The organism is Paraburkholderia sp. J8-2, assembly GCF_905220195.1.
GTDB lineage: Bacteria > Pseudomonadota > Gammaproteobacteria > Burkholderiales > Burkholderiaceae > Paraburkholderia.
Map to the genome: position 1 here is coordinate 977,057 of NZ_CAJMZA010000001.1, position 55,007 is coordinate 1,032,063.

At 64.2% G+C, this 55,007-nt stretch carries 54 protein-coding genes (1 of these 54 cut by a window edge); 22 read left to right on the forward strand and 32 right to left on the reverse strand.

Features of this window, described 5'->3' with window-relative positions; translation table 11 throughout:
* A protein-coding gene (locus U5A52_RS04250) for a dienelactone hydrolase family protein (protein ID WP_321911671.1) crosses the window boundary here: on the forward strand, positions 1-495 show its 3' portion. The gene continues 747 nt to the left of window position 1, outside the view; only the last 495 of its 1,242 coding nucleotides appear in the window; its start codon lies off the left edge, out of view; its stop codon occupies positions 493-495.
* Positions 496-517: 22 nt separating this feature from the next.
* Here U5A52_RS04250 and U5A52_RS04255 read toward each other — a convergent pair whose 3' ends face one another.
* Positions 518-778 (reverse strand): hypothetical protein, encoded by a 261-nt coding sequence (locus U5A52_RS04255; protein WP_321934035.1) that lies wholly within the window; start codon positions 776-778, stop codon positions 518-520.
* 426 nt (positions 779-1,204) lie between these two features.
* Between U5A52_RS04255 and U5A52_RS04260 the strand changes: the two genes are divergently transcribed.
* Positions 1,205-2,089 (forward strand): peptidoglycan DD-metalloendopeptidase family protein, encoded by an 885-nt coding sequence (locus U5A52_RS04260; RefSeq protein WP_321911668.1) that lies wholly within the window; start codon positions 1,205-1,207, stop codon positions 2,087-2,089.
* 22 nt (positions 2,090-2,111) lie between these two features.
* Positions 2,112-2,702 (forward strand): YSC84-related protein, encoded by a 591-nt coding sequence (locus U5A52_RS04265; protein ID WP_321911667.1) that lies wholly within the window; start codon positions 2,112-2,114, stop codon positions 2,700-2,702.
* 32 nt (positions 2,703-2,734) lie between these two features.
* Here the strand turns inward: U5A52_RS04265 and U5A52_RS04270 are convergent, their stop codons facing one another.
* Both U5A52_RS04270 and U5A52_RS04275 read right to left on the reverse strand, forming a co-directional pair.
* Positions 2,735-3,523, reverse strand: a complete 789-nt coding sequence (locus tag U5A52_RS04270; protein WP_321934036.1) for a DNA/RNA non-specific endonuclease — start codon at positions 3,521-3,523, stop codon at positions 2,735-2,737.
* 255 nt (positions 3,524-3,778) lie between these two features.
* Complete coding sequence (locus tag U5A52_RS04275) at positions 3,779-4,138, reverse strand: DUF3564 domain-containing protein (RefSeq protein ID WP_321911663.1); 360 nt, start codon at positions 4,136-4,138, stop codon at positions 3,779-3,781.
* A gap of 307 nt (positions 4,139-4,445) precedes the next feature.
* On the opposite strand from U5A52_RS04275, the gene U5A52_RS04280 reads away from it, so the two are divergent.
* The 3 genes from U5A52_RS04280 (at position 4,446) to U5A52_RS04290 (ending at position 6,962) form a co-directional block, all read left to right on the forward strand.
* Positions 4,446-4,868 carry a rubrerythrin family protein gene (locus U5A52_RS04280; protein WP_158760823.1) on the forward strand — a complete coding sequence of 141 codons (423 nt, stop codon included), beginning with the start codon at positions 4,446-4,448 and terminating at the stop codon, positions 4,866-4,868.
* Between the two features lie 135 nt (positions 4,869-5,003).
* On the forward strand, positions 5,004-6,341 hold the full coding sequence (locus U5A52_RS04285) for a heterodisulfide reductase-related iron-sulfur binding cluster (RefSeq protein ID WP_321911660.1): 1,338 nt from the start codon (positions 5,004-5,006) through the stop codon (positions 6,339-6,341).
* Between the two features lie 39 nt (positions 6,342-6,380).
* Positions 6,381-6,962 carry a DUF3501 family protein gene (locus U5A52_RS04290; RefSeq protein WP_321934037.1) on the forward strand — a complete coding sequence of 194 codons (582 nt, stop codon included), beginning with the start codon at positions 6,381-6,383 and terminating at the stop codon, positions 6,960-6,962.
* A gap of 6 nt (positions 6,963-6,968) precedes the next feature.
* On the opposite strand, the gene U5A52_RS04295 is transcribed toward U5A52_RS04290, so the two are convergent.
* Positions 6,969-7,433, reverse strand: a complete 465-nt coding sequence (locus U5A52_RS04295) for a GNAT family N-acetyltransferase (RefSeq protein WP_321934038.1) — start codon at positions 7,431-7,433, stop codon at positions 6,969-6,971.
* A 102-nt stretch (positions 7,434-7,535) separates the two neighbouring features.
* Between U5A52_RS04295 and U5A52_RS04300 the strand changes: the two genes are divergently transcribed.
* Positions 7,536-9,068, forward strand: coding sequence for a PLP-dependent aminotransferase family protein (locus U5A52_RS04300; protein ID WP_321934039.1), 1,533 nt, complete (start codon positions 7,536-7,538; stop codon positions 9,066-9,068).
* On the opposite strand, the gene U5A52_RS04305 is transcribed toward U5A52_RS04300, so the two are convergent.
* The 12 genes from U5A52_RS04305 to U5A52_RS04360 all read right to left on the reverse strand — a co-directional run bounded on the left by U5A52_RS04305 (position 9,016) and on the right by U5A52_RS04360 (position 23,098).
* Entirely contained in the window at positions 9,016-9,990 is a 975-nt protein-coding gene (locus tag U5A52_RS04305; RefSeq protein ID WP_321934040.1) for an aldo/keto reductase, read from the reverse strand. The two genes, U5A52_RS04300 and U5A52_RS04305, sit on opposite strands and share 53 nt — an antisense overlap.
* 115 nt (positions 9,991-10,105) lie before the next feature.
* Positions 10,106-11,410, reverse strand: coding sequence for an FAD-binding oxidoreductase (locus U5A52_RS04310; RefSeq protein ID WP_321934041.1), 1,305 nt, complete (start codon positions 11,408-11,410; stop codon positions 10,106-10,108).
* Positions 11,410-12,702: an FAD-binding oxidoreductase gene (locus U5A52_RS04315; protein WP_321934042.1), complete on the reverse strand. Its 1,293-nt coding sequence runs from the start codon at positions 12,700-12,702 to the stop codon at positions 11,410-11,412. The genes U5A52_RS04310 and U5A52_RS04315 overlap by 1 nt, the downstream gene beginning before the upstream one ends.
* A 70-nt stretch (positions 12,703-12,772) precedes the next feature.
* The gene (locus U5A52_RS04320; RefSeq protein ID WP_321934043.1) at positions 12,773-14,356 is read right to left on the reverse strand and encodes a DUF3138 family protein; all 1,584 of its coding nucleotides are present in this window, start codon (positions 14,354-14,356) and stop codon (positions 12,773-12,775) included.
* Positions 14,357-14,464: 108 nt separating this feature from the next.
* On the reverse strand, positions 14,465-15,376 hold the full coding sequence (locus U5A52_RS04325) for an ABC transporter permease subunit (RefSeq protein ID WP_321911647.1): 912 nt from the start codon (positions 15,374-15,376) through the stop codon (positions 14,465-14,467).
* A complete protein-coding gene (locus U5A52_RS04330; protein WP_415764414.1) occupies positions 15,373-16,344 on the reverse strand; it encodes an ABC transporter permease subunit in 972 nt (323 codons plus the stop codon). Before U5A52_RS04330 ends, U5A52_RS04325 begins: the two co-directional genes overlap by 4 nt.
* A 13-nt stretch (positions 16,345-16,357) precedes the next feature.
* Positions 16,358-17,509, reverse strand: a complete 1,152-nt coding sequence (locus U5A52_RS04335; protein WP_321911645.1) for an ABC transporter ATP-binding protein — start codon at positions 17,507-17,509, stop codon at positions 16,358-16,360.
* Between the two features lie 251 nt (positions 17,510-17,760).
* Entirely contained in the window at positions 17,761-18,882 is a 1,122-nt protein-coding gene (locus U5A52_RS04340) for a polyamine ABC transporter substrate-binding protein (protein WP_321934044.1), read from the reverse strand.
* Between the two features lie 75 nt (positions 18,883-18,957).
* Entirely contained in the window at positions 18,958-20,400 is a 1,443-nt protein-coding gene (locus U5A52_RS04345; RefSeq protein ID WP_321934045.1) for an aspartate aminotransferase family protein, read from the reverse strand.
* Positions 20,401-20,418: 18 nt separating this feature from the next.
* On the reverse strand, positions 20,419-21,753 hold the full coding sequence (locus U5A52_RS04350) for a glutamine synthetase family protein (RefSeq protein WP_321911641.1): 1,335 nt from the start codon (positions 21,751-21,753) through the stop codon (positions 20,419-20,421).
* 31 nt (positions 21,754-21,784) lie between these two features.
* On the reverse strand, positions 21,785-22,594 hold the full coding sequence (locus tag U5A52_RS04355) for a gamma-glutamyl-gamma-aminobutyrate hydrolase family protein (RefSeq protein WP_321911640.1): 810 nt from the start codon (positions 22,592-22,594) through the stop codon (positions 21,785-21,787).
* A gap of 279 nt (positions 22,595-22,873) precedes the next feature.
* The gene (locus tag U5A52_RS04360) at positions 22,874-23,098 is read right to left on the reverse strand and encodes a hypothetical protein (protein WP_236596917.1); all 225 of its coding nucleotides are present in this window, start codon (positions 23,096-23,098) and stop codon (positions 22,874-22,876) included.
* A 421-nt stretch (positions 23,099-23,519) separates the two neighbouring features.
* Between U5A52_RS04360 and U5A52_RS04365 the strand changes: the two genes are divergently transcribed.
* Together U5A52_RS04365 and U5A52_RS04370 are read left to right on the forward strand one after the other, a co-directional pair.
* Entirely contained in the window at positions 23,520-24,089 is a 570-nt protein-coding gene (locus tag U5A52_RS04365) for a cupin domain-containing protein (protein WP_321911638.1), read from the forward strand.
* 80 nt (positions 24,090-24,169) lie between these two features.
* Complete coding sequence (locus U5A52_RS04370; RefSeq protein ID WP_321911637.1) at positions 24,170-25,660, forward strand: aldehyde dehydrogenase; 1,491 nt, start codon at positions 24,170-24,172, stop codon at positions 25,658-25,660.
* Between the two features lie 6 nt (positions 25,661-25,666).
* Here the strand turns inward: U5A52_RS04370 and U5A52_RS04375 are convergent, their stop codons facing one another.
* Positions 25,667-26,110 carry a MarR family transcriptional regulator gene (locus tag U5A52_RS04375; protein WP_321911636.1) on the reverse strand — a complete coding sequence of 148 codons (444 nt, stop codon included), beginning with the start codon at positions 26,108-26,110 and terminating at the stop codon, positions 25,667-25,669.
* 234 nt (positions 26,111-26,344) lie between these two features.
* Between U5A52_RS04375 and U5A52_RS04380 the strand changes: the two genes are divergently transcribed.
* The 4 genes from U5A52_RS04380 (at position 26,345) to U5A52_RS04395 (ending at position 30,426) form a co-directional block, all read left to right on the forward strand.
* Complete coding sequence (locus tag U5A52_RS04380; RefSeq protein WP_321934177.1) at positions 26,345-27,832, forward strand: DHA2 family efflux MFS transporter permease subunit; 1,488 nt, start codon at positions 26,345-26,347, stop codon at positions 27,830-27,832.
* A 69-nt stretch (positions 27,833-27,901) separates the two neighbouring features.
* Complete coding sequence (locus U5A52_RS04385; protein WP_321911634.1) at positions 27,902-28,843, forward strand: AEC family transporter; 942 nt, start codon at positions 27,902-27,904, stop codon at positions 28,841-28,843.
* A 63-nt stretch (positions 28,844-28,906) separates the two neighbouring features.
* Positions 28,907-29,110 (forward strand): glycine zipper 2TM domain-containing protein, encoded by a 204-nt coding sequence (locus U5A52_RS04390; RefSeq protein ID WP_321911632.1) that lies wholly within the window; start codon positions 28,907-28,909, stop codon positions 29,108-29,110.
* 581 nt (positions 29,111-29,691) lie between these two features.
* Positions 29,692-30,426: an acetoacetate decarboxylase gene (locus tag U5A52_RS04395; protein ID WP_415773485.1), complete on the forward strand. Its 735-nt coding sequence runs from the start codon at positions 29,692-29,694 to the stop codon at positions 30,424-30,426.
* Between the two features lie 12 nt (positions 30,427-30,438).
* Here U5A52_RS04395 and U5A52_RS04400 read toward each other — a convergent pair whose 3' ends face one another.
* The 3 genes from U5A52_RS04400 to U5A52_RS04410 form a co-directional block, all read right to left on the reverse strand.
* On the reverse strand, positions 30,439-31,284 hold the full coding sequence (locus tag U5A52_RS04400; RefSeq protein WP_091995905.1) for a carbohydrate ABC transporter permease: 846 nt from the start codon (positions 31,282-31,284) through the stop codon (positions 30,439-30,441).
* Complete coding sequence (locus tag U5A52_RS04405) at positions 31,281-32,186, reverse strand: sugar ABC transporter permease (RefSeq protein ID WP_321934046.1); 906 nt, start codon at positions 32,184-32,186, stop codon at positions 31,281-31,283. Before U5A52_RS04405 ends, U5A52_RS04400 begins: the two co-directional genes overlap by 4 nt.
* A 195-nt stretch (positions 32,187-32,381) precedes the next feature.
* Positions 32,382-33,614, reverse strand: a complete 1,233-nt coding sequence (locus U5A52_RS04410) for a sugar ABC transporter substrate-binding protein (RefSeq protein WP_321911626.1) — start codon at positions 33,612-33,614, stop codon at positions 32,382-32,384.
* Positions 33,615-33,962: 348 nt separating this feature from the next.
* Between U5A52_RS04410 and U5A52_RS04415 the strand changes: the two genes are divergently transcribed.
* The 3 genes from U5A52_RS04415 (at position 33,963) to U5A52_RS04425 (ending at position 36,844) form a co-directional block, all read left to right on the forward strand.
* Positions 33,963-34,745 carry an SDR family oxidoreductase gene (locus tag U5A52_RS04415; RefSeq protein ID WP_321911624.1) on the forward strand — a complete coding sequence of 261 codons (783 nt, stop codon included), beginning with the start codon at positions 33,963-33,965 and terminating at the stop codon, positions 34,743-34,745.
* Positions 34,746-34,808: 63 nt separating this feature from the next.
* On the forward strand, positions 34,809-35,870 hold the full coding sequence (locus U5A52_RS04420; protein WP_321911621.1) for a sn-glycerol-3-phosphate ABC transporter ATP-binding protein UgpC: 1,062 nt from the start codon (positions 34,809-34,811) through the stop codon (positions 35,868-35,870).
* A gap of 62 nt (positions 35,871-35,932) precedes the next feature.
* Positions 35,933-36,844 (forward strand): MurR/RpiR family transcriptional regulator, encoded by a 912-nt coding sequence (locus U5A52_RS04425; protein ID WP_321934047.1) that lies wholly within the window; start codon positions 35,933-35,935, stop codon positions 36,842-36,844.
* A gap of 25 nt (positions 36,845-36,869) precedes the next feature.
* Here U5A52_RS04425 and U5A52_RS04430 read toward each other — a convergent pair whose 3' ends face one another.
* The 4 genes from U5A52_RS04430 to U5A52_RS04445 all read right to left on the reverse strand — a co-directional run bounded on the left by U5A52_RS04430 (position 36,870) and on the right by U5A52_RS04445 (position 41,449).
* A complete protein-coding gene (locus U5A52_RS04430) occupies positions 36,870-38,060 on the reverse strand; it encodes a hypothetical protein (RefSeq protein ID WP_321911618.1) in 1,191 nt (396 codons plus the stop codon).
* Between the two features lie 156 nt (positions 38,061-38,216).
* Entirely contained in the window at positions 38,217-39,671 is a 1,455-nt protein-coding gene (locus U5A52_RS04435; protein ID WP_321911616.1) for a cytochrome P450, read from the reverse strand.
* 54 nt (positions 39,672-39,725) lie between these two features.
* Positions 39,726-40,589, reverse strand: coding sequence for an IclR family transcriptional regulator (locus U5A52_RS04440; protein WP_321911614.1), 864 nt, complete (start codon positions 40,587-40,589; stop codon positions 39,726-39,728).
* Positions 40,577-41,449, reverse strand: a complete 873-nt coding sequence (locus tag U5A52_RS04445) for an IclR family transcriptional regulator (protein WP_321911612.1) — start codon at positions 41,447-41,449, stop codon at positions 40,577-40,579. Before U5A52_RS04445 ends, U5A52_RS04440 begins: the two co-directional genes overlap by 13 nt.
* A gap of 277 nt (positions 41,450-41,726) precedes the next feature.
* Between U5A52_RS04445 and U5A52_RS04450 the strand changes: the two genes are divergently transcribed.
* The 3 genes from U5A52_RS04450 to U5A52_RS04460 all read left to right on the forward strand — a co-directional run bounded on the left by U5A52_RS04450 (position 41,727) and on the right by U5A52_RS04460 (position 44,783).
* A complete protein-coding gene (locus U5A52_RS04450) occupies positions 41,727-42,686 on the forward strand; it encodes an MBL fold metallo-hydrolase (protein WP_321911611.1) in 960 nt (319 codons plus the stop codon).
* A gap of 136 nt (positions 42,687-42,822) precedes the next feature.
* On the forward strand, positions 42,823-44,535 hold the full coding sequence (locus U5A52_RS04455) for an FAD-dependent oxidoreductase (protein WP_321934048.1): 1,713 nt from the start codon (positions 42,823-42,825) through the stop codon (positions 44,533-44,535).
* 17 nt (positions 44,536-44,552) lie between these two features.
* The gene (locus U5A52_RS04460) at positions 44,553-44,783 is read left to right on the forward strand and encodes a DUF2783 domain-containing protein (RefSeq protein ID WP_321911608.1); all 231 of its coding nucleotides are present in this window, start codon (positions 44,553-44,555) and stop codon (positions 44,781-44,783) included.
* A 55-nt stretch (positions 44,784-44,838) separates the two neighbouring features.
* Here the strand turns inward: U5A52_RS04460 and U5A52_RS04465 are convergent, their stop codons facing one another.
* Positions 44,839-45,321, reverse strand: coding sequence for an Lrp/AsnC family transcriptional regulator (locus tag U5A52_RS04465; RefSeq protein WP_201697314.1), 483 nt, complete (start codon positions 45,319-45,321; stop codon positions 44,839-44,841).
* A 401-nt stretch (positions 45,322-45,722) separates the two neighbouring features.
* Between U5A52_RS04465 and U5A52_RS04470 the strand changes: the two genes are divergently transcribed.
* Positions 45,723-46,352 carry a LysE family translocator gene (locus U5A52_RS04470; RefSeq protein ID WP_321911604.1) on the forward strand — a complete coding sequence of 210 codons (630 nt, stop codon included), beginning with the start codon at positions 45,723-45,725 and terminating at the stop codon, positions 46,350-46,352.
* A 73-nt stretch (positions 46,353-46,425) separates the two neighbouring features.
* On the opposite strand, the gene U5A52_RS04475 is transcribed toward U5A52_RS04470, so the two are convergent.
* Both U5A52_RS04475 and U5A52_RS04480 read right to left on the reverse strand, forming a co-directional pair.
* Positions 46,426-47,523, reverse strand: coding sequence for a DUF2242 domain-containing protein (locus tag U5A52_RS04475; protein WP_321934049.1), 1,098 nt, complete (start codon positions 47,521-47,523; stop codon positions 46,426-46,428).
* 356 nt (positions 47,524-47,879) lie between these two features.
* A complete protein-coding gene (locus U5A52_RS04480) occupies positions 47,880-49,022 on the reverse strand; it encodes a branched-chain amino acid ABC transporter substrate-binding protein (RefSeq protein WP_321911781.1) in 1,143 nt (380 codons plus the stop codon).
* Between the two features lie 412 nt (positions 49,023-49,434).
* On the opposite strand from U5A52_RS04480, the gene U5A52_RS04485 reads away from it, so the two are divergent.
* Positions 49,435-50,106, forward strand: coding sequence for a GntR family transcriptional regulator (locus U5A52_RS04485; protein WP_321911601.1), 672 nt, complete (start codon positions 49,435-49,437; stop codon positions 50,104-50,106).
* A gap of 98 nt (positions 50,107-50,204) precedes the next feature.
* Here the strand turns inward: U5A52_RS04485 and U5A52_RS04490 are convergent, their stop codons facing one another.
* Both U5A52_RS04490 and U5A52_RS04495 read right to left on the reverse strand, forming a co-directional pair.
* Positions 50,205-51,560 carry an APC family permease gene (locus U5A52_RS04490; protein WP_321911600.1) on the reverse strand — a complete coding sequence of 452 codons (1,356 nt, stop codon included), beginning with the start codon at positions 51,558-51,560 and terminating at the stop codon, positions 50,205-50,207.
* 129 nt (positions 51,561-51,689) lie between these two features.
* The gene (locus tag U5A52_RS04495; RefSeq protein WP_321911598.1) at positions 51,690-52,520 is read right to left on the reverse strand and encodes a carbon-nitrogen hydrolase family protein; all 831 of its coding nucleotides are present in this window, start codon (positions 52,518-52,520) and stop codon (positions 51,690-51,692) included.
* A gap of 130 nt (positions 52,521-52,650) precedes the next feature.
* Here U5A52_RS04495 and U5A52_RS04500 point away from each other — a divergent pair, with 130 nt between their 5' ends.
* On the forward strand, positions 52,651-53,505 hold the full coding sequence (locus U5A52_RS04500) for a helix-turn-helix transcriptional regulator (RefSeq protein WP_321934179.1): 855 nt from the start codon (positions 52,651-52,653) through the stop codon (positions 53,503-53,505).
* Positions 53,506-53,531: 26 nt separating this feature from the next.
* Here the strand turns inward: U5A52_RS04500 and U5A52_RS04505 are convergent, their stop codons facing one another.
* From U5A52_RS04505 to U5A52_RS04515, 3 genes are all read right to left on the reverse strand, one after another.
* Positions 53,532-53,948, reverse strand: coding sequence for a rubredoxin (locus tag U5A52_RS04505; RefSeq protein WP_321934050.1), 417 nt, complete (start codon positions 53,946-53,948; stop codon positions 53,532-53,534).
* A gap of 40 nt (positions 53,949-53,988) precedes the next feature.
* The gene (locus U5A52_RS04510; RefSeq protein WP_266227690.1) at positions 53,989-54,117 is read right to left on the reverse strand and encodes a hypothetical protein; all 129 of its coding nucleotides are present in this window, start codon (positions 54,115-54,117) and stop codon (positions 53,989-53,991) included.
* A gap of 278 nt (positions 54,118-54,395) precedes the next feature.
* A complete protein-coding gene (locus U5A52_RS04515) occupies positions 54,396-54,953 on the reverse strand; it encodes an FUSC family protein (protein WP_321911592.1) in 558 nt (185 codons plus the stop codon).
* Positions 54,954-55,007: the final 54 nt, after the last annotated feature.

Consider the following 55,007-nt stretch of genomic DNA (forward strand, 5'->3'; position numbering starts at 1 on the left):
GTCGCGCGCAACCCGAGCGACGTGATGCCGACGATGGTCGCGCAACCCTACGTCAACCACATTCCCACGATGACGGGCGGGGTGGGTCACGACGAGCTCAAGCGCTTCTACACGCACCACTTCGTGCATTCGAACCCGGAAGACACGCGCCTGATCCCGATCTCGCGCACGATCGGCTCGGACCGCGTGGTGGACGAGTTCATCTTCTGCTGCACGCACGACCGCGAAATCGACTGGCTGCTGCCGGGCCTCGCGCCCACGGGAAAATACTTCGAAGTGCCGATGCTTGCGGTGATCTGCTTTCGCGGCAACAAGCTCTATAACGAGCACATCTACTGGGACCAGGCCTCGGTGCTCGCGCAGATCGGCGCGATCGATCCCACCGGCCTGCCGATCGCGGGCGCGCAAAGCGCGAAGAAGCTGCTCGACGAAACGCTGCCCTCGAACACGCTCATGGCGCGCGCCTGGAGCGAGAGCGAAGGCAAGCCGTTCTAACGCGCGCTGCGCGTAAGTGTTATCAATTGAACGGATTGTCGACGACGCCGGGCTTCTCGTCCGGCTCGTCGGCGACCTTCGCGGGCAGGTGCGGCTCGGCCTGCAGTTTCTTCACGACGTCGTCGAGCGCCGCCTTTAGCGCCAGTGCGGCAGTGAGGCCGCGCTTGTCGCGCGTAAGCTCCAGCGTGCCGGCAAGCGTCACGCGCGTCGTGCCGTTCGTGAGCGTGAGTGCGTCGCCTTGTACGTTGAGCACGTCGCTGTCGTTTGCGTATGGGTCGAACACCGTTTGATCCTCCTTCTGCGTGACGGGGGCGCGCCCCCTGGTAGCGGCGCGATGTCGGGGCCCGCATTATAGGGAGCCTGACGCGCCACCTTCAATTCTCTTCATCGATTCCTGTCTGTCGCTTCGTCTTTTCTGCCTAAGTTTGTGGCGGACTTGTCACGTCAATGTCAAAGCCACACGCATACACGCCGCGCGCGCTGATGCAGGTCAATTCGCTCGCGCTAAACCACGGCATCCACAGGCAAACCAACGATGATGACGCACCCGCGCCCGCAAGCGCGGACGGTCTGTTTCAGTGCGAGCAAGGGAGTCATCGATGGGAATTCTGGATAAGGTATCTGAAAATGCGGGAGCGGACACGGCGGACAACGCCGCTCCGCAGGCCTGACGATGCGCGGCCAGCATCAAGAGGCCACGCAGCGCGCCATGGCCTCGCGCGTCGTAGTCGGCGCGACGCTCGCATTAGCCATCGCGCTTGAATTCACATTGAGCGGCTGCACGATCACGCCGTGGCGTACCGCAGCAAGCGACGAGGCCGGAACGGCCGCGGACACCGGCGTCACGACGACCGCCGTGCCGCCTCCGGCGGTTGCCGCGTCGACGTTGCCTGCGAAGCCCGCTGCGGCCGAGGCGAGCCCCTCCGGCTTGTATCGCGTGAAGTCGGGCGACACGCTCTATCACATCGCGAAAGCCTCGGGCCAGCGCCCGGCCGACCTCGTGAGCTGGAACAAGCTGCCCGCCGACGGAAAGGTCCAGGTGGGGCAGCTCTTGCGCGTTGCGCCGCCCGCGGCCACCGCAGCAACCACCGTCGCGCCCGCGAATACGCCCGCGAAGCCTTCCGCCGCGCAAGCGACCAAACCGGCAGCCACGCCCGCAACCGCAACGGCCACCGCAGCGAGCGCGCCGCCCGCCGTCACACCGAAGCCCGCCGCCGCGCGCAGCAACGCCCGTTTCATCTGGCCGATCGAGGGCAGCGTTGCGCAGCCCTTCAAGGGGAAATCGAAGGGTGTGGTGATCGCCGGGCCGCCGGGCCAACAGGTGAAAGCAGCGGCGTCGGGGCGCGTGGTCTATGCCGGGAGTGGCATGCAGGCGTACGGCAAGCTCGTCATCGTGAAGCACGACGCGCGTCTAGTCACGGCCTACGGGCGCAACGCCAGGCTGCTCGTGAAGGAGGGCGACGCGGTGAAGCAGGGCCAGGCGATTGCCGTGAGCGGCACGGACGGCGCTGGCATCTCCACCCTCATGTTCGAGGTGCGCGAGAACGGCAAGCCCGTCGATCCGCTCGCACAGTTGCCCAAGGCACCTCAATAATTACGCAGGATACCGAATCAAGATGAAGAGAAGGGAATTCCTCACCGGCTCGCTGGCCATTGCCGGATGGCTCGCGGCGAGCGCGGGCTGCACGACGACCTCGGGTTCCGCCGATGCCGATCCCGCTACCGAGAATGCCGTTGCGCGCCGTGAGATCGACACGGGCATCGACGAAACACTCGCACGCCTTTATCGCACCGTGCCGGGCGCGCGTGAACTCATTGCCAAGGCGCGTGGCGTGCTCGTGTTCCCAGAAGTCGTAGGCGCGGGTTTCGTGATTGGCGCCGAATACGGACGCGGCGCGCTGCGCGTGGAAGGCCGCACGCTGGGCTACTTCACGACGATGGGCGGCTCGTTCGGCGCCCAGATCGGGGCACAGTCGCGCGCCGTCGTTTATGCGTTCATGACGCGCTCCTCGCTCGACCGCTTCAAGCGCAGCAGCGGCTGGAGCGCGGGCGCGGATGCCACCGTCGCGCTCGTGAAAATGGGCGCCAACGGCAAGATCGATACCTCGACGGCGGTGAATCCCATCGAAGCGTTCGTGCTGACGAACGGCGGCTTGATGGCGGGCGTTTCGCTGGAAGGCTCGAAAGTCTCGCGGCTCGATATCTAGCGCTTCAGCAGCGCCGCCACCGCCTTACCCAGTTACCAGCCCCATTTGCTCACGGCAAAGCCGCGGCCGTTGAACGAGACCTTTTCCTTCGCCGCGACATCCGCCGGAATACCCGGGAACGCAATGCCGCTCTGCGCTTCGAGGTCGCGCACCGAGCGCACGTCATAGCGGTCGACAGCCGTATTGTCGGCGACGATGGCGAACGCGAGCTGCTGCGAAGGCACGTACACGACCTTGAAGATCTGCGTGGGGACGAGCACGCGCGTCGCGCCGATGGTCTGCAACTGCGCGCCCGTGAAGAGCGGGCCGGTCACGACATAAGCTTCGCCATACTTCGATGCGAGCTTGCGTACGGCGGTTTCGATATGCGCCCAAAGGCGCTGGTTATTGTCGCGATTCTGCGGAACGATATTGGCGAGCGAAAACGATTCCGCCATCGCCTGCGCATTCCAGCGGTTGCCTGCCGGGCTCATGTGGCCGCGGTCGAAACCGCTGCGCTTGTAGTCGGCGAGCGTCGCGCCTTCACCTTCGGGCAGGCGGTCGTCTTCGAAAAAGCGGTTCGTGCGCGTCATGTCCTTCGCGGCTTCGAGGTGATCGCGCGTGAGATGCTCGGCGGACCACAGCGGACCGTGCGTGACGCCCGAATGCAGCACGACGAAATCCGAGTAGCAAAGCATGCGCGTCTTCGGCGCCATGCGTTGATTCGTGAGCGTCGGGAACTGGCCGCCGGGCACGAATTGCGAACAGGCCGGCGCGGCGTAAGCGTGGCTGGCGGCGGCGAGCACCAGCGAGGAAATCAGTGAGGCGAACAGCTTCTTCATCTAGGGGGCTGGCGGGAACGGGGTGGTATCGAGCGGGCGATAAAGCGGGCTGAAAGTATAGCGGGCGCGTGGACGCACTTGAAGGCGGGAGGAAAGCGCGGCGCAAAAAAACGCGCGCCCGCCGGGTGGGCGGGCGCAAGCAAGACGTGAAACAGAATCAGATGCAATGAGCGCGGCAGCGTTGCGTTGCTGCGCGAGGAGCGCGGCGGCAAATGATGCCGCCTGCATTCAATCGATTACGTCATCAACCACCATTCAGCCTGCAAAAAGCGAATGCTCGGCGTGGACCATCTGGCGGTCCACCGCCTGGAGGCGCCATTGGCCTTCCATCGGCGAGTGTGAGGATTCGCACGACCAGGTCGCGTCGCCGTGTGCGGAACTGATTTCCTGGCGGCGATTCACGTGCAGACCGCGTAGCGTGCACAGCGGCTCGTTTTCGAGCGGCGCGCATAGCGACGTGACACCATTCACGTCGCGCAATTCACCCCATTCTGGCAGGTCGATCCCTTCATGAGACTCGCGGGACCAGCGTTGCTGGTCGGTGTCGAGCCAAAGCACTGCATAGTCGTGATTGACGGTCGGATCGGAACCGTTGATCAGGATCGTAAGTCGCATGGCATCTCCGCAAAGTTGATCGGGTGCGTCGGCAAATTCAAAGTCTAGGACGACTCCGCTCGCGCGCAAAGTGAAGAGTGCAGGACAGATCGTCGCGCGCACGACGCGTGCCTGGACTGGCCCCGTTTATGCAGGTTGGTGCCCGAGTAAACCCGGCTACGCTATCGCGAGGATTGAAATTCACAATTGGGAACGCAAACGCCGCAACCTAGATTAATAGTGCGGCGGAGTCGCCCCCCCATGCTGCATTGCACGAAGGCGAATTGCGTCGCGTCCCCACATTTCAGGTCGAACCATGGAGGCACAGATGTCACAGCTAAAGGGCTCGAAGACGGAACAGAACCTCAAGGATGCATTCGCCGGTGAATCACAGGCCAACCGCCGTTATCTGTATTTCGCAGCCAAGGCCGACGTAGAAGGACAAAACGATGTCGCGGCGCTGTTTCGCTCGACCGCCGAAGGCGAAACCGGCCACGCGCACGGCCACCTCGAATATCTGGAAGCGGTAGGCGATCCGGCCACCGGGCTGCCGTTCGGCAGCTCGCGTTTGAATCTGCAGGCGGCGATTGCAGGCGAAACGCATGAATACACCGACATGTACCCCGGCATGGCCAAGGTCGCGCGCGACGAAGGCTTCGACGAAATCGCGAACTGGTTCGAGACACTAGCCAAGGCGGAGCGCAGTCACGCCAACCGCTATACGAAGGCGCTGGAAGTGCTGGCGGATTGAGCATCGACGCGTGCTTCCCGGCACGCATCCATGACGCGCGCGCTTTTTGTTTCGCGTGCCGGGCAAGCACCGGCGCGCGTGCGCGCGCGCTCGCCCGGCCGCGTATTTGGCTGATAAATAAAAGAAGGAGACGTCATGCCCCACAAGGAAGGCAGTCTCGAAGCGCCCACGCGCCATCCGCTCGACTGGCGCTCCGACGCTTTTTACGACCAGGGCCAGCTCGATACGGAACTCGCGCGCGTGTTCGATATCTGTGCGGGCTGCCGGCGCTGCGTGTCGTTATGCGGTGCGTTTCCGGCGCTCTTCGATCTCGTCGACGAAACCGAGAGCGGCGAAGCGCACGATGTCGACAAGGCGTCGTTCGACAAGGTCGTCGACCAGTGCTATCTGTGCGATCTCTGCTACATGACGAAGTGCCCCTATGTGCCGCCGCATCCGTGGAATGTGGACTTTCCGCATCTCATGCTGCGGGCCAAAGCGGTTCACTACCGCAAGGGCGAAGTGAAGCTGCGCGACCGCGTGCTTTCGAACACCGACGCACTCGGTCAGATCGCCGGCATTCCGGTCGTCACGCAAACAGTCAATGCGATCAACCACACGAAGGCGATGCGTGGCGCGATGGAAGACATGCTGGGCGTCGATCGCAAAGCGTGGCTGCCCGACTTCGCGACGCACAAGTTTCGTAACGTTGCAAAACGCGCGGCATCGAGCGAGGTGCGCGACGGCGAACGCACGCCGGGCAAGGTCGCCATTTACGCGACCTGCTACGTGAATTTCAACGAGCCCGGCATTGGCCACGATCTGCTCGCGGTGCTCGACCACAACGAGATTCCCTACGAACTGGTGAAGAGCGAATGGTGCTGCGGCATGCCGTTGCTGGAGCAGGGCAATCTGGAGGGCGTGGCGCACAAGCAGTCGCAGAACATGCCGATGCTCGCGCGTTACGCGCGCGACGGTTATGCGCTGATCGGCGCGGTGCCGAGCTGTGTGCTCATGTACAAGCACGAACTACCGCTGATGTTCCCCGACGACGCCAATACGAAAGCCGTGAGCGACGCGTTCTGGGACCCGTTCGAGTATCTCGTGGCACGTCATCGCGACGGCCTGCTGAAGACCGATTTCCGCGCGCCGCTTGGCAACGTGTCGTATCACGTGCCGTGTCACGCGCGCGTGCAGAACATTGGCCGCAAGACCTTCGACCTGCTTTCGCTCGTGCCGGAAACGAAAGTGACGGTGGTCGAGCGCTGTTCGGGCCACGCCGGGACGTTCGGCGTGAAGAAGGAATTCCACGCCATGTCGATGAAGATCGGCACGCCCGTATTCAAGCAGATGGGTCAGGCCCAGCCCAACTTCATCTCGTCCGATTGCCAGCTTGCGGGGCATCACATTGCGCAGGGCATGGAAGAGAACCAGCTCGGCGAGCCGCCGCTCGCGCACCCCATTACCCTGCTGCGCCGCGCCTATGGCATCTAGGCCCCGGCGCAAACACGCAACCTACACGAGGCACGACTCATGACGATCGCGAGAAATTCGTTGTTGACGCTGGAAGCCTACGCCCGCGTGCGGGGCGATATGCGCAAACGCATCATCGAACACAAGAAGCAGCGCGCGGTGCCGCTCGGCAATCACCTCACGTTCCTGTTCGAGGACGAAACCACGATTCGCTATCAGATCCAGGAGATGCTGCACATCGAAAAGATCTTCGACGAAGACGGCATTCAGGGCGAACTCGCGGCCTATCTGCCGCTCGTGCCCGACGGCGGCAACCTGAAGGCGACCATGCAGCTCGAATATGAAAGCGAAGTCGAGCGGCGCGCGGCGCTCGCGCGGCTCATCGGCATCGAGGACAAGGTGTTCGTTCAGGTGGATGGCGAGCCGCCCGTCTACGCGATCGCCGACGAAGACCTCGAACGCGAAAACGCTGAAAAGACCTCGGCGGTGCACTTCGTGCGTTTCGAACTCACGCCGCAGATGAAAACGCGGCTGCGCGAAGGCGCCGCGCTCACGATAGGCTGCGATCATCCGAATTACCGCGTGCCGACGCAGACCATCGACGGTGAAGTGCGCGCCTCGCTGCTCAAGGATCTAGCCTGAGGTGCTTCAAACGTCCTTGCGGTACATGACGAAGCCAGGCTTCACGGCCACGTCGTCGTAAAGCCGCATTGCCGTGTGATTCGTCTCGTGCGTGTGCCAGTACACGCGCGACGAATTCGACGCCTTCGCGTGCGCATACACGGCTTCGATCAGCGCGCGGCCCACGCCCTGGCCGCGCGCATCCTCCACGGTGAAGAGGTCCTGCAAATAGCAGATCGGCCCTTCCAGAATCGTGTTGCGGTGATAGATGAAATGCACGAGACCGAGCACGCGCTCGCCGCGCACGGCGATGAACGCGTGCATGGGCTCGTAGCCGTCGAAGAAGCGCGACCACGTTGTGCGCGTGATGTGCTCCGGCAGCGCGGTCGCATCGAAGCGGCCGTAAAAGCGGTTATAGCCGTCCCATAGCGGCAGCCATGTGTCGAAATCGTCGGGTGCGACGGCGCGGACTTGAAGCGTCGTGTCGGTCATGCGTTGTCTCCTCGTTTGCAGGCTTGCCCAAACCCCCAAGCGTAAGCGACTTGTGGCACCATTGTTAGTCCCACCGAAATCGAAAACCATGGAGCCACGGGATTGGACTACGCGTTGATGATGGCGGCCTATGCGAAGCGCGCCGTGCGCAAGCTCACGCAGCAGGACCTGCTTTACGAGAGCCTGCGCCGCGCGATTCTCGACGGCGACATTGGCCGCGGCACGCGCCTCGCGTCGAGCCGTGCGCTCGCAGAGCAACTCGGCATTGCGCGCAATTCGGTGCTCTATGCGTACGAGCGGCTCGTGGAAGAGGGCTTTGTCAGCGCTACGCGCCACGGCTCGGTCGTCAACGCGGTCAATGCGACTGCGGCGGCAACGCCTGCGCAGTCCGCGCTGCGCGAAGATCCTGCGCCTGCGCTCGCGCGCCGCGTGCGCAACCTGCCGCCGCGCCGCATGGGCCGCGACGGTCCCAAGGCGCTGCGCCCGGGCGTGCCCGCGCTCGACGCGTTTCCGTACGCGCAATGGCGCGCCGCCGTCGAGCGCGCGCTGCGCGAGTTGCGTGCGCATGACCTCGGTTATGGCGACAGTGCGGGCATGCCTGCGCTGCGCCAGGCCATTGCGCAATATGTGCGGGTGTCACGCGGCGTGCGCTGCCAGCCCGGCCAGGTGTTCGTCACGGACGGCACGCAGTCGAGCCTCGACTTGTGCGCGCGTCTCTTCGCGGACGAGGGCGAGCGCGCGTGGATCGAAAATCCCGGCTATCTCGGCGCGCGCGTGGCGTTTGCCGCTGCGGGCCTGCAGCTCGTGCCGATGAGCGTGGATGCGGCGGGCATGGCGGCCCGCGCCGAAGACTGGCGTGAGCGGCCGCCGCGCCTCGTTTATCTCACGCCGTCGCACCAGTATCCGCTTGGCTGCGTGCTGAGCCTCGAGCGGCGGCTCGCGCTGATCGAGCAGGCGCGTGCGTGCGGCGCGTGGATCGTCGAAGACGACTACGACAGCGAGCTGCGCCACGATGGACCGCCGCTGCCGTCGATCCAGGGCCTGGCCGACGACGCACCCGTGATCTATCTCGGCACGTTCAGCAAGACGCTCTTTCCGGCCCTGCGCATCGGCTTCATGATCGTGCCGCAGCGTGTGGCGGCGCAATTCGCGCAGGCGCATCACACGCTCATGCGCCAGGGTCGCGTGGCGGAGCAACTGGCGCTGGCGGAATTCATCGAAAGCGGGCGCTACGCGCGCCACTTGCGGCGCATGCGCAAGCTTTACGAAGAGCGCCGCGACGGCCTCGTCGCGGCAATCGACAAACATCTGGCCGGCATGATGACGGTGTCGGCGGACGCGGGCGGCATGCATTTGAGCGTGCGTCTCGACGTGCCGCTCAGCGACGCCGAGGTGAGTGAAGCGGCGCGCGCACAGGGGTTGCATCTCTCGCCATTGAGTGCGTATTGCGTCGATGCCCCGGACGCCACGCGCTACAACGGCTTCCTGCTCGGCTATGCGGAAACGCCGCCGTACGTTGCCGACACGCTCATGCAGACGCTCGCGCGCATTGTGCGCGAACGTCTGGCAGCGGCCTCGCCGCTTACTGATGACCCGCGATCACATGAGGCAGATAAGGCGCTTCAAGCGTCTTGATCTCTTCGCTGGAGAGCTTGAGCGAGAGGGCGGCGATGGCGTCTTCGAGATGCTGCGGCTTCGAGGCGCCGATGATCGGCGAAGTGATGCCGGGCTTGTGGAGCAGCCACGCGAGCGCGACCTGTGCGCGCGAGACGTTGTGCGTACGCGCGATGGTTGCGACCGCACCGATAATGGCTTTATCCGCGTCGGCGCCGTAGAGCGTCTTGCCGAACTTGTCGGTTGCCTCGCGTTCGCTCGTTTCGTTCCAGTCGCGCGTGAGGCGGCCGCGCGCGAGCGGGCTCCACGGCATCACGGCAATGCCCTGATCGGCGCACAGCGGCAGCATTTCGCGCTCTTCCTCGCGGTAGAGCAGGTTCACGTGGTCCTGCATGCTCACGAACTCGGTCCAGCCGTGCAGGCGCGACGTGTAGAGCGCCTTGCTGAACTGCCACGCGTGCATGGACGAAGCGCCGATGTAACGCGCCTTGCCTGCCTTCACCACGTCGTGCAGCGCTTCGAGCGTTTCTTCGATCGGCGTGTCGTAGTCCCAGCGATGGATCTGATAGAGATCGACATAATCGGTGCCCAGGCGCTTGAGACTATGATCGATTTCCGTGAGGATGGCCTTGCGCGACAGGCCCTGGCCGTTCGGACCGGGACGCATGCGGTTGTACACCTTCGTGGCAAGCACGATGTCGTCGCGCTTGACGAAGTCGCGCAGCGCACGCCCGACGATCTCCTCAGAGGTGCCGTCCGAGTACGTGTTCGCGGTGTCGAAGAAGTTGATGCCGGCGTCGAGCGCCTGGCGGATGAGCGGACGGCTGGCTTCTTCGCCGAGCGTCCATGGGTGCGTGCCGCGCTCGGGCACGCCGTAAGTCATGCAACCGAGGCAAAGACGCGAAACCTGCAGCCCTGTCGAGCCGAACCTGACGTAATCCATTGCTGTTGCTCCTGGCGAAAAGGCGATTCAAGCAGAAGAAGTGCGTGCGCCGCGCGAGCGCGGCGGACTTTCGCAAGGGTATAACAGGCGGGGAGAACGTGCAGAGCGTGCCGCTTCAGAACATTTCCATTACACGGTGATAAAGCATGCCGACTTCGAGCGCGGGCCGCCGCCACGCGGGGCCGCCGGGGAAGCGCGCGTGCCGCAGTTGCGCGAACAGATCGAACGAGGCGCGCTCGCCCACGATGGCCTGCGCAACGAGACGCCCCGCAATGCCCGTGAGTGCCACACCGTGCCCCGAAAAACCTTGCACATAGTAATAATTCGGGTCGATCGCGCCGAAGTCGGGCGCGCGGTTGCGCGTGACATCGACAAAGCCGCCCCAGGCGTATTCCACGCGCGCCGCGGCGAGTTGCGGGAACGTGTCGCTCATGCGCGTTTGCATGGCCGCGGTCAGGCGCTCGGGCGCGGCGCCAGTCGAATCGGCGCGGCCGCCGAACAGCATGCGGTCATCCGCCGAAACGCGGAAATAGTCGAGGAAGAAGTTGTTGTCGCACACGGCTGCACGTTGCGCGATCAACGAGTCGGCCAGTTCGCGCCCGAGCGATTCGGTCGCAATGATGTACGACGCGATCGGCGCAATGCGTGCGGCCACGGCGCCTGGCAAGACGCCGCCCGGCGCGGCGTTGCTGCACGACACCACGAAGCGGCAGCGCACTTCCCCGCGCGCGGTTTTGACCACGGGCCGCTCGCCGCGCACGACTTCGAGCGCGCGCGTATGGGCGAACAGTTGCGCGCCTTCGCGGCGCGCGGCGGCAGCAAGGCCAAGACAGTACTTGAGCGGATGAAGATGCCCCGAAACCGGATCGTAGACGCCCGCGATATACCGCTGCGACGCCACACGGGCGCGCGTGGCGTCGGTGTCGAGCCATTCGAGGCGGTCGTAGCCCCAGCGCGTGCGCGCCGCCTCCATCCACGCGCGCAGATCGGGCACGCGCTTGGCTTTCGTCGCGACGGTCAGATAGCCCGGCGTGAAATCGCAATCGATGCCGTAGCGCGCAATGCGCTCGCGCACGAGGCTCACGCCTTCGATGGAAAGCGCCCACGCCGCGCGTATACCCTGCGCGCCGAGCTGCTTTTCGAGCACTTCGTCTTTCGCGAAGCCCACGAGCGTTTGGCCGCCATTGCGGCCCGAGGCGCCCCAGCCGGGACGATGCGCGTCGAGCACCACCACCGAAAGGCCGCGTGCACGGCACTCCAGCGCGACCGACAGCCCGGCGAAGCCCGCGCCGATCACGCACACGTCGGCGTCGAGCGCGCCTTCCAGCACGGGGTCGTCGTCGGCGGGGCGCGTGGCGGTGGCTTCGTAGTACGAGTGGCGGGCGAGAGCGTCCGCCTGGGCGTCGAGGTCGAGTGTCATCAAAGCAGGTCCTTCATTCGATACCATGCCATCGCGAGCACGAGGGCAGGGGTTCGCAGTGTAGCGCCGCCGGGGAAATCGCGGTGACGGATCTTGCCGAACAGGTCGAAGCGCGCGGCCTGGCCGTGAATGGCTTCGGCGATCAGCGTGCCCGCGAGCCCCGTGGTGTTCACGCCGTGGCCCGAGAAGCCCTGCGCGAAATACACCGTGGGCGAGAGGCGGCCGAAGTGCGGCGCGCGGTTCATCGTGATGTCCACGTAGCCGCCCCACGCGTAATCCACCTTCACATCGGCGAGTTGCGGAAACGTCTTCAGCATGTCGCGGCGCATGGCTTCGCCCAAATTAGGCGGCGCGAACGTGGAATAGCTCACTTTACCGCCCCAAAGCAGACGCGTGTCCGGCGCCGGACGGAAGTAGTCGAGCACGAATCGGCTGTCGCATACGGCAGCCTGAGCGGGCATCAGCGCATTCATGCGCTCGGCACCCAGCTTTTCGGTCGCGATCACATAGGTGCCAACGGGCATGATCTTGCGCGAGAGCGCCGGTGCGAGATCGCCCAGATACGTATTGCATGCGAGCACAACGAATTTCGCGCGCACGTTGCCACGCGCGGTTTCGACTACATGCCCGCCGTTTTCTTCGCGCAGGCGCGTGACGGGACTGTTCTCGTACACGCGCACGCCGGCTTCGGCGGCCGCGCGCGCGAGGCCGAGCGTGTAGTTGAGCGGATGCAGATGGCCGCTATCGGGATCGTAGAGGCCGCCCGCGTAGCGCGACGACTGCACGTAATTAGCGACGCCGCCGCCATCGACGTAACGGAAGCGGTCGTAACCGAAGCGGCTTGCCGCCTCGTCGCGCCAGCGCTTGAGCGAATCCACGTCGCGCGCCTTGTTGGCGGCGGTGAAATAGCCTTCGGTGAGCGCGCAATCGATATTGTGCTGCTTGACGCGGCGCTTCACGATGTCGAGTGTTTCGAGGCCCATGTCCCAGACCTGACGGACCTCGGCTTCGGGCATGAACTGCGCGAACGTGTCGATATCGCAGGCAAACCCGCCAATCAGCTGCCCGCCGTTACGCCCGCTCGCGGCCCATCCGACCCGCGACGCTTCCACGAGCGCGACGCGATAGCCGCGTTCGGCGAGATTGAGTGCGGCGGAAACGCCCGTAAGGCCCGCGCCGACCACGCAGACATCGGCGTCGATCGCGCCTTCCAGCGCGGGGTGCGCCGTGGTGTCGTTGGCGGTGGCCGCGTACCAGGACGGGGCATGTGGCTGATTGGCGAATTTGAGCATAAAGAGAGCGTAGAAACAAAAAGCGGGCGACGGTCAGGAACCCTGATAGCCGCCGCCCGCCCCAACCTCATCAGAACGAGTAGATGAACTGCGCGCCCAGCAAGTCGTTGCTCTTGCCGTACGAACCGTCGTTGTGCAGGAACACGCGCTGCGTGGCCCAGTCGTGGCGGTATTCCACCTTGACCGTGATCTGCTGCGTCGGGAAGAACAACAGGTCGAGCGCCACGTCCTGGCGCGTCGCGCCCTTGCACTCGAAGCCGAAGCCGCCGCCCGCCTGCGAATTCGCCAGGCAGTCCGCACCAATGCCGAAGCCGTTGGCCGTGTCCATGCCATTCGAATTCAGCACGATGCCGCCGCCACCGCCGCCGTTCTTGCTGTCGACGAGCAGGTCGTAGCGTGCGGTCACGCCCATGCGGCCCACCACCGGCGCGTTGAACTTGCGGTGCGCGAGCAGCGAGAAGCCGTACCACTGCGCGTTGCCGCCGTTGAACGCAGCACGCTGCTGCTGGCCGTAATCGACTTCGGCGTTGTACTGGATGTCCGCCTGCGTGTAGGTTGCATCCACTTCGCCAAAGAGGAAGTAGCCGCCCGAGCTCGATGCCTGGCCACCCACGCCGTACACGGCCTGGCCCGTCGTCGAGTCGAATGCGCTCGGCAGCGTCTGGCGGCCAATGTTGAACGAGCCGCCAATATCGAGTGCGCTCGACCACGTGTAGTCGGCACGCGCCGTGAACGTCGGGATCTTGTTGCTCGTGGTGATCGGGTCGCCCAGCGCGTTCTGGCCCGTCTGCACGACCGCGCCATTGGTGCGGTACTGCTCGTTGCCAACCATGAACTTGAACGCCCACTGGCTGCCGTCCGGCGTGTAGTTCCAGCCGACGCCCACATAGCTGCCCGGATCGGAGAAATCGTAGAGCAGGTTGTGCGTGAGCGTGAGCATCTGGTTCGACTGCTGCACCTCGTAGCCGCCAAAGCTCGGCATGAGACCGGCGACGAACGTACCCGTGGAGGTCACCGGCACGGTGACGACCGCGGTATTCAGGATGTTGTTGCCGATCTCGCCATGCTCGTTCTGCAGCAGCGTGATGCCGTTGCCGCGGTTGGGCATGAGCGTGATTTCGGCCGAAGGCGCCATCGGGCCCACGCCGAAGGTCTTCTTGATGTCGAGGTAGACATCGCCGAACGTGCTGTTGAAGTAGTTATACGCGCCCGTATGGTTCGCGAACAGGAACGACGACGTGCCCGGCGCGCGGTTGTAGATATACGTCGGGTCGATATAGCCGGTGATCGAAAGCCCGGCGAGCGGACCGGTATTGGCGGCGTCGGTGAGCGAATCGACCTTGAGCTGCTGGCTTGCGATCTGCTGCTTCATCGCATCGACCTGGTCGTTGGTCAGGTTCGCTTGCGCCTTGCCGTAATCGGGCGAACTGATGTCCACGACCGGAGCGGCGGCGGTGGCCGGGACGACCGGCCCTGCGGCTGCGGCCTTCGTTGTCGTCTTCGATTGCGCCAGTTCGGTCTTGAGCGATTTCACCTCTTTTTGCAGGGCGTTCAGCTGCGCCTGCAGGGCCTTGATCTGATCGCTGGTCGAGTCCGCTAGCGCGAGCCCTGGCAGCGCCCCGGCCACCAGCAGACAGATTAACTTCTTCTTCATTGAAATTCTCCTTGTTGGTCGTTATTGCAGCTACTTCAACGTGCGGGTACGGGACGGCGGGCGGCGTACACCGTCCCGCTAAATGTGTTCGTTATTCGACAGGCGCCATCACGCCGCGCGCCGGCCAATCGGCGCACCCACCGCGCCGGCAGGGGCGGCCGGCGTCAGGGCTTCGGCGGGCTCGGGCTGGACGAAAGCGAGTTGCATGTCGCGCAGGCGCTTTCTCTCGCGGGCCGCCATGATCTGGTTGGCCGCGATCACGCCGATCGTCACCGCGCTGATAAAGAGCGTGGCGAGCGCGTTCATCTCCGGATTCAGACCCAGACGCACGCGCGAGAACACCACGAGCGGCAGCGTGGTCGAGCCCGGGCCCGAGAGGAACGCGGAGAGCACGAGGTCGTCGATCGAGAGCGTGAACGAGAGCAGCCAGCCCGAAATGAGCGCTTGCGAGATCAGCGGCAGCGTGATCACGAAGAACACCTTGAAGGGCGTCGCGCCCAGATCGAGCGCGGCCTCCTCGAGCGACTGGTTCATCTCCTTCACGCGCGACTGCACGATGATCGCCACGTACGACACGCACAGCATCACGTGGCCGATCCACATGGTCAGCACGCCGCGGCCCTTCGGCCAGCCAAGGAACTGCTCCATCGCGACGAACAGCAGCAGAAGCGAAATGCCCTGGATGACTTCGGGAATCACGAGCGGCGCGTTGATCATGCCGGCGAAGAGCGCGAAGCCCCTGAAGCGGCCCATGCGCGCGAGCACGTAGCCGGCCCACGTGCCGATCACGACGGAGGCGAAGGCCGTCATCAGGCCGATCTTCAGCGACAGCCAGGCGGCGCTCAGCAGCTCGTCGTCCTGCAGCAGCGCGGCATACCACTTCAGCGAGAAGCCGGACCACACCGTAACGAGCTTCGACTCGTTGAACGAGTAGACGATGAGGCTGATGATCGGGATGTAGAGGAACAGAAACCCGAGTGTGAGAACGCCGGTGGAGAGCGTACGGTTGGGCTTGATCATTTGCCTTCCTCCAGTTGCTTGACCTGGTTGTGCTGGAAGAGCGCCATCGGCACGAGCAGCAGCAGCACCATCGCGACCGTGACGGCGGAGGCCATCGGCCAGTCCATGTTGTTGAAGAACTCGTCCCACATCACGCGGCCGATCATCAGTGTGTCGGCGCCCCCGAGCAGTTCGGGGATCACGTACTCGCCCACGGCCGGAATGAACACGAGCAGGCTGCCCGCGATGATCCCGTTCTTCGAGAGCGGCAGCGTGATTCGCGTGAACGCGACCCAGGGCTTCGCGCCGAGGTCATAGGCGGCCTCGAGCAGCGTGAGGTCCATCTTCACGAGGTGCGCGTAGAGCGGCATCACCATGAACGGCAGGTACGAATAGACCATGCCGATATAGACGCCCGCGTCGCTGTGATAGAGGCGCAGCGGCGAATGGATGAGGCCGATGGCCATGAGCGTGTGATTGAGCAGGCCGTCGTCCTTGAGGATGCCGATCCACGCGTACACGCGAATCAGGAACGACGTCCAGAACGGCAGCATCACGCCCATCATGAGCAGGTTGCGCGTGGCCGGATTCGAGCGCGCGATGTAGTAGGCGATCGGATAGCCGAGCAAGAGGCAGAAGAGGGTGGAGACGGCCGCCATCTTCAGCGAGCTGATGTAGGTGGCGATGTACAGGTCGTCCTGCAGCAGGAAGGCGTAGTGGCCGAGCTGCAGGGCGAAGTGCACGACGCCGTCCTTCATCTGGACGAGGTTCGTATAGGGCGGCACCGCCATCATCTGGTCGGCGAAGCTGATCTTGAACACGAGCACGAACGGCACGGCGAAGAACAGCGTGAGCCACACGAACGGCACGCCGATCACGGTGGTGCGGCCCGAAGGCACGAAGCGCGAGAAGAAGCGCGCGAGCGTGCCGCGGCGGGCGTCTGCGGCTGCCCGGCCTGACCCAGGCGTGGTGGGAATAGTGGTACTCATGATTCGGGCCTCCTTACTGCGTGAGCACGACGCCGCTGGCCGGCGACCAGGACACATAAACATCGTCATTCCAGGCGGGCGCGCCCTCATTCATGAGGTGCGAGCTCGAGAGGTTCGAGACGACGACCTTGCCGCCTGGCAGACGCACGTGATAGAGCGAATAGCTGCCCATGTAGGCGACGTCCGTGACCACGCCACGCGCCCAGTTGTGCTGCGTGCCGGGCCTTTCGCGCGTCACGCGCACACGCTCCGGGCGCACCGAAATGCCAACGGGCATGCCGAGCGGCCCGGTCACGCCGTGGCTCACGTACATGCGCGTTTCGAGGTCTTCGCTTTCCACGAAGATGTGATCGGGCTCGTCCTCGACGACCTTGCCTTCGAACAGGTTGGTCGAGCCGATGAATTCGGCCGAGAAACGGCTGTTGGGGAATTCGTAGACTTCGCTCGGCGAGCCGATCTGCACGATGCGGCCTTCGCTCATCACGGCAAGGCGGTTGGCCATGGTCATGGCCTCTTCCTGATCGTGCGTGACCATCACACAGGTGACATCGACTTTCTCGATGATGTTCACGAGTTCGAGCTGGGTCTTCTGGCGGATCTTCTTGTCGAGCGCCGACATCGGTTCGTCGAGCAGCAGGAGCTTGGGGCGCTTCACGAGCGAGCGTGCAAGCGCCACGCGCTGCTGCTGGCCGCCGGAAAGCTGATGCGGTTTGCGCTTCGCGTAGCGGCCCATCTGCACGAGGTTGAGGGCGTCGGCCACGCGCTCGCGGATCTCGTTCTTCGGCACGCCTTCCTGCTTGAGGCCGAACGCGACGTTCGACTCCACGCTCATGTGCGGAAAGAGCGCATACGACTGGAACATCATGTTGACGGGGCGGCGGTACGGGGGCAGCGACGCGAGGTCTTCGCCGTCGACGTAGATGCGGCCCGACGTGGCCGTTTCGAGGCCCGCGAGCATGCGCAGCAGGGTGGACTTGCCGCAGCCGGAGCTGCCGAGCAGCGCAAAAAGCTCGTTCTTGGCGATGTTCAGGCTCACGTTGTCCACGGCGGTGCTGTCACCGAACTTCTTGACGACGTTCTCGATACGCACGAACGCGTCGTTCTTTGCCGGGTTCGCGTTGGCGCGCAGAGCTTCTGGGGCGTTGACTTTAGACGTCGAATTCATGATCTGATCTGGGTTCCTATCTGATCGCAGTACTCGGTTTTCAGGCGCGAGGCGACCCGCACGGGGCGCACGGGGCGACTCGCGATTAGTACTGCGAACGGAGCTCGGGAATGGCTCGCGCGCGTCGTCAAAAAAGGGGGGCGGCGCTGCGCGGCCGGACTTCGGAATTGCGCACTTCAGGCGGAGAGGGGTCGAGCGATCCCTCTTCCGCGTTGTCTCCTTCTTGTTTCCTTCAGGGGGTGATCAGGGTCTCAGTGGCCCGTTTTCAACTGGGCCCACAGGCGGTTTTCAAGGCGCAGGATGTCAGCCGGCATCGGCTTCATCAGCGTCATCTTCTTGAGCACGTCTTCCGGCGGGTACACCGTCGCGTCCTGCGCCACTGCCGGGGTGACGAACTGGCGCGCGGCCTTGTTCGCGGTGGGGTAGAACACTTCGTTGGTGATTTGCGCGTTGACCTTCGGGTCCGAGATGTAGTTGATCCACTTCATCGCGTTCTCCGGGTGCGGGGCGTCCTTCGGGATGACCATCACGTCGAACCACAGCAGGCCGCCTTCCTTCACGTTCGAGAACTTGACGTCATACGAGCGCTTGGCTTCCTCGGCGCGGCGGTGTGCAATGCCGACGTCGCCCGACCATGCCACGGCAACGCAGATATCGTTGTTCACGAGGTCGTTGATATAGCCCGACGAATTGAACTGGGTGATATACGGGCGGACTTTCTTCAGCACTTCGAACGCGGCCTGGTAGTCGGCGGGGTTCGTGCTGTTGGGGTCCTTGTGCATGTATTGCAGCGTCGCGGCGAAGACGTCCACGGCCTGGTCGAGGAACGACACGCCGCAGCCCTTGAGCTTCGAGAGATTTTGCGGATCGAGCACGAGCGCCCAGCTATCCACGGGCGCGTTCGGACCGAGCGCCTTTTCCACCGCTTGCTTGTTGTAGCCGATGCCGTCGGTGCCGAACGCCCAGGGCACGCCGTACTGATTGCCCGGATCGGCGTCGGCGATCATGTGCATGAGCACGGGATCGAGGTTCGCGAGGTTGGGGATCTTCGACTTGTCGAGCTTCTGGTACACGCCGGCCTGAATCTGCTTGGCCATGTAGTTCGATGTGGGCACAACGATGTCATAGCCCGAACTGCCGGCGAGCAGCTTGGCTTGCAGCGTGTCGTCGCTGTCGTAGTTATCGTACTTGACCTTGACGCCCGCTTCTTTTTCGAAGTTCGGGATCGTGTCCTTCGCAATGTAGTCGGACCAGTTGTAGACGTTCAAATCGCCGTCGGCCGCGTGCGCGGTCTGGCTCGACACGGCCGTGAGGCCTGCACACGCTGCGAGGGCCGCAAGCGCGACCGCATGACGAAGATGACTAACACTCATGTTGCTTTCCCCTGAAGATGAAAATTGGCGGGGGGCCCAGCACCCCGTTGCGCCGCCCGCCTTGGACAAGTCGCGTTAAGAAAGACCCAGTTGTTGCGCAGTTGCGTCGATGGCTTTCTTGGCCTTCGACACGATTTCATCGATCTCTGCCCGCGTGACGACGAGCGGCGGCGAGAGCAGCATGCGATCGCCCGTGGCGCGCATGATGAGGTTGCCGTTGAAGCAGAAGTCGCGGCAGAGCGAGCCCACGTCGCCGCCATTCGCAAAACGCTTGCGCGCCTTCGGATCTTCCGCGAGTTGCAGACCCGCTACGAGGCCCGCACCCGAGATGTCACCGATGATCGGATGATTGCCGAAGGTTTCGCGCAGGCGCTGCTGGAAGTACGGGCCCGTGTCGTTCTTCACGCGCGTCACGATGCCTTCGTCGCGCAGCAGCTTGAGGTTCGCAACGGCCACCGCGGCGGCGACGGGATGCCCTGAGTACGTGAGGCCGTGATTGAAGTCGCCGTTCTCGATGAGCGCTTTGGCCACGCGGTCGTGAATGCCCACCGCACCCATCGGCACATAGCCGCTCGTGAGGCCCTTGGCCATCGTGATGAGATCCGGCTCGAAGCCGAAGTGCTGATGCGCGAACCACTCACCGGTGCGGCCAAAGCCGCCGATCACTTCGTCGGCGCAGAGCAGGACGTCGTACTTGCGGCAAATGCGCTGAATTTCCGGCCAGTAGGTTGAGGGCGGGAAGATCACGCCGCCTGCGCCCTGGAACGGCTCGCCGATAAAGGCGGCCACGTTCTCCGCGCCCACTTCGAGAATCTTCGCTTCGAGCTGTTGTGCACGCGCGAGACCGAACTCCTCGGGCGACATGTTGCCTTGCGCTTCGCCATAGAAGTACGGCTGGTCGATATGCACGATGTTCTCGACCTTCGAAGGCATCTGCTCGTGCATGTAGCCCATGCCGCCCAGCGTGCCGCCCGCGATCGTCGAACCGTGATACGCGTTCTTTCGCGAGATGACGACTTTCTTCGAGGGCTTGCCTTGCGTGAGCCAGTACTGATGCACGATGCGCAGCACCGTGTCGTTGCCTTCGGAGCCGCTGTTGCAATAGAAGAAGTGGTTGAACGGCTCGGGCGAAAGCTGTGCGAGCAGCGCCGACAGTTCGATGACCGGCGGGTGCGTGGTCTTGAAGAACGTGTTGTAGAACGGCAGTTCCTGCATTTGCTCGTAGGCGGCGTCGGCGAGTTCCTTGCGGCCATAGCCCACGTTCACGCACCAGAGCCCGGCCATGCCGTCGATGATCTGGTTGCCTTCCGAGTCCCACAGGTACACGCCTTTCGCCTTCACGATCACACGGCTGCCCGCCTTGTTCAGCGAGCCCATGTCCGAAAACGGGTGAATGTGGTGCGCAGCGTCCAGCGCGCGGTATTCGCTCGTCGAGCGCGTCGTGCGTGCGGCCTGGGCGCGCAGCGTCGTCGGCGCTTCCTGCAGCGCGCTGGCGGGGGCGTCGATTCGATAGTTCATTGCTGTGTCTCCTTTCGTTTACACGTGCAGCAGCAGGTGCTTGCGTTCCCACGAACTGATCACGCGGAAATACGCTTCGTATTCGGTTTCTTTCAGGGCGAGGTAGGCGCGCACGAACTTCTCGCCCAGGATGCCCATGAGCGGTTCGCTCGCGCTCATCAACGTGAGGCCTTCTTCCAGATTGCGCGGCAACTGGTAGGGCAGCGAATAGCCGTCGCTCACGAGCGGTTCCGTGGGCTTGAGGTGCTGCGTCATGCCCAGATAGCCGGCCGCGAGCGTCGCGGCGATCGCGAGGTACGGATTGGTGTCCACGCCCGGAATGCGGTTTTCCACCCGGCGTGCGGCCGGCGACGAGTACGGCACGCGAAAGCCCACGGTGCGGTTGTCGTAGCCCCACGCCACGTTGATCGGCGCGGCCATGAAGCGCGAAAGGCGGCGATACGAGTTGATGTACGGCGCGAAAATCGGCATCAGCGCGGGCGTGTACTTCTGCTGACCGGCGATATACGCGTAGAACATGTCGGTCGGTTTACCGTCCGGGCCGGTGAAGAGGTTCTGGCCGCTTTCCGCCGAGACGAGGCTCTGGTGAATGTGCATGGCCGAGCCCGGCTCGTTCTCCATGGGCTTCGCCATGAAGGTGGCGTACATGTGGTGGCGCAGCGCCGCTTCACGCACCGTGCGCTTGAAGAGAAACACGCGGTCGGCGAGGTTCAACGGATCGCCGTGCAGGAAGTTGATCTCCATCTGCGCCGCGCCCACTTCGTGAATGAGCGTATCGACTTCGAGGCCCTGAATATCGCAGTACTCGTAGATATCTTCGAAGAGCGGATCGAACTCGTTCACTGCTTCGATCGAATACGCCTGGCGGCCCGTTTCCGGACGGCCCGTACGGCCGATCGGCGGCGTGAGCGGAATGTCCGGGTCCTTGTTCATGTCGACGAGATAGAACTCGAGCTCCGGCGCAATGACGGGCTTCCAGCCCTTTGCCTCGTAGAGTTCGAGCACGCGGCGCAGCACGCGGCGCGGCGAGATTTCAACGGGCGAGCCGTCGAAGTGCACGCAATCGTGGATCACCTGCGCGGTGGGATCGATGGCCCACGGAATGATGCGGATCGTCGAGGGATCGGGCACGCACACCATGTCGGGATCGGTGACGCCGGTGAGGCTGCCGTCTTCGGGGTAGTCGCCCGTCACGGTCTGGATCATCACGGCTTGCGGCAAGCGCATCGATTCACCCGATTCGAACTTGCTGCGCGGGATGATCTTGCCGCGCGCAATGCCCGCCATGTCGGGGATGATCGCTTCGATTTCGGTGATGTGGTGCTTTTTCAGGAATTCGTCGATTTCATGCATGATCTTTCTCTCTGTTCTGTATGGGCCGGCATCAGGCGTGGGCGGCGCGTGGCGCGTGCGCCACGTCGTGTCCGGCCCCGCCCGGTATTCGGGCCAGCATGTGGTTGCGGCAGGCCTCGCCGAACGCGTGGAAGATGGCGGTGGAGAGCGCGTCGTCGGCGTGTTTCCACTCGGGGTGCCATTGCACGCCAAGCGCGAAACTGTGCGCGTTCGCCGCGCTCACGGCTTCGATGAGCCCGTCGGGTGCGAATGCCTCGGCCACGAGGCCCGCACCCAGCCGCTCGATGCCCTGGCCGTGCAGTGAATTCACGCGTGCTTCGCGTGCGCCACCCGCGAGCCGTTGCAGCAGACCGCCTTCCACGAGCTTCAACGCGTGCGCCGGACCGTATTGCGTGTCGAGCGGATCGTCCTTGTTCTCGCGATGGTCGTCGTAGCGTGCAACGTTATGCACCTGCTGATGCAGCGTGCCGCCGAACACCACGTTCATCTCCTGGAAGCCGCGGCAGATGGCGAGCACCGGCACGCCCGCCTCGATCGCGGCGCGCATGAGCGGCAGCGTGGTGGCGTCGCGAGCGGGGTCGTGCAACGTGCCGGCCTCGCTCGCCGGGCCGCCATAACGATGCGGCTCGACGTTCGAATAGCTGCCCGTGAAAAGCAGTCCGTCCACGGCTTCGAGAATGTCGGACGCAGCCTGCCGCTCGCCAAGGGCGGGCAGCACGAAGGCGAGCGCGCCTGCGCCATCCACCGCTGCGGCGATGTACTTCTCGCCGGCAACGTGTGATGCGTGCGCTCCCATCATCGTGCGGTCGGCGGTGACGCCAACTAATGGTCTGGTTCGCATGACTAATGATTCGCTTGCTTGCCCGTGCGGGACATATGAATGCGACGGGCGTGACATGACCTTGCAGCCTTGCGGGACGCAAAACTACAAACCCTGTGTGCTCCGCGCGAGCGACGCTAACGGATGGCGCTGCGCGTGGAGATCATGTAAGCGGTTCGCTTCTTGCCGTTGTGAGGCGCAACTGTGTTCAGGCGTGCACAGCTACATCGTGCAGGCGCGACGAAACACCTCGCAACCCAACGACGGCGAAGAAAACGAACAGCGCAGGAACGAGAGGCGCTAGGGCAGGAGCGACGCGACTTCATCCGTGTGGACGGCAATGAAGGCGCGTGCGGAGACCGAGTTGTGACGCCGCACAGAGCGGCGGGAAAGGATCGTGAAGACGGACAGGAACAGGCGAGAGGCAAGCCTGCCGCTACTGCCGTCGGCGATGGCGGTGCAGTCACTGCGAAGACACCTCGCATGACTACGATCCCACCTCACCAGAGGGCCACGGACTCTCACAATAACACTCGACTGGTTGCGTTGAAAAAGACGTTTGGTCCAAGCATTCGAGGTCGTCAATTTGAGCGAAGCTTTAAACATTGAGCGACTTCGATGTATTGCTTTCCAAACTCAGTCGACTCGCTATGTTTCTCGCATAAAACGCGTTTTTTGCGTTGCAACGCGGCAGAAACGATGCAGTGTTCGACCTGTGGTTCAGCATATACGAGCCAAAAAGGGCGTCAATTATTTTTTCAAGTTTTTGATGTCAGCACTTTCCCCGAGGGCCTCGAGAAATAGCTTGCTGTGCGAAATATTGGCCCCTGTCCTTATATTTCGAATAACTTACAGGGGTTTGTACTGACGCAAAATAAAGCAAACTGATTAGAATATTCAACACGTCCACCGCGTCACCTGCACGCCCTGCTAACGGTCCTTCATCGTGTCCGAGTCTGCCTCTGTTTCATCCGAAGTCGCCACGCGTCTGCGCTACGTTCGCAAACGTTATGGTTTGTCGCAGCGCGAACTCGCCAAGCGTGCGGGTGTGACCAATGGCGCGATCTCGCTGATCGAGCAAAGTCGCGTCAGCCCGTCCGTCGGTTCGCTCAAGAAGCTGCTCGAATGCATTCCGATGAGCCTTGCCGAATTCTTCACATTTGATCTGAGCGAGGGGACAGAAGTCGTGTCGCGGCGCGGCGAAATGCCGAACCTCGGCAACGAGTCGATCGAGTTCTATCTGGCCGGCGCGAGCATGAAGGACCGCAACATGGGCATCATGCGCGAGGTCTATCAGCCGCTGGCCGACACTGGCCCCGAAATGCTGGTGCATGCGGGGCACGAAGGCGGCGTGGTGGTCGCCGGGCAACTCGAGCTGACCGTGGAAGGCACGACCTGGCTGCTCGACCCCGGAGACAGCTACTACTTCGAAAGCCGCTTCCCGCACCGGTTTCGCAATCCCAGCGCGAACGAAGTCTGCGAAGTGGTGTCGGCCAATTCGCCGCCCACCTTCTGACTCCCTGATCGCGCGAACCCGTTTCACCTGGCGCCGCGGTGCGGCGCGCAAGGTGGATCGCAAATCATTGAGGCATCCTGATGGAAAAGAAAACTCTCGCTTATTGGCAGGACAAGGCCGCGACGCTATCGATCGAAGGCCGTGCATTCATCGACGGCACGTACCGTGACGCGTATTCGGGCCGCACGTTCGACTGTGTGAGCCCGATCGACGGCCGGGTGCTCGCAAGCGTCGCCGATTGCGGCGCAGCCGATGTCGACGCCGCGGTAGGCGCCGCTCGCCGCGCGTTCGACGAAGGTGTATGGGCAGGCCTGAATCCGCGTGCGCGCAAGGCCGTATTGCTGCGCTGGGCTGCGCTCATGCGCGAACATCTCGACGAACTGGCGCTGCTCGAAACGCTCGATGCAGGCAAGCCGATTGGCGACACGACCACCGTAGACGTGCCGGGTGCCGCCTACTGCGTGGAATGGTTCGCTGAAGCCATCGACAAGGTCGGCGGCGAAGTCGTGCCCGCCGATCATCATCTCGTGGGCCTCGTCACGCGCGAACCCATTGGCGTGGTAGCCGCGGTCGTGCCGTGGAATTTCCCGATCCTGATGGCTTCGTGGAAGTTCGGCCCTGCGCTCGCCGCGGGCAATAGCGTCGTCCTCAAGCCTTCGGAGAAGTCGCCGCTCACGGCCATTCGCGTGGCGCAGCTTGCGCACGAGGCGGGCATTCCTGCGGGCGTGTTCAACGTGCTGCCGGGCGGCGGGGAGCCTGGGAAGCTGCTTGGCCTGCATCGCGACGTGGACTGCATTGCGTTCACCGGATCGACGAACGTGGGCAAGCAGATCATGCAGTACGCAGGGCAGTCGAACCTCAAGCGCGTGTGGCTCGAACTGGGCGGCAAGTCGCCCAATATCGTGCTGCACGATTGCCCGGATCTCGACCGTGCGGCAAACGCAGCGGCAGGCGCCATCTTCTACAACATGGGCGAGATGTGCACGGCGGGCTCGCGCCTGCTCGTTCATCACGAAATCAAGGACGTGTTCCTCGCGAAACTTGTCGAGGCCGCGAAAGCATACAAGCCTGGCAATCCTCTCGATCCGCAAGTGTCGATGGGCGCGATCATCGACAAGATTCAGCTGGATCGGGTGCTGAGCTATATCGAAGCCGGCCGCAAGGATTCGAAGCTGCTGACAGGCGGTGAACGCGTGAATGCGGAGGGCGGCGGCTTCTACGTGCAGCCCACGGTGTTCGACACGCACCACGACACGAAGATCGCGCGCGAGGAAATTTTCGGACCGGTGCTCTCGGTCATCACGTTCAGCACGATCGACGAGGCGGTGCGTATTGCCAACGACAGCGACTACGGGCTCGCGGCGGCCGTGTGGACCGCGAACCTCACGCACGCGCATGAAATTTCGCGCCGCCTGCGTGCCGGCACCGTGTGGGTGAACTGCTACGACGAAGGCGGCGACATGAACTTCCCGTTCGGCGGCTTCAAGGAGTCGGGCAACGGCCGCGACAAGTCATTGCACGCGCTCGAAAAGTACACGGAACTCAAGTCCACGCTCGTGCGGCTGCGCTAACGCTCGTTACCGCTCCACCAGCGCGCCGAGATTGGCGCGCACTCTCTGCAGCATCGCACTGAACTGCTCAGCTTCTTCAGGCGTGAAGCCCGCCAGGGCTTCCGCCTGCACCTCGTCGCCCACGCGGCGTGCGCCCGTGAGCACGCCTTCCGCCTTGGGCGTGAGGCTCACCAGCAATTCGCGGCGGTCGTCCGGGTTGGGCGTGCGCTCGACCCAGCCGCCTTCTTCCATGCGCTCCAGCAGCCGCCCCGCGGATATGGGCGCCACTTCCAGCAGCTCGGCAAGACGTGCCTGGTTCATGTCGCCGTAGTGCGCCAGGTACGCGATCATGCGGCACTGCGCGCGCGTGAGTTCGAGCGATGACTTCGCAAGCTCGTCGTAACGTTTGCCGTAGAGCCGGCCCACGTCGACGACCAGGAAGCCAAAGCGCCTTTCGAGGTCGGTAGTCATCGCGCGATTATACGGGCGTGTGGCTTGCGCCTTCGCGCGAGCGTCCTCCGGCTGTCGATACCGATTGCGTCCACAGGTGCGAGTCGTATAATAAGCAGGCTTATTAATTCGATGCGCTCCGCCCCCAATCTAAGACAGCCGCAAGACAACCGCACGATGACCGCAGTCATGCAGGACGGTTCCGCCGCGCAGCATCGGGCGGAGCCGCGCAAGGAAGCCCCGCTCAATCGCGGCATGATCACGCTCTCGATCATGCTAGCCACGCTCATGCAGACGCTGGACAGCACGATCGCCAATGTCGCGCTGCCGCATATGCAGGGCACACTGTCCGCCTCGCAGGACGAGATCACCTGGGTGCTCACGTCGTACATCGTCGCGGCGGCCATTGCCACGCCGCTCACGGGGTGGCTCGCCGATCGCTTCGGCGTAAAGCGCCTGTTAGGCGTGGCGATTGCGGGTTTCACCGTGGCCTCGGCGCTATGCGGGCTGTCCGAAACGCTCGGGGAGATCGTTGCTTCGCGGCTCTTGCAGGGCGTGTTCGGCGCGTCGCTCGTGCCGCTCTCGCAGTCCATTCTTCTCGACATCAACCCGCGTGAGCGCCAGGGCCAGGCGATGGCGGTCTGGGGCATGGGCGTGATGGTCGGCCCGGTGCTCGGGCCCACGCTGGGCGGCTGGCTAACCGATAGCTACAACTGGCGCTGGGTGTTCTTCATCAACGTGCCTGTGGGGCTGTTCGCGTTCTTTGGCGTCTCGACCTTCATGCCCGCGCGTGCGCCGGGCCGCACGCAGCGCTTCGACGTGTTCGGCTTCGCCACGCTCGCGCTCGCCATCGGCGCGCTGCAGGCCTTGCTCGACCGCGGCGAGCAGCTCGACTGGTTCGGTTCGCTGGAAATACGCATCGAAGCACTGGTGGCGGCGATTGCCTTCGCGTTCTTCATCGTGCATACGGCAACGTCAGGGCCCGGCACGTTCTTTCGCTACCAGCTGCTCAAGGACCGCAACTTCGCGACGGGCACGCTCTTCATTTTCGTGATTGGCGCGGTGCTCTACGCCACGCGCGCACTGCTGCCGCCCATGCTGCAGAACCTCATGGGCTATCCGGTCGCCACCACGGGGCTCGTTACCGCGCCAAGCGGCGCGGGCACGATGGTTGCCATGCTGATAGCGGGGCGCATGCTGAAGCGCGTGGACGCGCGCGTCATGCTGCTGTTTGGCTTCGTGGTGTCCGCTTATGCGCTATGGCAGATGATGCAGTACACGCTCGTGCTGTCGCCCTCGGATATCGTGTGGCCCGGCGTGGTGCAGGGGTTTGGCCTCGGCTTCGTATTCGTGCCGCTTTCCGCGCTGACTTTCTCGACGCTTACGCCGCAACTGCGCGCGGACGGCACGGCCACGTATAGCCTCATGCGCAATATCGGCAGCAGTATCGGCATTTCGATCGTGCAGACCTTTGTCACGCGTAGCACCCAGATCGCGCATTCGGACCTCGCCGCGAACATCACGCCGTTCAATCCGGCGGTTCAACAGATGCTCGAAAGCGGTTCGCGGTACGATCTCGCCGTGCTCAACCAGTCGATCACGCAGCAGGCCCAGATGATCGCGTACCTCAACGACTTCAAGATGATGTTCGTGGCCACGCTGCTCGTCATTCCACTGCTCTTTCTGATCCGCACCGGCCCGAGCGCCGCCACCGTCGATACGAGTCACGCGGCGATGGACTAGCGCAACCGTTTGTCTTTCGTTTCACCCTGGCGCGCGGCACGTCCGCGCGCTTTGCATTCACGAATCCCGATGCTTTCTGCCGTTTCCATTCTCCTGCCCGTTTTCGGCCTCATATTCGCGGGTTTCGCCTGCCGTCGCACGAATGTACTCGGCCCCGCCGCGGCATCCGAGTTGAACCGCTTCGTCGTGTGGCTCGCGCTGCCCGCGCTGCTCTTCGATATCCTTGCGCACGCAACGTGGCACGAGCTGTATCAGCCCGCATTCGTTGCGGCGTTCGGTCTTGCCGGGCTCGCGGTGTTCGCGGCCGTCGTGGGCGTGCGCGTGTTCCTCGGCCGACCGCTCGCGGATGCGAGCATCGATGGGCTCGCCGCCGCGTATCCGAATACCGGCTACGTGGGCTTCCCGCTGTGCATGATCGCATTCGGGCGGTCGAGCCTCACGCCCACGACCATCGCGACGATCCTCGTGGTCTGCGTGTTGTTCGCCATCGCGATCGTGCTGATCGAAACGGGCCTGCAAAGCGAGCGGCGTCCGCACCGGCTCGCCATCAAGGTCGTGCGCTCGCTGCTGCGCAATCCGCTGCTGGTCGCGCCGGCGCTGGGGGCGGTGGTTTCCGCCGCGCACGTCACGCTGCCTGCGAGCGCGGAAACGTTCCTCAAGCTGCTGGGCGGCGCGGCGAGTCCGTGCGCGCTCGTGAGCCTCGGGCTCTTTCTGGCGGAGCGCCGTGCGAGTGGCGACGCGCCGCGCGAGTCGTCGTGGTGGCTCACGCTCTCCAAGCTGGTCGCGCAGCCGCTTATCACCTGGTGGCTGGCAGAGCGCGTATTCGGGCTGTCCGACCAGCTCGTGGAAATCGCGGTGCTGCTGGCGGCGCTGCCCACGGGTACCGGCCCGTTCATGCTCGCCGAGTACTACCGCCGCGAGGCGCACGTGACTTCGCGCACCATTTTGCATTCCACGCTGGGCTCGCTCGTTACGCTCACGCTGATCCTGCTGCATCTGCACCACGGCTGACAGCCGCCGCGGCACGATGCTTGCTGGCATGTAAGCCACAACCATCGATCAGGAGAACCGACGATGAACTGGCTACGTCGCTTGAGCGCCGCGCGCGCGTCACTCGTCATTACCGTCGTGTTCACTGCGGCTGGCATGGGAGCCTGCACGCTGGGCGGCGCCGCCGCGGGCGGTTATGTCGGCAACCGGGCCACCAACGGCAGCGCGGTCGGTACCGTAGGCGGCGCCGTGGCCGGCGGCGTGATCGGACATGAACTGAGCAAGTAGGCGAAGTCTCGCGCATCTCGAGATGTTGCGCCCCCACGCGCGTGCGAGGGGGCGCCGCGCGTCTGTCTGCAGCGAGACAGGTGATTCAATTAATCGATCGAAATTCCACGCAATTCAACTTGCGAAAAATGCAAACGGGAGTTTTTCGCCTAGCCGATGAAATAAGAACTTGAGTTCTCTGAATGAAGATGAATTGAAATTTTCAGTCGTTCTGAATTAACCCAATCCTGTTGTGAAATGGCCGTGCTTGGCCAATATCAAGCACAACAAATTGCTGGGCTCCGCCGATCTGGCTGGTGACCGGAGGGCCTGCACCGGGCATGACACGGGCGTGGGACGCGCCTGCGGTGCGCAGCGCCATGACGCCTTCTGTCGAAGAACGGGTGTGCTTCTTTGACGATCCTTAATCGTCATCAAACCGCATTTTTCTTTGCGAATTTAAAATATTTTGCTGATTAATGTTTTCGCGCGCACTGACAGATTTCTGTTTAATCAGGTGACTATTTGCCAAATAGATTTGGCTAGCCTATGTGCGTCCCGTTTCAACACGTCACTTCGACGCCAGCTCACAAAGGATACTCATGCAAGACGTAAGATCCAAGGCTTTCGCAATGCCGATCACCAACCCGGCGTATCCGATAGGCCCTTACAAGTTTGTGGACCGGGAGTTCCTGATCATCACCTATCGCACCGACCTCGAAAGTCTGCGCAAGGTCGTGCCCGAGCCGCTCGAGGTCACCAACCCGATCGTTAGCTACGAATTCATCCGCATGCCCGACTCGACCGGTTTTGGCAACTACACGGAAAGTGGCCAGGTTATCCCCGTCACGTATCAGGGCCAGCCGGGCACCTATACGCATGCGATGTACCTCGACGACCATCCGCCCATTGCCGGTGGCCGGGAGCTTTGGGGTTTTCCGAAGAAGCTCGCTTCGCCCACGCTTGCGGTTCACTCCGACACGCTGGTCGGCACGCTCGACTACGGTCCCGTTCGTGTCGCCACTGGCACGATGGGCTACAAGCACCGCGAACTCGACCTGGCCGACCAAGCAAAGCGCCTTGGCGCGGCCAACTATCTGCTCAAGATCGTGCCGCACGTGGACGGCTCGCCGCGCGTATGCGAACTCGTGCGCTACTACTTGAAGGACATCAAGCTCAAAGGCGCATGGACAGGGCCTGCCGCGCTCCATCTCACGCCACACGCGCTTGCACCCGTCGCGGAATTGCCCGTACTCGAAATCATCGAAGCCCGTCATCTGGTCGCGGACTTGACCCTGGGCCTCGGTGAAGTCGTGTACGACTATCTCGCGAAGTAATTCACAGTCCGATTACTTCACCGCGCCAAGTGCGAGCCCCTTCACCATGTAGCGCTGCAGCCAGGCGAACACGACCGAAACCGGCAGCGTGGCCGCGAGCGTCGCCGCCATGACGAGCTGCCATTCCACGGTGTACTTGCCGGCCACCATGTCGGTGACCTGCACCGTGAGTGTCTTGTTTTCGGGCGAGCGGATCAGCGTGTAGACCACGGCGAATTCGTTCCACGCGCTGATGAATGTGAAGATCGCCGTGACCACCACGGCCGGCACCGCGAGCGGCAGGAACACGCGGAACACGGCGCCGGTACGGCTGCAGCCTTCGAGCCATGCCGATTCCTCCAGATCGCGCGGTACGGTCTGGAAGTACGACGAGAGCATCCACACGGCAAACGCAATGTTGAAAGCGGCGTACGAGACGATCACGCCGATCTTCGAGTCGACGAGATTGCCGTCGCCATACGGAATCATCGCGGCGAGCCGGAACAGGCCGACCACGAGCAGGATGGGCGAGAGCATCTGCGTGACGAGCAGGAACTGGCGATAAAGGCCGCGCCCGCGGAACGGGAAGCGCGCGAGCGCGTAGGCGGCCGGCAGACTCACGGCGAGCGCGAGCGCCGTGGAAAGGCAACTCACCACAATGCTGTTGCGCAGCGCGACACCGAAGTTCGCGGCCTGCCACATGTCGACGTAGTTTTGCCAGCGCCACTGCATGGGCAGCCAGCGCGCCGGATAGACGAACACTTCCGAAGCCGGCTTGAACGAGGTGAAGAACATCACCGCGAACGGGAACAGTACGGCCACGACGAGCGGCGAGAGCGCGAGCCAGCACCAGATCGAACGTTTGAGCTTGCGGTTCATGCGAGGTCTCCTTCGGCGCCGCCGCGTTTGGCCTGCAGGCGCAGGTAGACCACCGAGAACGCGAACAGGATTACGAGCATGATGAGCGAGACGGCAGCGGCTTCGCCTGGTCGTCCTAACCGGAAGCCGAGTTCGTAAAGGTACGTGACGAGAATGTGCGTGCTGTCGTCGGGGCCGCCTTGCGTCATGACCCAGATGATCGGGAACGAGTTGAACACGTAGATCACGTTCAGCAGGATCGCCATGTTGATGAACGGCTTGAGCAGCGGCAGCGTGAGCTGGCGGAACTGCTGCCAGGCACTCGCGCCGTCGATGCGCGCGGCTTCGTAAATATCGCCCGGCACCGAGGAAAGGCCGCCCAGCAGGATCGTGGTCGTGAACGGTATCGACACGAGTATGCCCACGCAGATTTCAACCGGGAACGCATATTCCGGCGTCGCAAGCCAGTGGATCGGCCCGGAAACGAGCCCGAGCCGCTGCAGCGTGACGTTGACCATGCCGTAGTCGTCGTTGAACGCCCAGCGCCAGACCACGGCCGTCATCGTGAGCGAGACGGACCACGGCAGCATGACGATCGTGCGCGCAATGCCGCGGCCGTAGAAGTCCTGGTTGAGCACAAGCGCGACCGGCACGGAAATCCCCACCGTGCCCACCACGACGAAGAATGTCCAGATCAGCGTGTTCCTGAGGGCGCTCATGAACACCGGATCGCCGAACACGTTATAGAAGTTCTGCAGGCCGCTGAAGCCGCGGATCTGTCCGAAGCGCGATACATCGTGCAGCGACTGATACACGATGTTGAAGATCGGATAGCTGATGATGAAGAGCGCGAGCACGAGACTCGGCACGATCAGGAGCCAGGGGGCGCGGGGCGCGGAAACGGCGCGGGGTAGTCGGCTCATGCGATTTCGTGCGCGTGATCGGTCGGGGGCATCGCCGGCCGCTGCGGTGGCGGGCGAGGGCTTCAGGGGACCCGTAGTCATGTCGAATCGTCAGTGCTTCGAAACGTCGGTTCTCAGGCGTTGCGGCGCGCGCCGGGACTTCGGGCGCGCGCCGGTTTTGCCGTTAAGGCTTGCTTGCAGACTGGTTTGCCAGACTTACTTGCCGAGCGACTTGTTCGCTTCGGTGGCCGCCTGGTTCAGCGCGTCGGCAGGCTTGGCCTTGCCGAGGTACACCGACTGCATGGCGTTGGTCACGGCCTTCGCGGTGTCTTCCCAGCCGGTCACGGTCGGCGCGAACTTCGCATGCGGCAGCAGTGCGATAAAGGCCTTCGTGTCGGGATCCTGGAACACCGGGTCGGTCGCTTCAGCCTTGGTGGTCGGCAGGAAGCCTTCCGTGCTCGTGAACTGCACGCGCGGCTCCTTCGTGAACAGGAAGTCCAGGAACTTCCAGGCGCTCTGCTTAACCTTGGAGTTCTTGAACATCATGATCGAGTCGGTCACCGCATAGGTGGCCGGCGTCGTTGCAACCGGGATCGGGTCGATGCCGTACTTGATGTTCGGGGCTTCCTTCTTCAGCTGCTTGGCGAGGAACGGCGCCGAGATCATCATCGCCACGCGGCCCTGCTTGAAGAGGTTCTGCACGTCTTCACGGCTGTAGCCCGTCACGCCCGGCTGCGTAAGACCTTCGTCGATCATGGTCTTGTAGAGCGTCGCGGCCTTCACGCCAGCGGGCGAGTTGAACGCCGCCTTGCCGTCCTTGCCCACCACTTCGCCGCCGTGGGTCCACAGTGCGTAGTAGTAGTACACGTCGGTTTCGATTTCCTTGCCCTGCAGACCGAAGCCCGCAATACCCTTTGCCTTGAGCTTCTTCGAGGCGTCGACCACGTCGTTCCAGGTCTTCGGGCCGTCCGGATAGCCAACCGAAGCCAGCATGTCCTTGTTGTAGTACAGCGCGCGCGCCGAAGCGGCGATCGGCAGGCCGTAGGTCTTGCCGTTGATCTGACCCGGAGCGAGGAACGGACCGATGAAGCGGCCCTTGAAGTTCGCGTCCATGTACGGGTCGAGCGGTTCGGCGATGTCGTCCTTCACGAAGTCGAGCAGCCAGCGCGTGCCGATGATCGCAAGGTCGGCGTTGGCGCCGCCGGAGATGTCCGTTTGCAGCTTCTGTTGCAGCGAGTCCCAGTTCACGTCTTCGATCTTGATCGTGATGCCGGGGTTGGCGGCCTCGAACTGCTTGGCCATTTTCTCGAAGTAAGGGGCGGTGGCGTCGCTGTAGTGGGCGACGGTCACGCGGACCGTGTCGGCGTGCGCCGCGGCGGTGATGCCGGCGAACGCTAGCGCGACGGCGAGCTTGCCGAGCATGGTGGTTGCACGTGCCTGAAACGACATTCTCTCTCTCCTTGTCGATGGGAGTTGGCGCTTTAGCGCTTGGTCCCATCCCATGCGGGGTTGTTGTTGCTGGTGGTTTTTCCTGCTTATGCCGCCGCCTTGACCCGGCTGCTGGGTTGCGTTGTTTGAAAAAATCCTACAGGATGAAAAAAGCGTTGTCACCTGGTAATCTCGATATTGTTTCGGGTGCCGGAATTTGCATAACATGCTGTAAAACAGGGGAAATTCATGCGCCGCAGCAGCGCGGTGTGGTTGGTATAAACCCGCATACGGGCAACCGCACGTCATTCGTATGTAGGAAATTTTCAGGCTTGCTGGCAGGACTGGCGGGCCTCATGGAGAGTCGACATGAGCCGGGTGGTGCTGGTGACGGGGGCGAGCGGCGGCATAGGCCGCGCGCTGTGCAAACGGTTTCTGGAAGCGGGTGACACGGTGCTCGCGCTCGACCGCGACGCTGCGCTCGTGCAACAACTCGCGGCGGAATTCGGCGCACCGGGCGCGGCGCGCCTCGAGCCGCTCGTGGCCGACGTGAGCGATCAGGCCGCTGTGGCCCAGGCCGTGGCGCGCGGCGTGGCGGCGCGCGGCCCGGTGGACGTGGCGGTGGCGAACGCGGGCGGCGCGCTCGGCACGACGCTCGCGCACACCGACGCCGCGAGCTGGCGGCGCGACATCGACCTGAACCTGAACGGGACCTACTACACGGTCGAAGCCGTGCGCGCCTCGATGATCGAACGCCGGCGCGGCGCGCTCGTGCTGATCGGCTCGGTCAACGGGCTTTCGGCGCTCGGCCACCCCGCGTACAGCGCGGCGAAGGCGGGCCTCGTGAGCTACACGAAGGCGCTCGCGATGGAGCTGGGGCCGCACGGCATACGTGCGAACATCGTCTGCCCGGGCACGGTGAAAACGCCTGCATGGCGCGCGCGCGTCGAGCAGCATCCGAAGATCTTCGAAGAACTAAGCAAGTGGTATCCGCTCGGCGACGTGGCCACGCCCGAGGATATCGCCGACGCCGTGCAGTTTCTCGCTTCGCCGCAAGCGCGCGTCATTACGGGCGTGGCGCTGCCCGTGGACGCGGGCCTCATGGCCGGTAACCGGCTCATGGCGAACGAACTGACGCTCGACCCGTTCTGAGGCGCGCACGCGGGCGCTTTGACCTGGTAAGACCTGAAAAGACTTCACGCAAACGAGGAAAGCATGGCAGCGGTACAACTGAACGGCATCTACAAGCGCTATGGCGACACCCAGGTCGTGCACGGCGTCGATCTCGACATCGAAGACGGTGAATTCGTCGTGCTCGTCGGCCCCTCGGGTTGCGGCAAGACCACGGTGATGCGCATGATCGCCGGTCTCGAAGACATCTCCGGCGGCGACCTGACCATCGGCGGCACGCGCGCGAATGCGCTGCCGCCGCAGCAGCGCAACATCTCGATGGTGTTCCAGAGCTACGCGCTCTACCCGCATCTCTCGGTGTACGACAACATCGCGTTCGGTCCGCGCATTCGCAAGGAGCGCGAGGACGGGTTCAAGCCGCGCATCGAAGCCGCCGCGAAAATGCTCAACCTGTCGAGCTACCTGGAGCGCTTGCCGCGCGCGCTTTCGGGCGGTCAGCGCCAGCGCGTCGCCATGGGCCGCGCAGTGGTGCGCGAGCCTGCGCTCTTTCTCTTCGACGAGCCGCTGTCGAACCTCGACGCCAAGCTGCGCGTGCAGATGCGCACTGAGATCAAGGCGCTGCACCAGCGCCTGCGCAACACGGTGGTGTACGTGACGCACGACCAGATCGAGGCGATGACGATGGCCGACCGGATCGTCGTGATGAACGCGGGGCGTATCGAACAGATTGGCCGGCCGCTCGACCTTTACGACAGGCCGGGCAACCTGTTCGTGGCGAGCTTCCTCGGCTCGCCCTCGATGAACTTCGCGCAAGGCACGGTGATGAGCGACGCGCGCGGCACCGCGCTCGTGCTCGAAGACGGCGTGCGCATCCCGCTGCCGGAAGGCAAGGCGCAAGCGGGCGCGCGCGTGACGCTCGGCGTGCGGCCCGAGCACATCGAGGCGGGCGGCGACGTGCCGTTCACGGTCGACGTGATCGAGCCGACTGGCGCGGAGACCCATATGTACGGGAAAATAGGCGACACCACATGGTGCGTCACGACTCGCGCGCGCCCGGACGTCAACCCGGGCCAGCGCATGACGCTAGGTTTGCCTTTGGCGCACCTGCATCTGTTCGATACTGAAAGCGGCAAGCGGCTCGATTGAAGCAGAAGCACGCATCGTAATCTGGATAGCGGGCGCCTCGTATCATTCACGGGAAAAACAGCTTGCCGGTCTCCAACCTGATCCATCACATCCGCAACGTCGCGGAGTCGCTGCGTCCCGCCGAGCGCAAGGTCGCGGAGATGGTGCTTGCCGACATCGACTTCGCCATGCGCGCGAGCATCACCGAGCTCGCGTTGCGCGCGGACGTGTCCGAGCCATCCGTCACGCGCTTTTGCCGCGCGGTGGGTGCGCACGGCCTGCGCGACTTCAAGATGCGGCTCGCGCAGAGCGCGGCGGGCAACGTGCCCTTCGCACTCGCCACGGAGATGACGGGCGGCGAAGCGGGCGGCGCGCAGTGGGCCGGCGAGGTCGGCACCTTGCTCGACAAGGTGACGGAATCGGTCGTCCAGGGCGTGACGCATGCGCGCGCTTCGCTCGATACGGCCGTGTTCGAGGCTGCGGTGGCGGCGCTCGCGAGCGCGCGGCGCGTGTACTTTTTCGGCGTGGGCGCGGGTTCGGGCCTCGTTGCGCAAGACGCGGCGCTGCGCCTGCTGCGGCTCGACATCGCCGCGAGTGCGTTCACGGACGCGCATTTGCAGCGCCTTTACGCGGCGCTGCTCGAACCGGGCGACGTGGCGTTCGCGATCTCGCAATCGGGGCGCAGCGTGGAGGTGAACGAGAGCATCCAGATCGCGAAGGAGCGTGGGGCGACCACTATCGCACTGACGAGCGCGGGCTCGCGCCTCGCGTGGGTGGTGGACATTCCGCTGCTGCTGCGCGTGCCCGCGGCGGCGGATGCGCATGCGCCCGCCGTGGTGCGCATCGCGCATCTCGCGGTGCTCGATGCGCTGGCGCTGGGCGTGTCGCTCGGGCTCGGGCCCAAGACGCTCGAGAAGATGCGCGACGCGCAGGCGCGCAGCGAAGGCGAAAGCCCCGGCACAGAGGACCTTGGATCGCCGCCGGGCGCAGCCTGAGCTTCGCCGCCAACTGTCTGGCTCGTCAGTTGGACTTCATCAGCTTGATCACCAGCGTGCGATTGTCGCGCAGAACGCTCACCTGGCCGGTAGCCGGGTTGGACAGCAGCTCGATCGTGGGGCCAAGGTCCAGCTTCGCAACGGATGTCTGGCCCACCTGAGTGATCAGGTCGCCGACCTTGGCGCCGCTGCGGGCCAGCCTGCCGTCCGGCGCGAGCGAGGCGATTTCATAGCGCTCGCCCGCGCGCAGCAGGACGGAACTTGGCGGCGTAATCGCGCTGTCGCGCGGCGCGGCGGGAAGATCGAAGCAGAACCGGTTGCGGCGAAAATCCAGTTCGAAGCGGTCCATTTTTTCCAGCGTGCCAAGCCCAATGCGCGGATCTTGCGAAGCGTCGCTCACCACGAGCTTCGGCAACGTCTTCTGGCCGATGGTGAGGCCGGCAAGCAGACCCTGCCGGTTATGACTAACGCGATTCGTCACGTCAATGCCGGACACCGTGCCGACATTGGGGAACCGCTTCGCTTGCACGAGGACGTCGAACATGTCGGCCGGTATCGCCACGTCGGCGTCGTAGCCGGTGTCCAGGATGAAAAATCTGGACTCGCCGTCGAGCGAGAGGCTGATGATCGGCGTGCGCTGTTGCGGATCCAGCGCCATGAACGTGCATTGCTGCCACTCGTGGGCAGGGGCTTCATTGCTGTAGGCCGTGAGATGGCCGTCGACGTAATCCGCGCGCCACGTCAGGTTGCGCATGGTTTCGCTTCCGATAATGCCCTTGACGGGCGCATCGTCCACCGACGCTACGCGGCCCAGATCTCCCAGGAGGGCCGGCGCGCCCGCGGGCATGGACCAGTTCTGGATGCGCAGCGCGGGGGAAATGCCCAACTTGAATTGCCTGGGATCACTGAGCGTTCCGGCTGACAGGGTTCCGTCGCCGGTCGGGCTGTTCAGCGCCCCTTGCTTGAGGAGCGCGGCTTCGGTTTCCTTGGTGATCGGCGTTGCGGCCAGCGGTCCTTGCTCCGGCAACGCGTTCAGCGTTGCACCGGTATCGAGCAGCAGCGGCAAAGACCGATTGTCCGCGCCTTGCGCCTCCACGACCCACTGTCCGTTACGCTGGAGCGGGATGGAAAGCAGCGGCGTGCTGGCGGCGGTTGCAGCCGGTGCGGTTTGGGCATCCTGCTTGCTGTGACAGCCGAGGAGCAGCGTGCAGAGCACGAGACCGGCGCTCGCGCGTTTCAGGTTGGGGAGATTGGCATACTTGAGCATGGACGCGGTGCCTGACGGTCGTTTGAAAGGCGATCACGATAGTCGGTGGCGCGCGTCTTGAATTCGGTGTCTTAAGTTTTGTTGTGCACTGTCAAATCCGCAGATTCAGACGCCTTGTTCGCCCTTTTCGCGCGGCTTGAGCCGTACCGGCATCGTGTCGGGCACCATCGTGAATGCCTGCACCTCCTGAATCTTCGCGGGATCGATCGCCAGTTCGATCGTGAACGACTTCATCAGCATCGAGAGCGCAAGGCGCATTTCCACGGTCGCGAGATGGCGGCCCGGGCACACGCGCGGCCCCGCGCCGAATTGCAGATACGCGCGCACGTCGTGGGCTTTTCCATCATCGGATTCGCGTTCTGAGCGCTTCATCCAGCGCCACGGATCGTAGCGCTGCGGATCGGCGAAGTTTTTCGCATCGAGCATGGCGGGGCGCGCGACGAAGAACATGCGCGTGCCCTTGGGCAGCGCCACGTTGTCCACCACCACATCCTCCAGCGGCTCGAACGAATGCACGGACGCCACCGGGCGCAAACGCGTCGCCTCGATACAGATCGCCTCGAAAATATCGAGGTCTTTCAACGTCGCGTAGTCGGGGCAGACCGGCGAATGACCGAGCACGCGCGAAGCTTCGTCGCCGAGATGCTGCTGTAGCGCTGCATCGGCGGCGACGTAGGGCAGCGTCCATGCGATGGAATCGGCCGTCGTGTCTTCGCCCGCGATCAGGAGCGTGAGCACGTTGGCGCGGATCTGCGCGTCGCTAATCGACGCGGCGCCGCCCGGCGCCTGCTGCTGCGCGAGCATCGCTTCTAGCAGATTGCGTGGCGTTTCGGAGGGCTCGTCGCGCATGCGCTCGCGAGCGCGCGCCATCATCGCGTTGACGTAGCGGTGCACTTCCTCTAGCGACCGCTCGAGCTTGCGGTCGGATGGCAGCTTGACGTATCGCCAGTATGGAAAGAGCGCATTGGTGCGCCTCATCACGCCCGGCAGGATGCGCTCCAGATGCTCCTGGATCACGCCGTGGTCGCGCTCCAGCGTGCGCGGGTCCTCGCCGAACGCGAGCGCGCTCGTCACGTCCACTGTGTAGCGTTTGAGGTCGTCGGTCATCTCGACGGTCTCGCCGCGTTCGGCCGCACGTTGCCAGCGGGTGTGAAGCCGCTGCGTGATCTCGGCGAGCGTCGGGTAGAACGCCTTGATGTTGGGGATCGAGAGCGCTTGCATCACGAGCTTGCGCTGCGGTTCCCACGCTACGCCTTCCGCCGAGAAAAGCCCGTTGAAGCCCATCTCCTCGAACACGGCTTCGATCGGCTGGTAGCGCCGGAAGCGGTGCGGCCGCTCGCGCATGATCTGCTGGATCAGCTCGGTGTCGGTCCAGATCGTGATGGGGATGCCGCCCACCTGGAAGCGGTAGGGCGCACCGAGTTCGGCGGCCCATTGTTCGAGGATCAAATGCAGACGCGGCGGCGAAAGCTGCAGCAGATTGCCGAGCAGCGGCAGGCCGCGCGGGCAGGGCAGGTCGGCGATCTGGCGCAACGTTTGTCCGGTCGATGCCGTGCTCATGGGGCGGTTCTCATTAGTTGAGCTTGATGTTTCGGGATTGCGCGTGAAAGGCGCTTACAGCGGCGCGGCCGCCGCGCCTTCCATGTAGCCGAAGCGGCGCGAGAGGCGCTGCGCGGCGGCGATCAGCAGTTGCGCTGCCGTGCCTTCGCGCGCGATGTCGAGGCTGCCCGAAGGGCCCATGACCGCGAGCACGAGGCACACGCTGCCCGTGTGGTCGAACACGGGCGCGGTCACGGTGCTGATGCCGGGAATGGGCTTGTCGAGCGCCGTGTCGACCCCTTCTGCGCGAATGGCGGCCAGGCGCGCGAGGTAGGCGGGCGTGGTGCCTTCGCGCGGCTTCGCGCCCGCGAGCCGCAGTTCGTCCTGGGCGAGGAGGGCTGCGCGCACGTCGTCGTCGACCCATGCAGAGAACACGCGTCCGATCGACGTGTTCACGAGCGACATCACCGTGCCGGGGCGCAGGCTTACGTGCAGCGGCAGCGCCGATTCTTCGAGACGCACGACGGTCGGGCCGAGCGGCCCTGGCACCGCGAGCGCGACGCTCATCGCGGTGGCGGCGGCGAGGCCGACCAGTTCGGCGTCGGCCTCGCGCACCGGCGAAAGGCGCGCGAGGCCGATCAGGCCGAGTTCGAGGCTGAGCGGCCCCGCTTCATAGCGGCCCGCCGCGTCGCGCGCCAGCAGCCCGATCTTCTGGAGGCTCACGAGGTGCGGGAAGGCCTTGGCGGGCGCCATGCCGGCGGCAGCGGCCAGGTCGCGCAGCGGCAAAGGTGTGCCGGCCGCAACGAGCGCGGCGAGCAGTTCACCCGTGATATCGAGCGACTGGATGCCGCGCTGCGGTTTGTCGGCTTCGGGCGTGACGTTGGCCGCGACGTCGGTGCTCGTGTCGTCGCGTGGGGGCTTGGAGCTTACTCGGGGCATGTCGGTGTCGATGGAAAGGCGGCGGCTGCGATTTCGGCAGCGGCGTCGCGCAGCGCACGCACGACCGCGCCTTCCGCGCGCACGTCGAGCGTGCCGCTCGCGCCAATTGCCGTGAGCAGGAGGCTCGGTTCGCGCTGCGGCCCGAGTATGGCCACGCACACGCTGCTCACGCCGGGGCTGGGTGCGTCGATGGCGAGTTCGTAGCCACGCGCGCGGATGGCGTCGAGCGAGGCGAGGAAGCCGGCGTCGGGCGTGCCTTCCGGCGGCGCGCTGGCGGCACTCGCCGCGTGGCTGGTGCCGCGCCACACTGGCTGGGCGGTTTGCGCGGCCCATACGGCTTCGAGCGCCTCGGTCCCGAGGTACGCACAGAACGCGCGGCCGGTGGCCGTGGCCCGCAGCGACATTACCGTGCCGACGTGCAGGTTCACGTGCAGCGGGAGGCTCGCGTGCTCGTAGCGCACGATGGTTGGCCCCTGCGGCCCGGCAATACAGAGCGCGACGCTGCAGTTCAGCGCCTGCGCGAGCGCGGCCGCGCGCGGCACCGCCTCGCGCAGTGCGGGCTGCTGCGCGAGATGCAGGAGGCCCAGGCGCAGCGCGAGCGGGCCGGGCTCATAGCGCCCCGAAAGCGCGTCGCGCTTGATGAGCCCGAGGCGCGTCAAGCTCACGAGATAGGCGTGCGCCTGGCTCGACGGAATGTCGCCGATCGCCGCGAGATCGGTGGCGCCAAGCGGCGCGCGCGCGTCGGCGAGGGCGCGCAGCAGGCGTCCGCCCACCTCGACGCTCTGAATGCCGCGCTGCGTGCGTGCCGCCGCTGCGCTGCCTTCCGGCGCGGACGCGGCGCTGTCGTTGCGACGTCTCATTGGCGCTTTTCTCTGGCTGAAAAAGGGTCCATGTTAACTGAACGGCGGCGTGCATTGGCAGCGGACGCGATCTCGTCATGCCATTCAGCCGAGCACGGCAAGAAATTAGCGTATGGCAATATGATTCGCTATTGACAAATAAAAAGCACGAGGCCTATGATGGCCTAACCTCGGCATAACAGTGGTTCAGCTACATTCAAAACGGGGCGAGACAACGAGGCTGGCGCGTGCGCCAGGCCTGCCCGCGCTTCGCCCGCCCTCAATACGGAGACTCAACATGGCAAAGGCGTTCGCATCCCAGGCCGACCTCGAAGAAAAGAAGGTCACGTTCACGCAGCTTTCGGAAAACGCATACGCGTACACCACGGAAGGCGACCCCAACTCGGGCGTCATCATCGGCGACGACGGCGTGCTGATCGTCGACACCACGGCTACGCCCGCCATGGCGCAGGACCTCATCGCGAAAATCCGCACGGTCACGGACAAGCCCATCAAGTACGTCGTGCTCTCGCACTATCACGCCGTGCGCGTGCTGGGCGCTTCGGCGTACTTCAAGGAAGGCGCGCAGCAGATCATCGCGAGCCGCGGCACGTATGAAATGATCGTCGAGCGCGGCGAAGCCGACATGAAGTCGGAAATCGAGCGCTTCCCGCGCCTCTTTGCGGGTGTCGAAACGGTGCCGGGCCTCACGTGGCCCACGCTCGTGTTCGAGAAGGAAATCACGCTGTTCCTCGGCAAGCTCGAAGTGAAGATCGCGCACCTCGGCTCGGGCCACACGAAGGGCGACACCGTGGTGTGGCTGCCGCAGCAGAAGGTGCTGTTCTCGGGCGACCTCGTCGAATACGACGCCGCGTGCTATTGCGGCGATGCCCAGCTCGCCGACTGGCCCGCCACGCTCGAAGCGCTGCGCTCGCTTGGCGCCGAAAAGCTCGTGCCGGGCCGCGGCCCCGCGCTGCTCAACCCGGCCGAAGTCAACAAGGGTCTCGACTACACGAAGGACTTCGTGACCACGCTGCTCGCACAGGGCCGCGCGGCCGTTGAGCAGAAGCTCGACCTGAAGGGTGCGATGGCGCTCACGCGTGAAGCGATGGACCCGAAGTTCGGCCATGTGTTCATCTACGAGCATTGCCTGCCGTTCGACGTGACCCGCGCGTATGACGAAGCGAGCGGCATGACGCATCCGCGCATCTGGACGGCGCAGCGCGACAAGGAGATGTGGGACGCGTTGCAGGATTGAAGCGACAACGCGCATAGAGATACGTGGCACCTTGCCTGGGATCGCAGTAAGCGCTAAAGCGCTAACTGCGACCGACAGCGGCATGGGACCAGAGTAAGTGCTGAAGCACTAACTCTGGTCGACAGGAGACAAAACGATGATCGACTATCAAACGCTGACCTTCGACTACGCGCGATGCAGCGAACAAACCCCGGATGCCGCCGCCTGCGTGCGTCCGGTCGTGGTGGTCGGCGCGGGGCCGGTGGGCCTTGCGACGGCCATCGACCTCGCGCGGCAAGGTGTGCAGGTGGTGCTCGTGGACGACGACTGCACGCTTTCCACGGGCTCGCGCGCCATCTGTTTTTCCAAGCGCTCGCTCGATATCTTCGACCGCCTCGGCTGCGGCGAGCGCATGGTCGAAAAGGGCGTGAGCTGGAACGTGGGCAAAGTGTTCCGTAAGGACGAGCTTGTCTACACGTTCAACCTGCTGCCTGAAAGCGGTCACCATCGGCCGGCTTTCGTCAATCTTCAGCAGTACTACGTGGAGGGCTATCTGCTCGAACGCGCGCAGGAACTGCCCAACCTCGAAATCCGCTGGAAGAACAAGGTAACGGGCGTGGCGCAGCATGGCACGCCGGGTTCGAACGATGCGCACGTCGCGCTCGAAATCGACACGCCCGATGGTCCGTACATGCTGCTCGCGCGCTACGTGGTGGCCGCCGACGGCTCGCGCAGCCCGCTGCGCAAGCTGCTCGGCCTCGACAGCCACGGCCGCACGTTCAAGGACCGCTTCCTCATCGCCGACGTGAAGATGGAAGCCGACTTCCCCACCGAACGCTGGTTCTGGTTCGATCCGCCGTTCCATCCGAACCAGTCGGTGCTATTGCATCGCCAGCCCGATAACGTGTGGCGCATCGACTTCCAGCTCGGCTGGGACGCCGACCCGGTGCTCGAGAAAACGCCCGAGCGCGTGATCCCGCGTGTGCGCGCACTGCTCGGCCCCGATGTGAAGTTCGAGCTGGAGTGGGTGAGCATCTACACGTTCTCGTGCCTGCGTATGGACAGCTTCCGCCAGGGCAACGTGCTGTTCGCGGGCGACTCGGCGCATCTGGTTTCGCCGTTTGGCGCGCGCGGCGCGAATAGCGGCTTCCAGGACGGCGAGAACCTCGCATGGAAGCTCGCCATGGTGCTGGAGAATCACGCGCCCGACGCGCTGCTCGACACCTATGCAAGCGAGCGCGAATACGCGGCTGACGAAAACATCCGCAACTCCACGCGTTCGACTGACTTCATCACGCCGAAGAGCGCGGTGAGCCGCGTGTTCCGCGACGCCGTGCTCACGCTCGCTCGCGAGCATGCCTTCGCGCGGCAGTTGGTGAACAGCGGCCGGCTTTCCGTGCCGGCGGTGCTGCGCGAATCGACCTTGAACACGCCCGACGAAGACACGTTCGACGGCAAGATGGAGCCGGGCGCTTCGTGTGCGGATGCGCCGGTGCTAAGCGCAGCGGGTGACGAGAGCTGGCTGCTTGCGCATCTGGGCGACCAGTTCGCGGGCCTCGTGTTCAGCCGCGCGGGCTCGGCATTCGATACCGCGACGCTCGACACGCTGCAGACGCTCTCGCGTTCAGCGGTGCCGCTCAAGTTCGTGGTGATGCTCGAAGGCGACGCGGCCGTGCCCGCGGGTCTGCCTGCATCGACGGTGGTGTTGCGCGACGTGCAAGGGTTGGCGGCGCAGCGCTACGGCGCGCAGGAGGGGGCGTTCTATCTGATTCGTCCGGACCAGCACGTGAGCGCGCGCTGGCGGCGCGCCGACGCGGCGCGCGTGGAAAGCGCGCTCAAGCGCTCGCTTTGCGTGCAAGGCACGGCATAAAGGACGAGGAGACAACCATGCTGAACACTCAACCGAACCTGGCAAGACCGGACGACTTTTACGAAGCGCTCATCGACATGCATCGCGATCTCGACGAGGCGCAGAGTCAATCGGCCAACGCGCAACTCATTCTGCTGCTCGCGAATCACATCGGCGAACACGAAACGCTGATGCAAGCGCTTCGCTTCGCGCGCGCAGGCGTGAGTGCGCCGGCGAGCCACGGCGCGACGGGAAAACTCGCGGCGTGAAAGCGCAACTGCGTCGACGCGAGCGGCCGGATGCCTGCCGGCCGCTCGCTCGCCGTCACACCTGCATGGACGGCACATCCTTCATGCAGCGCAAGGCGAACATCGACCGGCTGTGACGAATGCTCGAGATGCGATAGAGCTTCTCGCGCAGGAAACGCTCGTAGCCTGCGGTGCCGTCCACTGCCACCTTGATCCAGTAGTCGTACTCGCCGGAGACGAGATAGGCCTCGAGCACTTCGGGCAGCGCCGCGAGTTCGGCGCCGAAGCGCGCGAGCGCGTCGTCTTCGTGGCGGTCGAGCGTCACTTCCAGAATCACGATGTCGGCGTAGCCCAGCTTCTGCTGGTTCACGAGCGCGACATAGCCGTCGATGTAACCGTCGGCTTCGAGCTGGCGCGTGCGATTCCAGCACGCGGTGGTGGACATGCCCACTTGCTCGGCCAGTTCGGCATTCGACAGACGGGCGTTCTTTTGCAGGGCGCTGAGGATCTTGCGGTCCTGATTGTCGAGCGCTTTGGGCGCGCGTTCACGAGGGCTCATGGCGAAAAAGAATCTTGTACAGGTAGGATCGATTCTAGCGGAAGAAGATTCCGTATAACGTCGGTTTCTACCTGAAAACCGGAAGCCTAATCCGGCTATTCACCGGTATATTTTCCACATGCCTTCTTGCCTGGCACGACCCACGCGGCCACCTCCCCGCGTTGGGGAGCGCCGCCGCAGCCACAAGCCGCGGTGGTCCGTCAGGGCCGGTTTCCGTTGCACCCTGCGGCGGCTACCGGGCGTTGCGCGCGTACACCACGCAGCCAGCAATGTCCGGTCAGGCAGATGGCATTTGAAAACCGCGCTTCTGCGCGGTTTTTTGTTGCCCGTTTTCGATGTCTTTAACTAACCCGAGCCCCCGAGCGCCGTCCGTCACAACGTCTTCGCCAGCACGCCCAGCAATGTCGATCCAGCTGTATCTATCTTTTCTCGCCGCCGCGCTCGTACTCGTCTACACCCCCGGTCCCGTCAACGTGCTCACCATGAGTCAGGCGCTTCATGCCGGCTGGCGCCGCGCGCTGCCCTGCGTCTGGGGCGGCACGCTCGCGGTGCTGCTCCAGCTCGCGTTGACGGCGCTTTGCCTCAATTCGCTGCTGCTCATTAGTGAGCATTCACTTACGTTGCTGCGTTGGCTGGGCGCGGCCTATCTCGTCTGGCTGGGCTGCAAGCAGTGGCGCAGCCGCTCGCTGGCCGGTACGGATGCGCCTGCCGAGGCTGCCGATAGCGCAAGCCGTCGTGATTTGTTCTGGCGCGGATTTACGACTTCGGGGCTCAATCCGAAGACCTTGCTGTTCTTCCCGTCGTTTTTCCCGCAGTTCATGAGCGCCGACGCGCCCTGGAGCGCCAACCGCCAGTATTTGCTGTTGGCGGCGACGTTCGCTCTGCTGTTTGCGGGCGGCGTGGCTTCGATGGCGCTGTTCTCGCACCGGCTGCGCCATGTGCTGCAGCGGCCGAGGCGCATGCGCGCCGTGAATCGCCTGATGGGCAGTCTGCTCGTGGGAATGGGCGCGATGATGGCCGGCTTGCGGTGAGCGCGCAGGCGGCGCATGGCTCGCGCGCGGCTGTGCGCGAGGCGGTTGGCGTGACGCCGGTTCAGCGCGCCGCTTAGGGCGTGATCGCGGTGCCGGTGGCCGACACGGTCGGCGTAGCCGCGGTGCCCTGCGTGGTGGCGGTGCCGGAGCTTGCCGAGGTGGACGCGAGCGTTTGCGCCGGCGCAGCGCTAGCTGACGCCGCAACGGGGGCAGACGCCGCGTTGTGAGTGGTCACACTCGCCGCGAGCCCCGCAGCCTGCGGGCTTTCCGGAGCCGTCACGGGGACGCCCATGATCGCGGCCGCAGCCGCCGTGGCGTGGTCGACCGGCGCGGAGGCGCCCGGCGCCGAAGCTGCGGGCGCGGGCGCAGCCGTTGGGGCAGACGCCGCCGCGGGCGCGGCCGCAGGCGCCGTCACCACCGGCGCGGCCGGCAGCGTGGTGCTGTGCAACACCGCCGCACCCGTTGCCGCAGCCGCTGCCGCAGCAGCCGGCGCTGCCGAGCCCACCGTGGTCGCGGCAGGCGCGGCGCTCGCCGCGACCGGCTCGATGGGCGGCGGCAGCGGCGAAATCTTGATCGCGCCGGTGGCCGGCACGGCCTCGCTGCGCGCCGCAGCGTTCAAATACTGCCCCACCAGCTCGAAGAAGCGCGAGTAAAACGGCCCCGACTGGATCGTCTCGCTCGAAATTTTCACCATCTCGTCGCTGTTCGAGCGAATGGGCAGCGAAACCGACCCCAGAATCGAGAGCCCCACGCTCGCCGAGGTATCGCTCTTCTTGAGCGCATAGCCGTTCTGCACGGCGTTCACGTACACCATGCTCGTATTGCTCGCGTCGCCGGGCGTGCAGACCACGTGCACCTCCACGACGATGTGCTGATCCATCGTCGGCTGGAAGTTCTTGGTGGCGTCGACGGTGTCGTTGCGCGTCATCGTCGTCATGTAGCCCTGGCTCAGCAGTGCGCGGCGCGACGATTCACAGGCGTCCGTGCTCGCGTAGTTGAAGCTGCGCGAGAATTGGCTGGGCGCGGTGCTCAGCAACTGATCTTCCTGGAACTTGGGCTTGGGCGACGAGCACGCGCCGAGTGCAGCGGCCAGCGTCACCGTGGTGACGGCGAGGGCGGCGCTGCGCAGCGGGACGGGCAAACGAGGGAAAACTTTCGAAAAACGGGACATGTTCGGGGCAAACAGGGCAGCAATGCGGCATTGCATCGGACGGCATGATTGTAGTTCGGTTCCGCTGCGCACGACCGAACGCTCGTTTTTTCGAGGCTTTTCGAAAGCCGGACGAAGGCGTTTCGAAGCTTACATTCCGTATGGCGAAAAAAAACGGGCTTCCGCCCAACGCGAAAGCCCGTGTCAACCCGGCGCCCGGGGCAGCGAGCGGAGAAGCGAACTCGCTGGCGTGCGCCGCAGCCGGGTACCGCCGGCTGTTCCAGTGCGCAATGCGCAAAATTGTGGGGGCCACATTTGCCGCCGCGCCCGCAACGCGGCGTTAGTGTGGGCTCACTTCATCGGCCAACCGCGTCGGCTTACTTCGTGCCGACCGTCGTGAGCGGCTGCCACTTGCCGTTCACGACCTTGTAGACCGTCACGCCGCCGTACTTGAGGTCGCCGTACTGGTCGTAGGCCAGTTCGTTCGTGGTCACGCCCTTCATGTTGGTCGCCTTGAGCGAGGCGAGGTAGATGTGCGGATCGGTCGAGTTCGCTTTCTTCATGGCGGCGATCACGGCGCGCGTGCCGTCATACGCGTACGGCGAATACAGTTCGACCGGCTTGTTGAAGCGCTTCGTGTAGCTCTCGACATAAGCCTTGCCGCCCGGCATCTGGTCGAGCGGGCTGCCGCCCGACGAAGCGAGCGCGCCTTCCGCCGCCGGACCGGCGATCTTGATCAGTTCGTCCGAGTGCATCATGTCGGGGCCGATCAGCGTGGCCTTGATCGCGAGCGACTTCATCTGCTTGAGCATCGGCGCGGCCTGGGTGTCGGCGCCGCCGTAGAAGATCGCGTCGGCGTCGGCCGACTTGATGTGCGTGAGGATCGAGCGGAAGTCCACGGCCTTGTCGTTCGTGAACTCCTGCGCGACCACCGTGCCGCCCGCCGCCTTCACGGCCTTGGCGAACTCTTCGGCCACGCCCTGACCGTAAGCCGTGCGGTCGTCGATCACGGCGAAGCGCTTGAACTTCAGGTCCTTCACGACGTACTCGCCGAGCACGCCGCCTTGCTGCGAGTCGGAGGTCACGAGGCGGAACGTGGTGGGCAGACCTTGGCGCGTATAGGTGGGCGCAGTGGCCGTCGCGATTTCGGGAATGCCGGCCTTCGCGTAGATCGGCGCGGCCGGAATGCTGGTGCCCGAGTTGAAGTGGCCGATCACGGCGGAAACGCCGTCGTCCACGAGCTTTTGCGCGACGGTCGTGCCGGTGCGCGGGTCGGCCTGGTCGTCGTAGGCGTCGAGCACGAAGCGCACCGGCTTGCCGCCGATGGTCGGGTTCGTGGCGTTCTCGTCGTCGATCGCCATCTGCACGCCGCTGCGGAAGTCCGCGCCGTAGTGGGCCTGACCGCCGGTGAGCGGGGCGGCGAAGCCGATCTTGACGTCGGTGGCCTGGGCGAGCGCACCGGCGCTCCACAGGGCCGCCACGGCGGCAAGAACGGCGGGCGCGCGCAGGCGCAGTCGCATTTGCGTGTTTCGGTTGCTTGGGTTCATCCTGGTTCTCTCCTCAGCGGTCTACGTTTTTCATGGGCGCAAGCGGGCCCGCACCGCGTTCGGAGCGCGCGGCGTGCCTTTTTGCGCAGGGGTGAAGCAAAAGAAATCGGCCGCCAGACGGCGGTTTGCCAATCGAATCCGTTGCGCACGCAACGGCCTCGGGCCGACCCGGTGGATACGCTAAAATTGCTTGGTTTTCAGATGCTTACAGAAACCTATACAGTCTCCCGACAAGGACACGGCACAGTGGGTACGGCTGGCGGATCCGTCTTGCCAGCTTAAATATCCAGAAGCGATTGGATTGTATCCAATTCTGGCAGGCAAAAATATTGACGACAACACTTTTTCGTCGGACGGCGTTCGTCCGTCCGGCGCCCACGAGCTCATGACGACAGTGCAGGCCAAGGAAGACCAGCGATCGCTGCCCCAGACGATCCGCGACCAGCTGCGCGACGAGATCCTGCGCGGCGTGCTGCCGCCCGGTGCGCAGCTACGCCAGGAAAGCCTGGCGGAGCGCTTCGGCGCGAGCCGCATTCCCGTGCGCGAGGCGCTGCGCCAGCTCGAGGCCGAAGGGCTTGTGAGCTACCAGCTCAATCGCGGTGCGGTGGTGATCGCCATGTCGACGCAGGAGATCTGCGAGCTGCTCGACATTCGCGCGGCACTGGAGACCTATGCGGCGAAGCTCGCGGTGCCGAACATGGTGGCCGGCGACATCGACGTGATGAAGCGCATTCTCGCGGCGTACGACGCCGCTTCGTCGCCCGCCGAGTGGGCCGAATGCAACCGCCAGTTCCATCTCGCGCTGTGCGCGCCCGCGAACAACACGCGTTTGCGCAAGATGATCGAGGAGTACTGCCTGAGCACGACGAATCGATATCCGCATCTGCGCATGTCGCTCGATACGGAGAAGAACGAGGTGCAAAGCGATCACTACGCGATCGTCGATGCCTGCAAGCGGCGCGCCGTGGATGAAGTGGTGGCGCTGATCGAGCGGCATATTCTCGATACCAAGCGCGAGGTGATGGCCGCCGCGCGACTGGCGGGGCTGGATAGCTGAGCAGTTCTTTTCGCTGCATTGGATACAAAAACGGCGAGCGCCCCGTAAGGGACGCTCGCCGTTTTGTTTGAAGCGGAACTAGCTGTGAAGCGCTTCGCTCACACCGCCATTTCCGGCGGCGCCTGGCGGAAGCAGCGCGTGATCCAGCCGAGGTACGCGAGGCCGAGCACGAACCAGACGATGCCGAGCACGATCGCCGTCTTTTCGAGGCTGCACAGCAGCCAGATATCGGTCACGGCGCCGATCAGCGGGAATACCAGGCCGCCGAGGAACCCAAAGCCACGCGTGCCTGCCGCGCCGCTGAAGTACTGGCGGATCACGCACAGGTTCACCGAAGTGAACGCGAGGAACGCACCGAAGTTGATGAACGAAGTCGACGTGGCCACGTCGAGCTTCAGCGCGATCAAACCTACGACACCGGCAATCGCAATGTTGATCGCAGGCGTGCGGAAACGCGGGTGGATGTAGCCGAAAATCGACTTGGGCAGCACTTCATCGCGGCCCATTGCATAGAGCAGGCGCCCCACGCTGGCCTGCGCCGAGATGCCCGAGGCGAACTGCGCGAGGATCAGGCCTGCGAGGAAAATCGTCACGAAGATATCGCCGCCCACTTTGCGCGCGATTTCGAACGCGGCCGAATCGGGGTCCTTGAACACGGCGCCCGGATGCGCGAGTTGCAGCGTGTACGCCGCGATCACGAAGATCGCGCCGCCCACCAGCGCGATCAGCACGATGGCGCGCGGAATGGTCTTTTCGGGCTCGATGGTTTCCTCGGTGAGCGTGGAAACGGCGTCGAAGCCGAGGTACGAATATGCGGCGATCGCAGCACCCGCCATCGTGGCCGAAAGCGGCACGTGCGGCTGGAAGAACGGCTGCGCCGCGATGAGTCCGCCCGGGCCCGCGGCCGCGGAGGCGTAGTGCACACACAGGACTACGAACATTGCCGTAATGCCGAGCTGCACGATCATCAGCACGATGTTGAAGCGCGCGGCGAGTTCGATGCCGACGATGTTCAGCGCGCTCGTGAACACGATGAACGCGACAATCCAGATCCACGTGGGCACGCTCGGGAACGCAGCGCCAAGATAGGCTGCGCCGATCAGCCAGATGACCATCGGCAGGAAGAAGTAATCGAGCAGCGTGGCCCAGCCGATCATGAAGCCCAGGTGCGCATTGAAGCTCTTGCGCGTGTACGTGTAGGCCGAACCTGCCACAGGGAAAAGGCGCGCGAGCTTGCCGTAGCTGAGCGCCGTGAACACGATTGCGATGAGGGCAATGAGATACGCGAGGGCGGCCGTGTCCTGGCTCGCGCCTGCGAGCACGCCATAGGTGCCGTAGACGATCAGCGGCGCCATGTAGGCGAGGCCGAACAGGAGCACGGACGGCAGGCCGAGCGTGCGCTTCAGGTGAGGTACGTGAGTGCCGCGTTCATGCGATGGCGAGGCAGGATTCATGATGCAGTTGTCTCCAGGGTGCTGCGGTTCTGGCAGGCGTAAGCGGGCCCGGCTAGCCACGAGAAGCGGCTTGCCGGAACGCTTGTTGCCGGGTTTTGCTGCTTGGCGCGCTTAACGCCCTTAATGTCTTTAGCGCGTGCGCGAGCGGATATTGAGCGAGCGGCGGCCTTGCGCGTCGTTCTCGTCCACGAGATTGAGCGCAATGCGTGCGTCGTGCAGATAGCTGTAATGCTCGCGGCTTTGCGCGAGGAGCGCGCGATCAACCTTCGCGTGCAGCACTGCGTCTTCGTCCTTCAACTCGCAGAGCACGTCGCCGAACGGGCTCACGAGCGCCGTTTCGCCGGGGAACGTGAGGTTGTCGTCGCCGTCGCCGGTGCGGTTCACGAGCGCCGCGAACATCTGGTTCTCCATGGCGCGCGCGACGATTGCGCGGCGATGCACAGGGCCGAATGGATCCATGTTGCCGTTCGTGACGACGAGCATTTCCGCGCCGAGCGAGGCGACGGCGCGCGCCGTTTCGGGAAACTCGATGTCGTAGCAGATCAGCAGACCAACGGTCGTGCCCTTGAATTCGCACACCTCGTAGCGCTCGCCCGGCGTGAACACGCCCACGTCCGAGGCCCACAGGTGCGTCTTGCGGTAACGCAGTGCGATGTCGCCGCGTTCGTCGATCAGCACGGTGGTGTTGTAGAAGCGATCGCCTTCGCGCTCGGCGAGGCCCACGGCAACGCCGATATTGGCTGCACGTGCGGCGTCGCGCACTTTGGAGAGCGAGGGGCCTTCGAGCGTTTCGGCAATGTCGCGCACGTTTTCGCGCGTGGGAAAGCCGGTGAGCGTGGCTTCGGGAAAGACGATGAGATCGCTGCCTTCGCGGCGCTTGCCAATCGTGTCGAGCACGCGGGCAAGGTTGGGCGCGACTGCGCCGTCCACGACCGGGATCTGCGCGAGTTCGAGTTGCATGCCTGTCTCCTTCCTTATGTATTACGTAAAGCACCGCGTGGGCGTCAGGAGCGGCTATTATCTCCACGTTATTTTTGTCGAGAAATTACCCTGCAGGGGTACCCTGATCGGAGGACTCATGGAGCCCCTAATGGAACTGGACTGGCAGGACCGCGCGTTCCATCACCATATCGCGACGCTGATCGACGCCCTCGACGGCCCCGACTTCTGGACTCGCATGACGCGCGTAATCGAGCGCTTCGTGGCGTTCGACAACTGGGTTGCGCTCGTCTTCCGGCGCGATCGCGCGCCGCTCGTGTGCGCCGAGTCGCCCATGCCCGACGGTACCGTGGATCTCTTGTTCCGCGCGTATCTGGAGGGGATGTACCTGCTCGATCCGTTCTATCTGAACGCGAGCGAAAAGCCGCGCGCAGGCCTCGTCACGCTCGCCGAAGTCGCGCCCGATAATTTCCGCATGACGGACTATTACCAGCGCTACTTCAAGAGCAACATCATCGGCGACGAAGTGCAGTTCAACTTGCCTCTGGACGAAGCCCACACGCTGATTTTCTCGCTGGGCGCAAAGCACCATTACACGGAGCGCGATATTGCGTTGTTCGCGATGTTCGCGCCGTGGGTCGTCGCGCTCATGAAGCAGCGGCTTGCGCATGAGACGTTCGCCGAGGGCGTTGCCGAGGCGGTTGCCTCGGATTCGGTTGAAGCCGAAAGCGCGGCGCAGCAGGGGCAGTTGAGCGAGGCGGGGTTCGCTAGCCGCATTGAAACGGTCACGCAGCAAAGCGGACGCGTGCCGCTCACCGCGCGCGAGATCGAAGTGGTGCGTTTGAGCTTGAGCGGCTTTTCCACGCGCGCGATTGCGGAACGGCTCGAAATCTCGTTCGAGACCGTGCGCGCGCACAAGAAGCATATTTACGCGAAGCTCGGCGTGAGCTCGCAGTCGGAGCTGTTTGCGCTGTTCTACGAGCCGCTCGGACGCTCGGGCGTGTGAGCGCCGCGCGCCGCTAGCGGTGCGCGTTAGAACTCGACGAGCGCGAAGTCTTCCTTGCCCACGTCGCAAAGCGGGCAGCGCCAGTCGTCGGGCACGTCGGCCCAGCGGGTGCCGGGGGCGAGGCCGTCGTCGGGGGCGCCTGCCGCTTCGTCGTACAACCAGCCGCAGATCACGCAGACCCATTGCTTGAGGCCGTCGTCGGCGCCCGCAGCAGCCGTTGAGGCGCTTGCAGGGGCTTCGGGCGCGGCGCTTTCGCGCGGCGTGTCGAGCGCGACGACGAGCGGCGCTGCGGTGCTTTCGCGTGCCGCGAGCTTCGTTTGCAGCGTGGCAAGCAGCGCGGCGGCTTCGTCGGCGGTGAGGTCGATCCAGTACGGGTCGCCTGCGCCGTCATTCAGGCGTTCGGGAGAGAACTGGATTTCGAGGGCGACGCCTTTCTTGTACATAAGCGAAAACGGTTGGCTTGGTGCCCCGCGCGCGCTGCGCTCACAGGAAGTAGCGGAACAGCAGCGAGGCCGCAATGCCGCCAGCCGCGATCAGCGCGAGCATTTGCAGGAGCGTGATGGACTTGCTGGACTTGGCGTTCGAAGCGGCGGGACGGGTGGTGGTGTTCATAGGGTGAAATTGCGGCGGCGTGGGTTGCGTTCTCGGGTTGCATTCGCGATTGCGCCCTGTAATGTCGCCATGTTTTGCATGGCGTCGGCAGAGCGCGGCGGGGGAGTTTCGCACGATTTCGTGTCGACGGGGGTATTTGCGCGGCGACTGCGCGCACGCGCCGCAGATTTCGCCCCCGGCAACCTGGCCGCACAGCGGTAGGGATTATCGCCGCTAACGCGGGCCGGATTCCTGAGCACCCGGAGATGGATTATTTCGTATGCGTTGAGAGACGATGCTCAGGCATGCAGCCAGCGTTGTTCGATATACGAAAACAGCCAGCTGACCGGCACCGCGCAGGCCATGCCGATGCCCACCTGCGCCACGCGAAAGAGCGCGACGTCCCATACCGGCCCGTTCATGGGCACGAGGAGCACGATGGTGGTGGTGATCGCGCCCAGCCGTGCGGCGGTGCTCACACTCAGGCACCAGCAGCCGATGATCACCACGCTCACCGCTACGAGATAGGCCGCGAGATTCTCCGGGCCGAACGCCGCCGTTGCGAAGCCCACCACGCCGCCCGCAATCGCGCCAATGAACTGGTCGCGCGACTGGGCGAGCGTATCGGCGTAATCGTGCTGGGTGACGGCGATCGCCGTAATCGCGGCCCAGAACGCCTGTTCGGTGTGGAGCGCGCGGCCGATGCTGTACGCAAGCCCCGCCGCGCATACGGCGCGCAGCGCCATGAGCGTGCCTTGCACGGCGCGGCTCTTGAGCGGCAGGCGCTTGAGCGCGCTCAGCGCCGATTGCTGGAGCGAAGTGAGGTACGCGTAGAGGTTGTCTTGTGGATCGTGCATCGCGCGTAATGGGTCGTAAGGAGAACGTGAGGTCAGGCGGGCGCGCTGGCAAGC

What these genes read in the sequence shown, in the direction of transcription:
- U5A52_RS04410 (WP_321911626.1), bottom strand. Translation starts at nt 33,614, where the DNA reads ATGTCGTTTCAGGCACGTGCAACCACCATGCTCGGCAAGCTCGCCGTC.
- U5A52_RS04345 (WP_321934045.1), bottom strand. Translation starts at nt 20,400, where the DNA reads ATGAACTATCGAATCGACGCCCCCGCCAGCGCGCTGCAGGAAGCGCCG.
- U5A52_RS04415 (WP_321911624.1), top strand. Translation starts at nt 33,963, where the DNA reads ATGAGCCGGGTGGTGCTGGTGACGGGGGCGAGCGGCGGCATAGGCCGC.
- U5A52_RS04330 (WP_415764414.1), bottom strand. Translation starts at nt 16,344, where the DNA reads ATGAGTACCACTATTCCCACCACGCCTGGGTCAGGCCGGGCAGCCGCA.
- U5A52_RS04435 (WP_321911616.1), bottom strand. Translation starts at nt 39,671, where the DNA reads ATGAGCACGGCATCGACCGGACAAACGTTGCGCCAGATCGCCGACCTG.
- U5A52_RS04350 (WP_321911641.1), bottom strand. Translation starts at nt 21,753, where the DNA reads ATGCATGAAATCGACGAATTCCTGAAAAAGCACCACATCACCGAAATC.
- U5A52_RS04285 (WP_321911660.1), top strand. Translation starts at nt 5,004, where the DNA reads ATGCCCCACAAGGAAGGCAGTCTCGAAGCGCCCACGCGCCATCCGCTC.
- U5A52_RS04450 (WP_321911611.1), top strand. Translation starts at nt 41,727, where the DNA reads ATGGCAAAGGCGTTCGCATCCCAGGCCGACCTCGAAGAAAAGAAGGTC.
- U5A52_RS04305 (WP_321934040.1), bottom strand. Translation starts at nt 9,990, where the DNA reads ATGGATTACGTCAGGTTCGGCTCGACAGGGCTGCAGGTTTCGCGTCTT.
- U5A52_RS04490 (WP_321911600.1), bottom strand. Translation starts at nt 51,560, where the DNA reads ATGAATCCTGCCTCGCCATCGCATGAACGCGGCACTCACGTACCTCAC.
- U5A52_RS04340 (WP_321934044.1), bottom strand. Translation starts at nt 18,882, where the DNA reads ATGAGTGTTAGTCATCTTCGTCATGCGGTCGCGCTTGCGGCCCTCGCA.
- U5A52_RS04275 (WP_321911663.1), bottom strand. Translation starts at nt 4,138, where the DNA reads ATGCGACTTACGATCCTGATCAACGGTTCCGATCCGACCGTCAATCAC.
- U5A52_RS04380 (WP_321934177.1), top strand. Translation starts at nt 26,345, where the DNA reads ATGATCACGCTCTCGATCATGCTAGCCACGCTCATGCAGACGCTGGAC.
- U5A52_RS04485 (WP_321911601.1), top strand. Translation starts at nt 49,435, where the DNA reads ATGACGACAGTGCAGGCCAAGGAAGACCAGCGATCGCTGCCCCAGACG.
- U5A52_RS04495 (WP_321911598.1), bottom strand. Translation starts at nt 52,520, where the DNA reads ATGCAACTCGAACTCGCGCAGATCCCGGTCGTGGACGGCGCAGTCGCG.
- U5A52_RS04260 (WP_321911668.1), top strand. Translation starts at nt 1,205, where the DNA reads ATGGCCTCGCGCGTCGTAGTCGGCGCGACGCTCGCATTAGCCATCGCG.
- U5A52_RS04420 (WP_321911621.1), top strand. Translation starts at nt 34,809, where the DNA reads ATGGCAGCGGTACAACTGAACGGCATCTACAAGCGCTATGGCGACACC.
- U5A52_RS04445 (WP_321911612.1), bottom strand. Translation starts at nt 41,449, where the DNA reads ATGAGACGTCGCAACGACAGCGCCGCGTCCGCGCCGGAAGGCAGCGCA.
- U5A52_RS04315 (WP_321934042.1), bottom strand. Translation starts at nt 12,702, where the DNA reads ATGCTCAAATTCGCCAATCAGCCACATGCCCCGTCCTGGTACGCGGCC.
- U5A52_RS04460 (WP_321911608.1), top strand. Translation starts at nt 44,553, where the DNA reads ATGCTGAACACTCAACCGAACCTGGCAAGACCGGACGACTTTTACGAA.
- U5A52_RS04290 (WP_321934037.1), top strand. Translation starts at nt 6,381, where the DNA reads ATGACGATCGCGAGAAATTCGTTGTTGACGCTGGAAGCCTACGCCCGC.
- U5A52_RS04480 (WP_321911781.1), bottom strand. Translation starts at nt 49,022, where the DNA reads ATGCGACTGCGCCTGCGCGCGCCCGCCGTTCTTGCCGCCGTGGCGGCC.
- U5A52_RS04370 (WP_321911637.1), top strand. Translation starts at nt 24,170, where the DNA reads ATGGAAAAGAAAACTCTCGCTTATTGGCAGGACAAGGCCGCGACGCTA.
- U5A52_RS04505 (WP_321934050.1), bottom strand. Translation starts at nt 53,948, where the DNA reads ATGTACAAGAAAGGCGTCGCCCTCGAAATCCAGTTCTCTCCCGAACGC.
- U5A52_RS04515 (WP_321911592.1), bottom strand. Translation starts at nt 54,953, where the DNA reads ATGCACGATCCACAAGACAACCTCTACGCGTACCTCACTTCGCTCCAG.
- U5A52_RS04440 (WP_321911614.1), bottom strand. Translation starts at nt 40,589, where the DNA reads ATGCCCCGAGTAAGCTCCAAGCCCCCACGCGACGACACGAGCACCGAC.
- U5A52_RS04295 (WP_321934038.1), bottom strand. Translation starts at nt 7,433, where the DNA reads ATGACCGACACGACGCTTCAAGTCCGCGCCGTCGCACCCGACGATTTC.
- U5A52_RS04375 (WP_321911636.1), bottom strand. Translation starts at nt 26,110, where the DNA reads ATGACTACCGACCTCGAAAGGCGCTTTGGCTTCCTGGTCGTCGACGTG.
- U5A52_RS04280 (WP_158760823.1), top strand. Translation starts at nt 4,446, where the DNA reads ATGTCACAGCTAAAGGGCTCGAAGACGGAACAGAACCTCAAGGATGCA.
- U5A52_RS04335 (WP_321911645.1), bottom strand. Translation starts at nt 17,509, where the DNA reads ATGAATTCGACGTCTAAAGTCAACGCCCCAGAAGCTCTGCGCGCCAAC.
- U5A52_RS04395 (WP_415773485.1), top strand. Translation starts at nt 29,692, where the DNA reads ATGCAAGACGTAAGATCCAAGGCTTTCGCAATGCCGATCACCAACCCG.
- U5A52_RS04265 (WP_321911667.1), top strand. Translation starts at nt 2,112, where the DNA reads ATGAAGAGAAGGGAATTCCTCACCGGCTCGCTGGCCATTGCCGGATGG.
- U5A52_RS04390 (WP_321911632.1), top strand. Translation starts at nt 28,907, where the DNA reads ATGAACTGGCTACGTCGCTTGAGCGCCGCGCGCGCGTCACTCGTCATT.
- U5A52_RS04270 (WP_321934036.1), bottom strand. Translation starts at nt 3,523, where the DNA reads ATGAAGAAGCTGTTCGCCTCACTGATTTCCTCGCTGGTGCTCGCCGCC.
- U5A52_RS04470 (WP_321911604.1), top strand. Translation starts at nt 45,723, where the DNA reads ATGTCGATCCAGCTGTATCTATCTTTTCTCGCCGCCGCGCTCGTACTC.
- U5A52_RS04310 (WP_321934041.1), bottom strand. Translation starts at nt 11,410, where the DNA reads ATGACACTCGACCTCGACGCCCAGGCGGACGCTCTCGCCCGCCACTCG.
- U5A52_RS04400 (WP_091995905.1), bottom strand. Translation starts at nt 31,284, where the DNA reads ATGAACCGCAAGCTCAAACGTTCGATCTGGTGCTGGCTCGCGCTCTCG.
- U5A52_RS04510 (WP_266227690.1), bottom strand. Translation starts at nt 54,117, where the DNA reads ATGAACACCACCACCCGTCCCGCCGCTTCGAACGCCAAGTCCAGCAAG.
- U5A52_RS04465 (WP_201697314.1), bottom strand. Translation starts at nt 45,321, where the DNA reads ATGAGCCCTCGTGAACGCGCGCCCAAAGCGCTCGACAATCAGGACCGC.
- U5A52_RS04385 (WP_321911634.1), top strand. Translation starts at nt 27,902, where the DNA reads ATGCTTTCTGCCGTTTCCATTCTCCTGCCCGTTTTCGGCCTCATATTC.
- U5A52_RS04320 (WP_321934043.1), bottom strand. Translation starts at nt 14,356, where the DNA reads ATGAAGAAGAAGTTAATCTGTCTGCTGGTGGCCGGGGCGCTGCCAGGG.
- U5A52_RS04355 (WP_321911640.1), bottom strand. Translation starts at nt 22,594, where the DNA reads ATGCGAACCAGACCATTAGTTGGCGTCACCGCCGACCGCACGATGATG.
- U5A52_RS04475 (WP_321934049.1), bottom strand. Translation starts at nt 47,523, where the DNA reads ATGTCCCGTTTTTCGAAAGTTTTCCCTCGTTTGCCCGTCCCGCTGCGC.
- U5A52_RS04455 (WP_321934048.1), top strand. Translation starts at nt 42,823, where the DNA reads ATGATCGACTATCAAACGCTGACCTTCGACTACGCGCGATGCAGCGAA.
- U5A52_RS04325 (WP_321911647.1), bottom strand. Translation starts at nt 15,376, where the DNA reads ATGATCAAGCCCAACCGTACGCTCTCCACCGGCGTTCTCACACTCGGG.
- U5A52_RS04405 (WP_321934046.1), bottom strand. Translation starts at nt 32,186, where the DNA reads ATGAGCCGACTACCCCGCGCCGTTTCCGCGCCCCGCGCCCCCTGGCTC.
- U5A52_RS04500 (WP_321934179.1), top strand. Translation starts at nt 52,651, where the DNA reads ATGGAACTGGACTGGCAGGACCGCGCGTTCCATCACCATATCGCGACG.